The sequence below is a fragment of the Streptomyces uncialis genome, from assembly GCF_001905345.1.
Classification (GTDB): Bacteria; Actinomycetota; Actinomycetes; order Streptomycetales; family Streptomycetaceae; genus Streptomyces; species Streptomyces uncialis.
Genome location: NZ_LFBV01000005.1, coordinates 460716 through 518386, shown reverse-complemented (window position 1 = coordinate 518386; position 57671 = coordinate 460716). Strand labels below are relative to the sequence as shown.

The window sequence follows — 57671 nt, the reverse complement described above, 5'->3', positions numbered from 1 at the left end:
CTCTTCGCCCTTGTGGTGTGCCTGCTGTCCGTCACCGCCGCGGTGGTGTCGTTCGCCAACGGAAGCTGGCTCGGTGTCGTCTGGGTCCTGCTCACGGGGCTGTCGTCCAACATGGCCTGGTACTACTTCCGGCGCGACCGGCTCCGGGCCCGCACCGCGGCGGGGCCCCAGGCCCGCTGACCCGGGACCGCCGCTCCCGGCGCTCCGGAGGACGTGTCACGGACGACGTGACCGGGGTGACGTGACCGGACGCCGGGTCCGGGACGCCGGGGCACCGGGCGCCGCACCCGGCCCGGCCCCGGTTCGCGGCCGGTTCGGGAACACCGTCGCGGCAGGCTCGCGCGCGGGCCGCACAGCCGTCCCGTGCCCAGGGTTCACGGCAGGCCCGGGCCGCCTCACCCGGCCTCGCAGACCGGGTTCGCCTCCCGCCAGAACCGGAACAGGTCGTACCCGCAGTAGCGCTCCAGGTCCCCGACCCCCAGTGAGCCCAGCAGCACGTCGACCATGTCGAAGAAGACGCGGTTCACCTCGGGAATCCACAGCACCGCGAAGACGAACAGCAGCCCGAACGGCGCGAACGGCTCCACCTGCCGCCGCACCTTGTACGACAGCCACGGCTCGATGACGCCGTACCCGTCGAGGCCCGGCACCGGCAGGAAGTTCAGGATCGCCGCGGTGACCTGGAGCAGTGCGAGGAAACCGAGCGCGTACCGGAAGACCGGCGGCACCCCGTCCAGCAGGCCCAGCCAGAACGGGGCCGTGCACACCACCGCGAACAGGACGTTGGTCAGCGGGCCCGCCGCCGAGATCAGACTGTGCTTCCAGCGGCCCTGGATGCGGCCCCGCTCGATGAAGACCGCGCCACCCGGCAGACCGATACCGCCCATGATCACGAAAAGCACCGGCAGCACGATGCTCAGCAGCGCGTGCGTGTACTTGAGCGGGTTCAGCGTCAGATAGCCCTTGGCCCCGACGGAGATGTCACCGCTGTGCAGCGCCGTCCGCGCGTGGGCGTACTCGTGCAGACACAGCGAGACGATCCACGCGCCCGTCACGAACAGGAACACGGCGAGACCCGGCTGCGCGGCGAAGTCCGTCCAGGTCGCCCATCCGGCGACCGCGGTCACGGCGACGATCCCGAGGAACACGGGACTGATCCGGCGGTCCCCGCGAGGAATGCTGGCGGTGGTCATCTCACATGGCTCCTGGGGACGGGGACAGTACGGTGACGACGACAGCGGGCCCGCGGCCCGGCCACCGGCCCGCGGCGCCACCCGCCACCAGCGGCCCGCCGACCGTACCCGCCCACCACGAAAACGTCTCGCGGCGGGGCGGGAGTTCCGGGGAGGGTGGGGGTGTTGTGGGGTGGGTACCGCCCCGTTCCTCACCTCGTGCCTCAGGCACCGCGACAAGCGGAGACAATGGACCTCGTGCGCTACCGCATTCTCGGCACCACCCAGGCATCGCGCGCCGACGGAACCCCGCTGCCCGTCGGCGGCGCCCGGCTGCGCGCACTGCTGACCGTGCTCGCCCTGCGGGCCGGCCGTACCGTACCGGTGGCCGCGCTGGTGGACGAGGTGTGGGGCGACGAGCCGCCCGCCGACGCCACCGCCGCCCTCCAGGCCCTCGTGGGACGGCTGCGGCGGGCCCTCGGCGCGGACGCCGTCGAGTCGGTGGAGCGCGGCTACCGGCTGCGCGCCGAGCCCGACGACATCGACCTGCACCGCTTCGAACGGCTCACCGGTGAAGGCGCCCGAGCCCTCGCCGACGGCGACCCCGCCAAGGCGGCGGCCGTCCTGGACGACGCCCTGGCCCTGTGGCGGGGCCCCGCCCTCGCCGACCTCCCCGGCCGCAACGGCGCCACCGCCCGGACGGACGCCCTGCGGCTGAGCGCCCGGCGGGACCGGCTCACCGCCGTCGTCGCCCTCGGGGACGCGGACCGCGCCCTGCCGGAGCTGACCGCCCTGTGCGAGGCCCACCCGCTGGACGAACCGCTCCAGGCACTGCGTATCCGCGCCCTGCGCGACACCGGCCGCCCGGCCCAGGCCCTCGCCGCGTACGGCACCGTCCGCGAGACGCTCGCCGAACGGCTCGGCACCGACCCCGGACCGGAACTGCGCGCCCTGCACGACGCACTGCTGCGCCCGCCCGGCGCCCGGACCGCACCCCCGGCCCCGCCCCGGGCCCCGGCGGTCCCGGCCCCCGTACCCCCGGCCCCGGTACCCCCGGCCCCCGTACCCCTGGGCTCCGCACCACCCGCCGTATCCCCGTCCCCGGAGCCCGCGCCCCCCAGCCCCATACCTCCGGGCCCCACACCTCCGGGCCCCATACCGCCGGGCCCCGAATCGCCGGACCCCGTCGCCCCGGACGCCGCGCCCCCGGACCTCATACCTTCGGATTCCGCGTCCCCGGACACCGCGCCCAGGCGCACCATCGCCACGGGCCGGGGCGCCGGCACGTACCTCACCGGACTCACCGGCCGCGCCACCGGCATCGCCCCGGCGGGCCCGCCCACCGCACCTGCCGGGCGGACGGCACCCCGGGACTCCGCCGACCAAGCGCCCACCGGCCCCTCGCCCACCGGCCCGCCCACCGCACCTGCCGGGCCGACCGCACCCCGGGACCCCGCCGCGGCCGGACGGCCGACGGCACCGGGACAACCCGCCGTACCCGCCGTACCCGCCGCGCCCGGGGACTCCGCCGCGCCCGCCGACTCCCTCGAACCCGCCGCACCCGCCGACTCCGCCGCACCCGGGGACCCCGCCGACTCCGCCGCACCCGGGCGGCCCGCCCCCGTCGGCCCCCCGGCCCAGGGGAATCTGCGGGCGCGGCTCACCTCCTTCGTCGGGCGGGAACGCGACCTCGTGGCGATCCGGGACGATCTCGGCCGGGCGCGGCTCATCACCCTGCTGGGGCCGGGGGGCGCGGGGAAGACGCGGTTGTCGCAGGAGGCCGGGGAGAGTGTCGCGGGCGATGTGCCCGACGGGGTCTGGATAGCCGAACTCGCGCCCGTCGACGACCCCGACGACGTACCGGACGCGGTGCTCACCGCGCTCGGTGCCCGGCAGACCGTGCTGCGCGGGGCCGGTGCCGAGGAGATCCGGGCCGTCACCGAACGGCACCCCGTCGAGCCGCTGGTCCGGCTCGCCGAGCACTGCGCGTCCCGCCGGATGCTGCTGATCCTCGACAACTGCGAGCACGTCGTCGGCGCCGCCGCCCACCTCGCCGAGTACCTGCTGGCCCGCTGTCCGGGGCTGACGGTCCTGGCCACCAGCCGGGAACCGCTCGGGGTGCCGGGGGAGTCGCTGCGGCCGGTGGAGCCCCTGCCGGAACCCTTCGCGATGCGGCTGTTCGCGGACCGGGGGGCCGCCGCGCGGCCCGGGTTCCGGATCGCGGACGACCCGGGCGCCGCCGCCGAGATCTGCCGCCGCCTCGACGGGCTGCCGCTCGCCATCGAACTCGCCGCCGCCCGGCTGCGGATGCTCACCCCCCGGCAGATCGCTGACCGGCTCGACGACCGCTTCCGGCTGCTGACCAGCGGCGCGCGGACCGTGCTGCCCCGGCAGCAGACGCTGCGCGCGGTCGTCGACTGGTCATGGGAACTGCTCGACGGCGACGAACGCACCGTGCTGCGGCGGCTGTCCGTCTTCGCGGGCGGCTGCGATCTGGCCGCCGCCGAGGACGTGTGCGGGCCCGCGGCCCTCGACGCGCTCGGTTCGCTGGTCGACAAGTCCCTCGTGGTCGCCGCGCCCGGACCCGACGGACCCATGCGGTACCGGCTCCTGGAGACCGTCGGGGAGTACGCCGCCGAACAACTCGACCTGGCCGACGACCGGGCCCCCACCGAACGCGCCCATCTCGTCCACTACCGCGAGGTCGCCCGTACCACCGACCCGCTGCTGCGGGGCGGCGGACAACCGGCGGCGATCCGGCTGCTCACCACCGAGTACGAGAACCTGCGGACCGCCCTGCGGCACGCCGTCGCCGCCCGGGACGAGCAGGAGTCGCTGTGCCTGGTGCTGTCCCTGGGCTGGTTCTGGCAGATCCGTGATCTGCGGACCGACGCCCGCAACTGGTCACGGGAGGCGGGCGCGCTCGGCCCCGACCCGTTCGCCCCGCCGGTGACCCCCGCGCTCCCGCTGTACGAGCCCGTCACCGCCGCCCCGCCGCCGATGCGGCCCGAGGTGCTCACCGAGGCCCGGCGCGGGGTCCACCTCATCCAACTGGCCTGCATGGACATGGATCTGGACGCCTGGCAGAACTCGGGGGCCCAGGACCGGCTGCGCAGGGTCGCCGCCACCTACCGGCCGGGGCTGCCGCAGACCTGCCGTACCCCCGGATACCTGTGGTTCTTCGCGGTGCTGCTCACCGGTGACCTGGACCAGCTGCACGAGGTCGTCGACGGGACGGTCCAGACCTGCCGGGACCTCGGCTACGCGTGGGAGCTGGGCCAGGCCCTCCAGATGCGGGCCAACATCCTCGCCAACCGCACCGAGTGGAACGGCGACGCCACCCGGGACGCCGACGAGGCCCTCGGGATCTTCCTGCGGCTCGGTGACGCCTGGGGCGCGGCGGAGTCGCTGTCGGCGCGCGGGGAGGCGTACGAGCGGCGGGGCGACCACGCGCGGGCCGCCGCCGACTTCGGGGCGGCCATCGAGCACTCGCGGAGCCTCGGCGCGCACGCGCAGGTCTCGGTGCTCAGCGCGCGGCTCGCGGGCGTCTGGCTGGAGATCGGGGGCGCGGACGCGCTGCGGGGCGAGGAACTGCTGCGCCAGGTGATCCACGACAACGCGGAGCAGGGCAACAACGGCGCGATGCCGACCTCGCGGCTGTTCCTCGCGATGTATCTGGGCCGGACCGGGCGCCGGGCCGAGGCGCGGGAGCATCTGCGGCTGCTGCGGGAGAAGTTCACCGCGGCCGGGTTCGTCGTCTTCGACGGGTTCATCACCGGGATCGAGGCATGGCTCGACATCCTCGACGGGGAGTTCGACGCGGGTCTCGCGAAGGTGCGGACCGCGCTGGTCGGGGCCGCCGACCCGATGTGCCGGATGATGGCGCCGCACCTCGGGGCGCAGCATCTGCTGACGGGCGCCCTCGCGCTCGCCCGACGCGACGGCGGCGCGCGCGCCCGGGACGCGGCGCTGCTGCTGGGCGCGTCCCGGGCGCTGCTGCCCGCGCGGCACTGCGACACGGCCGCGGACCGTGAGACATGGGCCGCGGCCGAGAAGGCGACCCGCGCGGCGCTGGACCCGGAGGTGTTCGACGCGGCGTTCGCGGAGGGCGCCGGATTGACCCTGGAGACCGCGAGCGCCTTGGTCTGAGGCGGATGGCCGCAGAGGGAATGGAAATGTGCCGGGGGTGGCCTTGTGAAGTGGTTCCGGCCGAATTTCGTGGTCCTTTGTCTCCGCTGCGGATTTCTCGCCGCGACGGCACCGCTCTTCCTGATACCGCCATCAGCTCCGACGGCCGCCCGCCCTATGAATTCCTGACCGCTCCCCATTGTGGGTTCATTGTGCGGGGTGGCGGCAAGGAGTCCGGCCGTGCTTCGGGCGGCGGTGGATGGTCGGTGTTCTCCGGCACACCGTTCCGGAGAACACCGGAAGCCGGGACGGGTCCTAAGGGCTGTCCCGTAACCCCCGGCGGGCGCGCGACGACAGCTACGGCACCTCGCTGCGTTGTCGGATCACCCGAATACGCCCAGTATGAGGACGATCCTCCGCCTTGCGATGCACCGCATCTGACGCCGCACGCTGATCCACCGGGGATTACGGGACAGCCCTTAGCCGAAGGTGAGCCCCGTGGTCTTGTTGTCCATGGCGCCCATGCTCGACATGGACGCCCTCGGGCCGGTGGTGTCACCGCCGTTGACGACCTGGTGCTCGTAGTGGTTCACATCGCAGGTGTTGTAGCCGTCGAAGGAGGAGATCCTGTCGTTCCACCAGGGGTTGATGTCCCGGATGTCGTTCACCGTGAAGTCGCGCTGTCCGTCCCGCACACAGGGCGTGCCCGCGGTGATGACCAGGCTGTCTCCGCCGTAGCCCGAAAGCTGGTACTCGATGGACAGGACGTAGGCCGCGGCGCGACTCGCCTCAGCGGTCTGGGGGCCTTCCAGCTTCGTCTTCAGTGTCCTGTCGGCGACGGCGGCGCGCGCGGTGAGCGGTGCGTCGGTGACCTGTCCGTTGGTCGCGGACGCGATCGACTCACGGAAGGTGCCGAAACACTCGTTGCTGCCGGTGGAGAGATTCGCCACGCAGTGGTCGCCGGGCTTCTCGGCGGCCTGTGCCTGGGCCGGGACGGCTATGGCGGTGCAGCCGAGCAGCAGTCCGGTGGCGAAGACGGATTTGATCGACGGTGCCTTCACGTTTCAACCTCATTCGTTGACTGGTCGTGCAGGTCGAGTCGTTCGGTAAGGCAATTCGGTGCAGGTTTCCAGCGGCTCACTCGTCCCTCATCGTTGCATGGGCCACAATCATTCTGACCGCACATTCCCGCCACATTTCGAATACCGTGCGAATGGTGGGTGCCCGATACCCTGCGAATGGCGGGTGTCCGACCGAAAGCCCTTGGTTCCGGAGCGGTTGGCGGGCTTTGGCGTCCGGTACGTCCGCCCGGCGGGCGCGGCCGCGCTTTCCCTGGCCCGGCGGCAGCGGCAGCGCTCCTTGTCCGGCCCCGGAACGCGATCGCCCCGCGCGACAACCACTGGGACTCAGGGCTGACTTGCGGGGCGATGGGGCGTCGGGGCGTGGGGGCCGGCCTTGTGCCGACCAGCTCCTCCGTCAGGTCCGGGTGCGGTACTTGTGGATCGCGACCGGGGCCATGACCGCGGTGATCGCGCCCGACCACAGCAGGACCATCAGGACGTCGTGGGCCAGCGGGCCGCCGTTGATCAGGTTGCGGGCGGCGTCCGCGAGGGACGACAGCGGGTTGTAGCCGGTGAACGTCTGGAGCCAGCCGGGCATGGACTCCGTCGGCGCGAAGATGGACGAGCCGAACTGGAGCGGCATCAGGACCAGCATGGCCATGCCCTGGATGGCCTGCGCGTTCTTCATCATCACACCCATGGTGAGGAAGATCCACATCAGGGCGGAGCCGAACACCAGGGACAGTCCGACGGCGGCCAGCAGGCCCGGCACGCTGTCCACGGACAGTCCGATGGCGAAGCCGACGGCGAGCAGGATCGAGGTCGCGACGAGCATCCGGCCGATCTCGACGATGATCTTGGCGATCAGCACCGAGGAGCGGGCTATCGGCAGGGAGCGGAACCGGTCCATGACCCCGGTCTGGAAGTCCTGGTTGAATCCGGTGCCCACCCCCATCGCGATGTTCATGCCCATCATCGCCATCAGGCCCGGGACCACGTAGTTGACGTACGTCTCCTGGTCGCCCGCGATCGCGCCGCCGAAGACGAACACGAACAGCAGGGTCAGGACGATCGGCATCAGCACGACGTCGAACATCGACTCCGGGTCCTGTCTGATCCACAGCAGGTTCCGGCGGACCAGGGCGGTGGTGTGGCGGACATGGGCCCGCGGACCGATCCGGCTCTCGTCCTTGCGGACGGCCGGGGCGGCGGGTGCGTCGGTGGGCGGCTTCAGGGTCGTGGCGCTCATACGGCGGCCTCCTCCAGGGCGGGGGCGGGGGTGTCCTGCCCGGTGGTCGGCCGGTGGCCGGTGAGGGACAGGAACACCTCGTCCAGGCTGGGCAGTTCGGTGGTGATCGAGGCGAGGGTGGTGCCCCGGGAGGAGAGCAGCGTGACGACGGCGGTGAGCTGTTCGTCGCTGAGGATCGGGACGAGGACGGTGCCGGAGTCGGCGTCGACGGTGGCGAGGCCCAGGCCGGTGAGGCCGGAGTCGTCGAGGGCCCTGGCGGTGGGCCACAGCTCCAGTGGGTCGGTGGGGCGCACCCGCAGGGTCCGGCCGCCGACCTTGGCCTTCAGGTCGTGGACCTTGCCGCCCGCGATGACCTTGCCCCGGTCGATGACGGTGAGTTCCCCGGCGAGCTGTTCGGCCTCCTCCATGTACTGGGTGGTGAGCAGGACGGTGACCCCGTCCCCGACCATCCGCTTGACCTCGTCCCACACCTCGTTGCGGGTACGGGGGTCGAGTCCCGTCGTCGGCTCGTCCAGATAGAGGACGGCCGGGTCGCCGATCATGGACGCGGCGAGGTCGAGCCTGCGGCGCATCCCGCCGGAGTACGTCTTCGCGGGACGCAGCGCGGCCTCCGTGAGGGAGAACCGCTCCAGGAGTTCATCGGCCCGCGTCCGGGCGCCCTTGCGGGTCAGGTCGAGGAGGCGGCCGATGAGGATCAGGTTCTCGCGGCCGGACAGCTTCTCGTCCACGGAGGCGTACTGGCCGGTCAGGCCGATCACCCGGCGCAGCGCGTACGGCTGGCGGACCACGTCGTACCCGGCGACGGTCGCGGTGCCCGAGTCCGGGGTGATCAGGGTGGACAGGCACCGTACGAGGGTGGTCTTGCCGGCGCCGTTGGGACCGAGGACCCCCATCACCGTGCCCTCCGCGACATCGAGGTCGACCCCGTCGAGGGCCTTCGTCGTGCCGTAGTGCTTGTGGAGTCCCCGGACGGATACGGCGATGCCCCCGGCGGAGTTTCGGGTGGTGCGGTCGGATCGGCTCATGCGTCGAGCGTGCCATCCGCCACCGACAGTCCGCCGACACGGAACGGGGTCCCGGCCCGGTCCGGGCGGCGGAGCACCGACAGATCGCCTACAGATCACCGACAGACCGTCCACAGGCCCGCCGAGAGCCCGCCGAGAGCCCGCCGACGGGTCCGCCGACGGGTCCGGGCAAGTTCGCCGACAGGTCCGCCGAGGGGCCGTCGTGGGCGGTTCGGGCGGGGTGCGCCGGTCCGGGTGCGCGCGGGCCCCGGCGCGGGCGGCCCGGGTGGGCGACGGGGAGCGCGGGGGCGGGGCGGACCGCGAGGTGACGGGGGGTGGTGGCTATGTGATAATCCCGTCCGATAGATCACGCAGCCCTCACGGATCGCCCAGGAACCCTCCGCTGCGGCGGGGCCCGCGTCCGGCTCGTGCTTCCCGAGGGAGAGGACCGGGTGTGATGGCCACCGCGAACGGACCGGAGCCTGAGCCGTCGGACGACGCGGACCGGGGGGCCCGGGGCGGCGGCACCGTACAGATCGTGGACCACGCGCTGCTGGTGCTCAAGGCCATCGCCGACGCCGACCGGCCGCGCGGGGTACGGGAGCTGAGCCGCGATCTGCTGATCAGCAAGAGCTCCACCCAGCGCATCCTCGCCTCGCTGGAACGGGTGGGCCTCGCGGTCGCCGACGAGAGCACCCGCAAGTACGTGATCGGCCCCGCCGCGCTCACCCTGGCGTGGAAGCACGCCGCCAACAGCGATCTCGTGGGCGCCGCCGCCGAGGTCACGGCCCGGATCGCGGCCGTGACGGGGGAGACGGCCTGTGTCTCCACCGTCGTGGACGACCGGCGGGTCACGGTGCACGAGGTGGAGAGCTCCCAGCCGCTGCGTCTGATCACCGGTGTGGGCCGGCCGTACTCGCTGTTCGCGGGCGCCACCGGCCGGATGCTGCTGGCGATGCTGCCCAAGGAGCGGCTGGAGCACCTCGTACGCGAGCACACGGCGGCCGGTTCCGGCTCCGGCTCCGGCCCCGGTGACGACGGCGATGACGCCGCGACGCTGACCCGTCGCGTCGAGGAGACCCGCGCGCGCGGGTACGCGTTCAGCCGGGGCGAGTGGATCAACGGCGGCTGCGGGGTCGCCGTACCGATCGGCACCCAGGGGACCGTCAGCGCCGCGCTGAGCATCTACGGGCCCGAGGCGCGGCTCACCGACGACCGGATGACCGAGCTGGTCCCCGTCCTGCGGTCGGCCGCCGCGCAGATCACGCTGCGCTGGCACCAGCCGGGCTGACCGTCCGGCCCGGCTGACCGTCCGGCCCCGCTACCGACCAGCCGGGCTGACCGTCCGGCCCGGGTAGCTGTCCGGGCCTCGTACCCGCGCCGTACCGCCGCGCCCCGCCCGGCTGACCTCCCCGGCCCGGGTACCCCCGGCCGGGCCGGCCGTCCCGCCCGAGCACACCCCTGGCCCGTCCCCGTGTCCGTCGTCCCAGCGCCCCGCCCGTGAGGTCCCCTCACCGGCGGGGTCCTTCGTCGTGCCCCGGACCGCCCGTCGCGGTGGTACCCCGGACCGTCCGGCACGCCTTCCACCAGCAGGGCGGTATCCGGCCATCGGTTTCGTCCGATGATCGTCCCCGGTTGACCTCACTACACCCATTGACCTCGCTCGAACGGCGTAGGTACGTTGTCCCAAGCGATCTGGTCCACTGTCCCAGATCGAGGAGGGTGTCAGTTTCCGGCCGATCCCGGAAGGCGCCGGAGGGCATCCGCCCCGCACGGGCTCCACAAGGTTCCGGCCAGGAGCCGCAGGTCCCGCCCGGTACGCGGGGGGTCAGGGCGACCGCGAGAACCGCCCGCGCCGCCGAACGTCGCGTCGCCACGCGAAAACACTCGACAGTTCCGTAGATAACCCGAAAATCAGGAGAAGTGCCATATGCTGCTCGGCTGGCGTGCACGAATCGGACAGATCCGCCCCGCGACCGCGATCGAGGGAGCCGAGGAATGGCGCTCGGTGGCGCCCACCGGCGTCGCCTTCGCGGACGCCCGCACCATCGTTCCCCGGGTCGACGCCGAGGGGCTGCGGGTCATGATGGGCCAGGTGCTCGAAGCGTCCCGGCAGCTCGCCACCGCCAAGGTCGACCTGATCGTCCAGTGCGGCGCCCCCGGCACCTTCATCCCGGGAGTGGGCACCGACCAGAAGGTCACCGACGAGATCACCGCCGAGACCGGTGTCCCCGCGATCACCATGATGCAGGCCACGGTCGACGCCCTGCGCGCCGTAGGCGCCACCTCGGTCGCCGTCGGCAGCATCTACACGGACGAGGTCAACGAGGCGCTGCGGGTCTACCTCACGGCGCTCGGCTTCGAGGTCGCCGCCGTCGAGGGACTCCAGATGACCGACCCGTACGAGGCCAGCGTCCATGACGCCGACAGCGCGTACCGGCTCGGCCGGCGGCTGCACAAGGCCGCCCCCGACGCCGACGCCCTGCTGATCTCCTGCGGCACGTTCCGCACGTTCGAGGTGCTGCCGTACCTGGAGATGGACACCGGCCGTCCCGTCGTCACCAGCAACCAGGCGTCGCTGTGGGCCGCGCTGCGCCATCTCGGACTGCGCGACGAGATCCCCCAGCTCGGCCGCCTCGGCCGGACCGTCTGACCCGGTCCCGCCCCCGAACACCCGCCGCCCGGCCGAACAAAGGAAATGAACGTGCTCGTCGACGCATTGCAGTTCGTGAAGCCCGCCCGGGAACGCTTCGAGGAGTGGCACGCCGCGGGGATCACCGCGGTCCACGCGACCGTCGCGATCTGGGAGGACTCCACCGAGACCATGCGCGAGGTCGGCCGCTGGCAGCGGCTGCTCGCGGAGAACGCCGACCTGCTGTGCGAGGGCCGCTCCGCCGACGACATCCGCGCGGCCGGTGAGCAGGGCCGCACCGCCGTCGTCCTCGGCTTCCAGAACAGCAGCCCCTTCGAGGACGACCTCGACCTCGTCGGCGCCTTCCACCAGGCGGGCGTCCGGATCGCCCAGCTCACCTACAACACCCAGAACTCCGCGGGCGCGGGCTGCTGGGAGGGCGACGACGCGGGACTCTCCCGCACCTACGGCGTCAACCTGGTCCGGGAGATGAACCGGGTCGGCATGCTCATCGACATCTCCCACTGCAACGAGCGCACCTCCCTGGAAGCCCTGGAGACCTCCGAGCGGCCCGTCGCCGTCACCCACTCCAACCCGCGCGGATTCGTCGGCGAGGACGTGGAACTCGCGTTCCGCAACAAGTCCGACACCGTCCTCAAGAAGGCCGCGGAGTCCGGCGGTGTGGTCGGCCTCAGCATGTACCCCCGGATCGCCCCGAGCGGCGTCGACTGCACCGTCGCCCAGTTCTGCGACATGGTCGCCTACACCGTCGAACTCATCGGCGTCGACCATGTCGGCCTCGGCTCCGACTACTACGCCGGACAGGGCGACGAGGAACTCCACTGGTGGCGCCAGGGCCGCTGGAGCCGCAAGCCCATGGTGCCGATCTCCGGGCCCGTCGAGTTCCCCGACTGGTTCGCCGCCGGCCGCGGCTACGCCGACGTCCAGGCGGAACTCCTGCGCCGCGGCTTCACCGACAGCGAGGTGGCGCGGATATCCGGCGGCAACTGGCTGCGCATGTTCGAGTCCGGCTTCGTGGCCGGTCCGGCGAACTGACCCCCGGCCTAGGCCAGGGAAGGAGCCGACCGTCATGAACCGGTACGACGCCGTGATCGTCGGAGGCGGCCACAACGGGCTGGTGGCCGCCGCCTATCTGGGCCGCGCGGGACTGCGGGTCGCCGTCCTCGAAGCCAGGCCGCAGCTCGGCGGGCCCTGCGGCGGCTACGAGTTCCTGCCCGGCCGCAGGCTGTCCTTCACCAACTCGCCCGGCTCGCTCAACCCGGCCGTGGTCACCGAACTCGGGCTCGCCGGGCACGGTCTGCGCTTCGTCCGCGCCGACCCCACCGTCGTCCAGCAGTTCGGCGGACGCAGCTTCCTCGGCTGGCGCGACCCCGCCCGGGTCGACGCCCAGCTCGACGCGTTCGCCCCCGGCGAGGCCGACCGCTACCGGGCACTGATCAGCGGCCTCGAACGGCTCGGCGCGAGCCTGCGGGTGTCCCTCGACGCGGCGCCGCCCACCCTGGACGTCCTGCGCGAGCGGCTCACCGACCCGGCCGACAAGGCCCTGTTCGCCGAGGTCTTCGACGGCAGCCTCACCGATCTGCTCGACGGACATCTGCGCTCCGACCAGGCCAAGACCCTGCTCGCGATGCTCGCCCTCAACGCGCACCTCGTCCCGCCCTCCGCCCCCGGCACCGCCGTCGGCCTGATGATGCGGCCCTTCGCACTGGCCGCCGCCGGCGCCGGACGGCCCGCCGACGCCGAACGCGTCGCGCTGCGCGGCTCGACCGGACTGCCCGTCGGCTCCATGAGCGCGATCATCGACGCGCTGGCGAGCAGCTGCCGCGCCCACGGCGTGGAGCTGCGGACCAGCGCGCCCGTGGACCGTGTCCTGCACGGACCGGACGGGGTGCGGGGCGTGGTCACCGTGTCCGGCGAGGAGTTCACCGCGCCCCGGGTGATCTCGGCGGTCAACCCCGTCCATCTCTTCCGGGACCTGCTGGACGACACGGCGATGGGCGCCACCGTCCGCGACGAGATCACCGCCACCCCGATGCGCGGCTCCGCGTTCAAGGTGGTCCTGGAGGTCGACTCGCTGCCCGGGTACGCCGGACTGCCCGACGGCACCGACCCCGACCGGGTACGGGCCTGCCAGTTCCGGGTGGGTGCCCCGCTCGACGGGATCGAGGAGTCGGTCACCGCCGCCCTCGCCGGACGGGTCGCGGGCCGCCCCCTGATGTGGGGACTGGTCCCGACCCTCACCTCACCCGGACTCACCCCCCGGGGCACCCACCTCATCAGCGTCAACGCCTGGCACGCCCCGCACACCCCGCACGACGGCCCCTGGGACACCACCCGCACCGAGGAGTTCGGCCGCGCCTGCGTCGACACGCTCGCCGCGCTCATGCCGGGCATCGCCGACCGGATCGTGGCCCACCGCTTCATGAACCCCGTCGAGATCGAGAACGAACTCGGCCTCCCCGGAAGCAACATCACCCACGGCGACATGCTGCCCGTGAATCTCTTCGGCGCTCGGCCGCACCCCGCCGTCGCGGGCTACCGCACCCCGCTCACCGGCTTCTACCTCAGCGGGTCGGGGACCTGGCCCGGCGGCTACGTCACCGGGACCCCGGGCCGCAACGCGGCCACCGCGGTCCTGACCGACCTCCACGACGAACAAAGGCGAACACCATGAGGCTTTCGCTCCGCCACGGGCCGCCCCGCCCGCGAAGACCACGCCCGCGAGGAGCACGCCTGCGTGCGGCCGTCGCCACCGCGGCCGTCACCGGGGTCCTCCTCACCGGATGCGGCGCCAACCCGTCCTTCGGACGCGACCCGCACACCCTCGTCATCGGCGCCGAGGGCGAGATACCCGCCCTCGACCCGCACCGCCTCTCGGGAACCGTCGGACTGCGGGTCACCGACGCCCTCTTCGACCCGCTCATCCGCGAGGAACTCGGCACCAGGACCGACCGCGCGCCCGCCCTGCGGCCCTCGCTCGCGAAGTCCTGGACGGTCGCCCCCGACGCCCTCACCGTCACCCTGGCACTGCGCGAAGGCGTCACCTTCACCGACGGGACGCCGTTCGACGCCGCCGCCGTCCGCACCAACTTCGACCGGATCATGGACGAGAAGTCCCCGGTCCACGACCCCACCGCCGCCGGGAACATGAAGTTCCTGACCCGCTGGATCGAACGCGTCGACGTCACCGGCACCCACACCGTCGCCCTCCGGCTCACCCGCCCCTACGCGGGACTGCCCCGGATGCTCACCGACCGCCGGATGTCGATCATCAGCCCCCGGGCGCTGCGCGCCCACCGGCCCGACGACATCGGCCTGCACCCCGTCGGCACCGGCGCCTTCACCCAGGACAAGGCCGACCACGGCAAACGCGTCACCCTCAAGCGCAACGACGACTACTGGGGCGGCGCACCCCGGACCCCCACCATCATCGTGGAGTCCGTCACCGACCCCACCACCCTCGCCATCGCCGCCCAGACCGGCGAGATCGACGCGATCCTCAGCGCCGGGGCCCAGCAGGTCCAGCAGCTCGCCGGACGCGGCACCATGACCGTCCAGTACCCCGAACCCGCCAACCAGTACTTCCTGCGCCTCAACACCCGCACCGCGCCCACCGACAACACCACCTTCCGCCGCGCCCTCAACCACGCCGTCGACCGCGAGGCCGTCGCCACCCTCACCGGCGGCCAGGTCGCCCCCTCCACCGGACCCCTGCCCCGCGGCAACGAGGCCTACCAGGAACCCTCCGCCGGCGCCGCCACCGCCTACGACCACGACCCCGAACTGGCCCGCCGCCTCATCCGGGAGAGCGGGGTGCCCACCCCCGTCCGCCTCAAGCTGCTCGCCCCCGACAGCGGCCCCGGCTTCTCCCAGGCCACCGAGATCATGTCGCTGATCCAGCAGGACCTCAAAGCCGTCGGCGTCCGCCTCGACGTCCAGTACATGGAGTTCGCGTCCCTGGTCGCCGTGGAGGGCAAGGGCTACGAGAACGGCACCCACGGCTCGTTCAACGGCTGGACCACCGGCGCCGACGCCGCCGACTTCCTGGAACGGATGTTCAGCGGCGCGCTCCACCCGCCCGACGGCGTCAACCGCGGCTGGTACCGCGACGCACGCGTCGACACCCTCCTCGACCGGGCCCGCGGCGAACCCGACGAGAACCGCCGGATGTCGCTCTACCGCCAGGCCGCCGACGGGATCGGCGCCGACGCCCCCTGGGTCTTCCTCTACCAGGACCGGCTGCCCCGGCTGCTGAGCCGCAAGATCGACGGAGTCGTCCCCGCCGCCTCCGTCTACGTCGACTACACCACCATCCGCCGCCGGTGAGGGAGAGCACAGCCATGAAGGCCACCGCGGCACCGGCCCCCGCCACCACCCGGGCCCCCGCCACCCGCCGGGCGCGCCTCCCGCGCGCGCTGACCGGCTCCCACGTCACCGCCCTCATCGGCGGCGCCATCCTCGCCGTCACCGTCCTGGTCGCGATCCTCGCCCCGTGGATCGCCCCCCATGACCCGCTCGGCACCAACCCGTCGTCCGTCGGCCTCGGCCCCTTCAGCGGCGGCCATCTCCTCGGCACCGACGAGGTCGGCCGCGACATCCTCAGCCGGCTGATGCACGGCACCCGGCTCGCCCTGCTCGTCGCCGTGCTGCCGACCCTGCTCGCCCTCGCCATCGGCGGCTGCCTCGGACTGCTGTCCGGCTACGTCGGCGGCTGGCTCGACAGCTTCCTGATGCGCGTCTTCGACGTGATGTTCTCCTTCCCGGGCATCCTGCTCGCCCTCGGCATCGGCGTCGCCCTCGGCCCCGGCGTCACCTCCATGGTCATCGCCATGGTCGTCGTCACCGTCCCCGAGTTCGGCCGGATCGTCCGCGGCAACGTCGTCTCGCTGCGCCAGGAGCAGTACGTCGAGGCCGCCGGAGCCCTCGGCTACAGCCATCTGCGGATCGCGTTCCGGCACATCGCGCCCAACCTGCTCGGCGGCCTCGTCGTCTTCGCCACCCTCCAGACCGGCCGCAACGTCATCCTCGGCTCCAGCCTCGCCTTCCTCGGGCTCGGCGCCCAGCCGCCCACCCCCGACTGGGGCCAGATGCTCAGCGGCGGCCGCGCCCTGCTGGTCACCGCCCCCCACGTCGCCACCATCCCCGGACTCGCGATCGTCGTGCTCGCCGTCGGCTTCAACCTGCTCGGCGACGGCGTACGGGACCGGCTCGACCCGCGCAGCCGCCGGTCCGGCAAGACCCGCGGAGCCCGCGCGCTCCTCACCCCCTGGACCCGCCGGAGCCGGACATGAACAGCCCAGGAGCCCCGTCATGCTGACCTTCACCCTGCGCCGCGCGCTCCAGATGATCCCCGTCGTCCTCGGGGTCACCATCGCCACCTTCGGCCTCGGCCAGATCATCCCCGGCGACCAGGCCAGCGCCCTGCTCGGCCCCAGTTCCTCCGAGGAGGACCGCCAGGCGCTGCGCGCCGACCTCGGCCTCGACGAGCCCGCCGTCTCCCGCTACTTCACCTACCTCGGCAGCCTCTTCGACGGCGACCTCGGCCGCTCCCTGTCCTTCGGCCGGCCCGTCTCCGAAGTGCTCTCCGAACGGCTGCTGAACACCCTGCTGCTGTCCGGCACCGCGATCGTCGTCGCCGCCGTCGTCGGCGTCGCCATCGGCACCTGGGCCGCGCAGAAGCCCGGCTCCGCCCGCGACCGCGGACTCACCGTCGGGGTGCTGTTCTTCAACTCCGTCCCCTCGTTCTGGTTCGGCCTCGTCCTCATCGTCGTCTTCTCCCTGCAACTGCGGGTGCTCCCCGCGACCGGCATGACCTCCATCGGAGGCGGCGGATCCCTCGACGTCGCCGCGCACATGGTGCTGCCGGTGATCACCCTCGCCGCCTGGTCGCTGGCCGTGATCGCCAGGATGACCCGCTCCGCGGTACTGGAGGTCATCGGCAACGACTACGTCCGCACCGCCCGCTCCCGCGGCGTCGGCGAGTTCCGGGTCGTCGTCCGGCACGTGCTGCCCAACGCGATGCCGTCCGTGATCACCGTCGTCGGACTCCAGGCCGGCTTCCTGCTCAGCGGCGCCGTGCTCACCGAGACCGTCTTCTCCTGGCCCGGCATCGGACTCGCCCTCCACCAGGCCATCTCCACCCGCGACATCCCCCTCGTCCAGGGCGGCATCCTCGTCATCGCCGTCGCGTTCGTCCTGATCAACTTCCTGGTCGACATCCTCCAGGCGTACTTCAACCCCAAGATCAAGCTCGCGTAGGCGGAAGGGAACCACCGTGACCATTCTGGACGTGGAGCACCTCAAGGTCGCCTACCGGCGCCCGGACCAGGGCCACGGACCCGCCCTGGAGACCGTCCGCGACGTGTCGTTCAGCGTCGCCGCCGGTGAATCCCTCGGCGTCGTCGGCGAATCCGGGTGCGGCAAGAGCCAGACCATGCTCGCCGTACTGCGGATGCTCGGCCACGGCGGCGCGGAGATCAGCGGCCGGATCGGCTTCGACGGCCGCGACCTCACCACCCTCGGCCCCAAGGAGATGCGGCGGATACGCGGCTCCGGCATCGGACTCGTCTCCCAGGACGCCCTCTCCGCGCTCAACCCCGCCATGACCATCGGCGCCCAGATGGCCGAACCCCTCATCCACTACGACCGGATGAGCCGCCGCGCCGCCACCGCCCGCTGCGCCGAACTCCTCGACCTGGTCGGCATCCCCGGCGCCCGGGAACGCCTGCGCAGCTATCCGCACGAACTGTCCGGCGGAATGCGCCAGCGCGTCCTCATCGCCATGGCGATCAGCCGCGACCCCAAGGTCCTCATCGCCGACGAACCCACCACCGCCCTCGACGTCACCATCCAGTCCCAGGTGCTCCAGCTCATCGACCGGCTGCGCCGCGAACTGCGGATGGCCCTCGTCCTGATCACCCATGACCTCGGCGTCGTCGCCGGGATCACCGACCGGATCGCCGTGATGTACGCGGGCCGCATCGTCGAACTCGCGCCCACCACCGCCCTGTTCGACGCCCCCGGCCACCCGTACACCCGCGCCCTGATGAACTCCATCCCCCGGATGGACCGCGCCCGCGTCGACCGGCTGCCCGCCATCCCCGGCTTCCCGCCCGACCCCGCCGACCCGCCGCCGGGCTGCGCCTACCAGCCCCGCTGCGCCACGGCCCGCCCCGAGTGCGGCGACTCCGTGCCCCAGCTGCTCACCCTCACCACCGGCGCCCCCGGACACACCGTCCGCTGCCCCTTCACCGCCCCACCCGAGGCCACCGCCGCGGCCGACGCGCCCGACCCCGCCGCACCCGAGGTCACCGCATCCGCCGCACCCGAGGCCCCGGACCCCGCGGACACCACCGCCCCGGCACCCCGAGGAGACCGCGCATGACCGCCGCCGCCGAACCCCGGACCCCGGGCGCCACCCGGACCGACGACAACGCCGTCACCGTCGAGGAACTCCGGGTCCACTTCCCCGTCCGCACCGGGGTACTGCGCCGGGTCACCGGCTCCGCGCACGCCGTCGACGGCGTCTCGTTCACCGTGCCCGCCCGCAGCATCGTCACCATCGTCGGGGAGAGCGGCAGCGGCAAGACCACCACCGGACGCGCCCTCGTCGGCCTCTCACCCGTCCACTCCGGAACGGTCACCGTCCACGGCCGCCCGCTGGACGAGATCCGCCGCGACCGCACCCTGCACCGGCTCGCCCAGATCGTCTACCAGGACCCGTACGCCAGCCTCAACCCCCGGATGACCATCAGGGCGATGATCCGCGAGGTCGTCACCGTGCACCGGACCGTCCCCCGCGAAGAGGCCGCCGACCGCGTCGCGGAACTCCTCGCCCAGGTCGGGCTGCGCCCCGAACTCGCCGACCGCTACCCGCACGAACTGTCCGGCGGCCAGCGCCAGCGCGCCGCCATCGCCCGCGCGCTCGCCGCCGAACCCCGCTTCATCGTCTGCGACGAGATCGTCTCCGCCCTGGACGTCAGCATCCAGGGCCAGATCGTCAACCTCCTCAAGGACCTGTGCCGGGACCGCGAGGTGAGCTTCCTGTTCATCTCCCACGACATGAGCGTCGTCCGGCACATCTCCGACCACGTCATCGTCATGTACGGCGGCCGGATCATGGAGAGCGGACCGTGCGACGAGATCTTCTCCGCGCCCCGCCATCCGTACACCCACGCCCTGCTCGGCGCCGTCCCCGTGCCCGACCCCCGCTCCCCGGGACTGCGCGGCGCCGTCCGCACGCGCGCCGAACCGCCCGACCCCACCGATCCGCTGCCGGGCTGCCGCTTCCAGCGCTCCTGCCCGTTCGCCACCGAGGAGTGCCGCGCGGGGGACCCGCCCCCGACCCTGTCCGTCGGCGCCGGCGGCCACACCGTCGCCTGCCATCACGCCGAGACCCCCGCCGTACGGGCCGCCCTCACCTCCGAGGCCCCCGTCCCCGAAAGGACCCCCGCACCATGACCCCCGACACGACCGGTACGACCGGGGAGTACACCTCCCACACCGCGGGCCGGCGGCGCGCCCCCGCGGGCACGGCGGTGCCGCTGACCGACCCCGCGACCGGCGCGGTCTGGGCCCACGCGTACCAGGACCCGGACGCCGTGGACGAGGCGGTGGCCGCCGCCCGCGCCGCGTTCACCGGCCCCGACTGGGCCGGACTCCCGGCGCACGCCCGCGCCGATCTGCTGTACCGGCTCGGTGACGTGCTCGTCGCGCACACCGACGAACTCGCCGCCCTGGAGACCCTCGCCAACGGCAAGCCGCTCGCCGCGACCCGGGGCGAGGTCGGGGCGCTCGCCCGCTGGTACCGCTACTTCGCGGCCGTCGCCGAGACCCTGGAGGACCGCTCCCGGCCGCTCGGCGCCACCGCGCACGCGCGGATCACCCAGGAACCGCTCGGGGTCGTCGCCGCGCTGACCCCCTTCAACGGCGCCCTGTCCCTGGGCTCCTGGAAGCTCGCCCCGGCCCTCGCCGCGGGCAACACCGTGATCCTCAAGCCGCCGCCGCAGGCCCCCGCCTCCTCCGTCCGGCTCGCCGAACTCGCCCTGGAGGCCGGTTTCCCGCCCGGGGTCGTCAGTGTCGTCATCGGCGGCGCCGACGAGGGCAGGCGCCTCACCGACCACCCCGATGTCGCGATGATCACCTTCACCGGCAGCACCGCCGTCGCCCGCACCCTCGGCGCCCGCGCTGCGGAGCGGATGAAGCGCTACGTCTGCGAGGCGGGCGGCAAGTCCGCGCACATCGTCTTCGCCGACGGCGACCTGGACGCCGCCGTGACCGCGGCCCGGCAGGGCGCGTTCTCCGCCGCGGGCCAGACCTGTGTCGCGGGCTCCCGTGTCCTGGTCCAGCGCGAGGTCCACGAGGAGTTCCTGCGCCGCTACGGCGACGCCGTCGGACGGCTGCGGGTGGGCGACCCCCGCGACCCGCGCACCCATGTCGGCCCGCTGGCCTCGGCCGCGGCACTCACCCGCGTCGAGCGATACGTGGACGAGGCCCTCGCGGGCGGCGCCCGCGCGGTCACCGGCGGCAAGCGGGCGACGGTACCGGAGTCCCTCGACGGCGGCTACTGGTACGAGCCGACCGTCCTCACCGACGCGGGCCCCGACCTCGCGGTCTGCCGCGAGGAGGTGTTCGGCCCGGTCGTCACCGTCCACCCCTTCGACACCGAGGACGACGCGGTCGCCCTCGCCAACTCCGTCGAGTACGGGCTCGCCGCCGGGTTCTGGACCCGGGACGCGGCCCGCGCGCACCGGGTGGCCCGGCGCCTGGAAGCGGGCGTCGTCTGGGTCAACACCTACCGGCTGCTGCACTGGAGCGTGCCGTTCGGCGGCTACAAGCAGTCCGGACTCGGCCGTGAGAACGGCGCGGAGGCCGTCGCCGAGTTCCTCCAGACCAAGTCCGTCATCACCGAACACGGCACCCCCGCCGACCCCTTCGCCCACTGACCGCCCCGCACACCGCAAGGAACCCCATGGAATTCCTCGTCAACATCCAGATCAGCTGGCCGCACGGCATGGACCCCGAACACAAGGAGTCCGTCTCGCAGGAGGAGCGCCGCAGGGCCGCGGAGCTGGCCGCCTCGGGTCATCTCGTCCGTATGTGGCGCGTGCCCGGCCGCACCGAGAACTGGGGCCTGTGGCAGGCCGCCGACCCCACCGAACTCCACACCATCATCTCGTCCCTCCCGGTCTGGCCCTGGATGACCGTAACGGTCCACTCCCTGGCCACCCACCCGGTCGACCCCACCCCCCGGTAGCCCCCGTACGGGTCGCCTTCGCTCGCGCTCCCGAGGTCTGTCCGGCTGGGCCCACTTGTCCCTGTGCGGGTCGTCCGTGGGTGCGCAGTTCCCCGCGCCCCTTCGGGGGCGCCTCAGCTCCGTGATGTTGCATTTCGCCATCCTCCTCGTGCAGTCGCGCTGCTGCGGGAGGGGGTGGGCGGGAATCTCTGCCCGCAGACTCCGATGCTCTTCAGTCGGGCAAGAGGGACGTCCGACCGAGCGCGTTGGAGCGAGGACGGAGAATCCCGACCGGCACCGACCCGAAGAGCAAACAGATGGCGCCCCAAAGGGGCGCGGGGAACTGCGCACCCCACGAGCGACGGCACAGGAACAAGTGCCCAAGGCCGGACAGACCTCAGAAGCGCAAGCGAAGGCGACCCGCACAAGAGACCAAGAGGCGCCCCCCCGGCAAGGGGTCAGGCGACGACGTTCACGATCGTGCCGACGGGCGCGAACTTCCACATCGCGGCCCCATCGGCAACCTTCTGCCGGACCGCCGCGGTCTGCACCCCGAGATCCGTCTCGGGCCGCGCCCCGTCCACCGCGTTGGAGAACGCCACGGTCAGCCCGGAACTCTTCGCGAAGTAGATGATGTTCGCGACCTTCACCCCGTCGGTCCCCGTCCCGGACGGCAGCCGGGAGGACACCTTGTGCGCGCCGACAGGCGGATGCACGGACCCGGGCCACACGGCGAACGTCCGCGACACCTTGTCCCGCGCCTCCACGAGCCACACCCGCCGCTGCTCCAGGGAGTACACGACCCGGTGTCCCTCGCCGGAGGCGGCAGGCACCGCGGGCACCTTCGGCTTCGCGTCCTCGGGCCGCTGCTGAGGCTTCTTCGACGCGGACCCCGCGGGACCCGCGTCGGTCCGGCCCCCGGGCATCGGCTCGGCCCGTACGGCCAGCCCGACCACCACGACCAGCGCGGCGCAGAGCAGCCCGGTGACCCAGGCCCATGAGGGCAGTCGACGCGCAGACACCCGGGAAATCCTCCTCGAACCAGGCGGGGCGGCAGGCCACAGGCCTGAACGCAAGACACCCGCGGTCACGACGGACGGCGGGAGGATGATCCTACCGTCAGCGGGGGAGCTCCCCGCCGGGCACCCGGGAACGGCGACAGCCCGCCGACGGGGGAAGATCGACGGGCTGCCCTGGTGCCGCAGTGGTTCGGACGCGGCCCGGCGCGCGGCCGGGCCGCGGGTACGGCGGGTACCGCTAGTGCACGGAGTGCTCCTCCGCCGGGAAGACCCCGCCGACGACCTCGTCGGCGAACGTGCGCGCGGCGTCACCGATGACGGACCGCAGCTCGGCGTACTGCTTCACGAACCGCGGCATCCGCCCGCCCGTGAGGCCCAGCATGTCGGTCGCGACCAGCACCTGCGCGTCGGTCTCGACCCCCGCGCCGATCCCGACGGTCGGGATGTGCAGCGTCCGGGTCACCTCGGCGGCCAGCACCGCGGGCACCAGCTCCAGCACGACCGCGAAGGCGCCCGCGTCCTGGACGGCCTTGGCGTCGCGCAGCAGCTGCTGCGCGGCCTCCTCACCGCGGCCCTGCACGCGGTAGCCCATGGTGTTCACGGACTGCGGGGTGAGCCCCACATGCGCCATCACCGGGATACCGGACTCCACGATCAGCTCGATCTGCCGGTGCGAACGCTCGCCGCCCTCCAGCTTCACGGCCCCCACACCCGCGTCCTTGACCAGCCGCATCGCGTTGCGCAGCGCCTGGGTCGGACCCTCCTGGTACGAGCCGAACGGCAGATCACCGACGATCAGGGCACGCTTGGTGCCCCGGACGACGGCCGCGGACAGCATCGTCATCTCGTCCATGGTGACCGGCACGGTCGTCTCGTAGCCGAGGTGGACGTTGCCCATCGAGTCCCCGACGAGCAGGACGGGTATCCCGGCCTCGTCGAAGACGGACGCGGTCATCGCGTCGTACGCGGTGAGCATGGGCCACTTCTCGCCGCGCTCCTTGGCGACGGTGATGTCACGCACGGTGATGCGGCGGTTCCCCTTGCCGCCGTACAGCGTCTTCACGCTGTCGGACGGGGCGCCGGCCTCCTGGGCGGGCGTACGGGCAGCCGAGAGTTGCGTCATCGCAACGGCTCCTTCATGTCATCTCGAGGCGCCCTAACGGCGTCCCCGGACCGTCTCCATGGTGGCACTTCGTGCGGCCCGGCGAAAGTGCGGTACCGGTCCCGGGGGTCCGAGGGGGCCCGGTGGGGGCCGGACACGGTGGTGGTTCCCGGTTCGCGCCCGGCCGACTCCCGGGACCCGGGTGCCGTACGTCACCCGGGCCCGGCAGCCGCTCCCGTACCGCGCGGGCGCCGGGTCCGGCCCGTCCGGGCCGGAGCGGACCGTAAAGTTCTGGCCAGGAGAACGAGATACGAGACGGTCCCGTATCGGAACATCCCTACGCTCGGGCCATGACCACACCTGCCGACCTCGCGCCGCGGGTCCCTGAGGCCGTGCACCGCAGACGCTGGGCCGTCCTGGGCGTACTGATGCTCAGCCTGATGATCGTCGTCCTCGACAACTCGATCCTCAATGTCGCCGTCAGGACCATCTCCACCCCCGCGCCCACCGGCCTCGGCGCGACCCAGGGGGAGCTGGAATGGGCGATCAACTCCTACACCCTCGTCTTCGCGGGACTGCTCTTCTCCGCGGGGCTCCTCGGTGACCGGCTCGGCCGCCGCAAGGTCCTCGTCGCCGGGATGCTGGTGTTCGGCATCGCCTCCGCGCTCGCCGCGCAGTCGGGCTCACCGGCCGAGCTGATCGCGTTCCGCGCGGTGATGGGGCTCGGCGCCGCGTTCGTGATGCCCGCGACGCTCGCCATCCTGATGAACGTCTTCGAACGCGACGAACAGCCCAAGGCCATCGGTATCTGGGCGGGCGGGGTCGGCCTCGCGATAGCCATCGGCCCGATCACCGGCGGCGTCCTGCTCGACCACTTCTGGTGGGGCTCGGTGTTCCTCGTCAACGTACCCATCGTGGTCGTCGCCATCGCCCTGCTGCTGTTCCTGGTACCCGACTCCCGCGATCCGGCGCCCGGCCGGATCGACCCCTTCGGTGTGCTGCTCACCGTGGTCGGTCTGGTGCTGCTGGTGTACGGCATCATCGAGGGCGGCGAACGCGCGGACTTCACCGACCCCGGTGTCCTCGCGACCATCGGCGCGGGGGTCGCGGTGCTCGGCCTCTTCGTCTGGTACGAGATCCGCAGCGACCATCCGGCCATCGACATGCGGTACTTCCGCGACAAGGTGTTCTCGGCCGCGATCACCGCGATAGCGCTGGTCTTCTTCGCGCTGATGGGTGTCACCTTCTTCTCCGTCTTCTACACCCAGAGCGTGCGCGGCTACTCGCCGCTCCAGACCGGGCTGCTCATGCTGCCGCTCGCCCTCGCCCAGCTCTTCTTCGCGGCCCGCGCGCGGCATGTGGTCGACCGGTTCGGCTACCGTGCCGTGACCACGGGCGGGCTGCTGCTGATCGCGGCGACGCTGGCGGCGTTCCTGCTCTTCGACCACGACACCCCCGTCTGGGTGATGGAGGTCGTGTTCTTCCTGATGGGCGCGGGGATGGCCCATGTGATGACACCGACGAGCGTCGTCATCATGCAGACCCTGCCGAGGGAGAAGGCGGGTTCCGCGTCCGCCCTCAGCAATACGTTCCGGCAGGTCGGCGGGGCGCTGGGGATCGCGGTGCTCGGGTCCGTGCTGTCGACCGCGTACCGGTCGGGCATCGAGGACGAGCTCGCCTCCCTGCCGGAGGGTTCGCGGCACGCGGCGGGGTCGTCGATCGAGGCGACGCTGGCCGTCGCGGGGCGGATGGGGGCGGACGGGGGGTCGTCGCTCGCGGGGGCGGCGCGGGACGCGTTTCTGGACGCGATGCATGTCACTGCCGTGTGGGGGGCGGGGATCGCGGCCCTCGGCGCGGTGGTCACCCTCCTCTTCCTCCCCGGCCGCACCCCCACCCGGCGCTGACGCCCCTCGGGTTCCCTGTGCTGGGCGTACTTGTTCCCGCGCGGGTCGCCTTCGCTTGCGCTCCCGAAGTCTGTCCGGGTGGGCGCGGTTGTTCCTGTGCCGTCGCTCGTGGGTTGTGCGCAGTTCCCCGCGCCCCTTTGGGGCGCATCCGGTTTGTTCTTCGGGTCGGTGCCGGTCGGGATTCTCCGTCCTCGATCCGACACGCTCGGTAAGTCGTTGCGTGGTCCGACTGAAGAGCATCGGAGTCTGCGGGCAGAGATTCCCGCCCACCCCCTCCCGCAGCCATGCGACTGCACGAGGAGAGGAGTGCCCCTCAAGGGGCGCGGGGAACTGCGCGAAAACGAGGACCGGCCCGCACCCGAAGAGCGACCGCAAGAGGGCAGCATCCAGGGGCGCGGGGAACTGCGCAAAAGGCGAGGGCGACCCGCACCGCAGAAGCGACCGCAGGGGGCAGCATCCAGGGGCGCGGGGAACTGCGCACCCACGGAGCGACGGCACGGGAACAAGCCCGCCCAGCCGGACAGACCGGGGAAGCGCGAGCGAAGGCGACCCGCGGGGAACTGCGCGAAAGGCGAGGGCGACCCGCACCGCAGAAGCGACCGCAGGGGGCAGCATCCAGGGGCGCGGGGAACTGCGCACCCACGGAGCGACGGCACAGGAACGGAGTACGCCCACCCGGACAGACCTCGGAAGCGCAAGCGAAGGCGGCCCGCGGGGAACTGCGCACCCACGGACGTACCCGCACGGGAACAGGTACGCCCAGCCGGACAGACCGGGGAAGCGCGAGCGAAGGCGGCCCGCACGGGGACGGGTAGGTTCAGGGCGGGGTACTCGGAGGCGCGAGCGAAGGCGGTGAGGCGAAGGTGGGACGGCCGCGCAGCGAGGGGGTCGAGCGGGCCATCCTGGACGGCGTGGTCGGACTGCTGGAGGAAGGCGTACCGCTCGCGGACATCAGCATCGAACGTGTCGCCCGCACCGCCCGCGTGGGCAAGGCCACGATCTACCGCCGCTGGCCCGGCAGGGAGGAACTCTTCGTCGAGGTTCTGCGCCGCGCCGAGCCCCCGGACCCGCCCCTCACCGGCGGGTCCGTCCGCGAGGACCTGATCACCCTGCTGGAGAGCCTGCGGCTGCGCGGTGTCGCGAACCGCTCGTCCACCCTGCTGTGCAACGTCCACGCCCAGATGAAGAGCCATCCGCGGCTGTGGAGCACGTACCACGCCCTGGTGATCGAACCCCGCCGCCGGATGTCCGTCGAGGTGCTGCGGCGGGGCCAGCGGACCGGTGAGATCCGTACCGATCTGGACCTGGACCTGATGCACGACCTGTTCGTCGGCCCGATGCTCGTCCGTACCGTCGTCCGGCCGGAGGGGGATCTGCCGGAGGAACTCGCCGCTCAGATCGTGGACGTGGTACTGGCGGGTCTGCGTCCGGCGCAGTAGTCTCGCCGCGCCCGGTACGTATGTGCGCGTTTTGTCACAGTGAGCGCATGCCACCCCCGTGCCGGAACTCCCGCCGGGTGCTTCTTCGTCATGGTGCCCGTACAGCCGTCAGGGAGCGGCGGGAACAGCAGCGTTCATCGCCTAGGGTCAATGGTGGCGGTAACGAAGTGCACGGCAGGCAGTGAGGCGACGGAATGGCGCAGCAGGCATACGCGACGGACACGGACAGCCGCGAAGGCGATGCGAGAACCGGCCGTCCTGTGTCCCGACTGCGCCGGCTGTTCTCCGGATGGCGCGGCGACCCCGGGATCTGGCGGCGCGGACTGGTCCTCACGGCGTTCGCCCTTCTGCTCGCGCTGGTGATGGTGCTGCACGCGCAGATCCCCAACTCGCTGGGCAACCTGGGCAGCCTGAACGAGACGTTCCTGCCCTGGGTGGGCGCCCTGCTGCCGCTGTTGATGCTGTGCGGGCTGCTGCGCAAGTCGGCGATCGCGATGATCGCGGTACTTGTTCCGGCCATCGTGTGGCTGAACCTGTTCGGCGGGCTGGTCACCGACAAGACCGGTACCGGCGGTGACCTCACCGTCGTCACGCACAACGTCAACGCGGGCAACCCCGACCCGGAGGGCACCGCGCGCGAGGTGGCCGCCTCGGGCGCGGACGTCGTCGCGCTGGAGGAACTCACCGCGCAGGCCGTCCCCGTGTACGAGCGGGCCCTCGCGAAGACCTTCCGCTACCACGAGGTCGAGGGCACGGTGGGGGTGTGGAGCAAGTACCCGCTGAGCGCGACCGCGCCCGTGGACATCAAGCTCGGCTGGACCCGCGCGATGCGGACCACGGTGGCCACCCCCGAAGGGCCCGTCGCCGTGTACGCCGCGCATCTCCCGTCGGTACGGGTGAAGGTGAACGCCGGTTTCACGGCGAGCCGTCGTGACCAGAGCGCCGACGCGCTCGGGGCGGCCATCGCCGTGGAGCGGGTGGAGCGGGTGATCCTGCTCGGGGACCTCAACGGCACCATGAACGACCGTGCCCTGAAGGCGATCACCGCGCAGATGCGTTCCACCCAGGGCGCGTCGGGCAGCGGGTTCGGCTTCAGCTGGCCCGCCGCGTTCCCGATGGCGCGTATCGACCAGATCCTGGTGAAGGACGTCGAGCCGGTGACGTCCTGGACGCTGCCGCGCACCGCGAGCGACCACCTGCCGGTGGCCGCCCGCGTCGGTCTGTAACGCGCCGTCCGTAAGGGCTTCGGTCCGGGAGGGCGGGGGGCCTACTCGGGTGCCTCGCCCGTCTCGCGCCAGCGGTTGGTGATCGGCAGCCGGCGGTCCTTGCCGAAGCCCTTCGCCGAGATCTTGGTGCCCGGCGGGTACTGCCGCCGCTTGTACTCGGCGGTGTCGGTCATCCGCAGGATGCGGGTCACCAGCTCCGCGTCGAAACCGGCCGCCACGATGCTGTCGGCGCCCTGGTCCCGGTCCACGTACCGCTCCAGCACGGCGTCCAGCACCGGGTAGTCCGGCAGGGAGTCCGTGTCGACCTGGTCCGGGCGCAGTTCCGCGCTCGGCGGCTTGGTGATCGAGTTCTCGGGGATCGGCGGGGTCTGACCGCGCTGCGCGGCGGCCCGGTTGCGCCACTCGGCGAGCCGGAACACCGTCGTCTTGTACACGTCCTTGATGGGTCCGTACGCGCCCACCGAGTCGCCGTACAGCGTCGAGTACCCCACGGCCAGCTCGGACTTGTTGCCCGGCGCCAGCACGATGTGGCCCTCCTGGTTGGACACCGACATCAGCAGGGTGCCGCGCAGCCGGGACTGGAGGTTCTCCTCGGCGAGCCCGGTCAGCTCCAGCGACGCCATGTACGTGTCGAACATCGGCCCGATCGGCACCGTACGGAAGTTGAGGCCGGTGCGCCGGGCCAGTTCCGCCGCGTCGCCCCTGGAGTGCTCGGAGGAGTACTTCGACGGCATCGACACCCCGTACACGTTCTGCGCGCCGAGCGCGTCGCACGCGATCGCCGCGACCAGCGCCGAGTCGATACCGCCCGAGAGGCCGATGAGCACGGAACGGAAGCCGTTCTTCGCGACATACGCCCGCAGGCCCACCACGAGCGCCGAGTAGATCTCCTCGTCGTCGTCGAGGCGGTCCGCGTAGCCGCCGGTCAGCTCCGCCGGATACGCGGGCAGCGGCTCCTCGGACAGGATCAGCCGGTCGATCCGCAGTCCGTCGTCCACCACACCGGTGACGGGGTCCGCGGCCGCCGCGGGCAGCTCCAGGTCGAGGACGACACAGCCCTCCGCGAACTGCGGGGCGCGCGCGATGACCTCGCCGTCCTTGTCCACGACGATCGAGTCACCGTCGAAGACCAGCTCGTCCTGGCCGCCGATCATCGCCAGGTACGCGGTGGTGCACCCGGCTTCCTGGGCGCGCTTGCGGACCAGTTCGAGCCGGGTGTCGTCCTTGTCGCGCTCGTACGGCGACGCGTTGATCGACAGCAGCAGCCCCGCCCCGGCGGACCGGGTCGCGGGCACCCGGCCGCCGTCCTGCCACAGGTCCTCGCAGATCGCCAGCGCCACGTCCACGCCGTGGACCCGGACCACCGGCAGGGTGTCGCCCGGCACGAAGTACCGGAACTCGTCGAAGACCCCGTAGTTCGGCAGATGGTGCTTGGCGAACACCAGCGCCACCTCACCGCCGTGCAGCACGGCGGCGGCGTTGCGCGGGGCGCCCGCGGGCTGGCCGTACCTCGGCTGCGCCGTCTCGGAACGGTCCAGATAGCCGACGATCACCGGGATGGCGCCGAAGCCTTCCCCGGCGAGCCGCCGCGCGAGGTCCCGCAGCGCGGTACGGGAGGCGTCCACGAAGGACGAGCGCAGGGCCAGGTCCTCGACGGGATACCCCGTCAGGGCCATCTCCGGGAACGCGATGACATGCGCTCCCTGCTCGGCCGAGTGCCGGGTCCAGCGGAGGATCGCCTCCGCGTTCTCGGCGAGGGCACCGACGGTGGAGTCGATCTGGTTCAGGGCGAGACGAAGTTGAGGCACGGGCCCAGTGTAATCGTCACTCCGACGCGATGTGCTGGCCGGATGCCCGGAGCGTCCCCTTCCCCCGTCCGGCACCCGTCCCCACCCCCCGTCCGGCGGCCCTCCCCACCCTCGCCCCGGCACCTGCCCCACCCCCGTCCGGCCGGGCCCCGCGCAGGCCACGCGGGGGGCGCCGCCGACCGCGCGGGCGGACCCCCGGTACCCCAGGATGAATCCATGCCGATCCGCGCAGCGTCCCGCACCGGCCCCCGTACGACCGCCCTGCTGACCGCCGCCGGAACCCTCGCCTACAGCGCCTGGCTGCTGGAGGCCGTCCTGCCCACCGGGCTGCCGCGCGCCACGGCGTACGTCAGCGAGCTCGCCGCCGAGGGCGAGCCCTTTTCCGCGCTGTTCCGCGCCACGGACCTGCTCGCCGGGCTGCTGCTGCTCACCGCGGCGCTGCTGGGCCTGCTGCGCCCCTCGGCGCGGCTGCCCTGGGCGGAGGGCCGCCCCTGGACCCTCGTCGGCTGGTCGGCCCTCGCGCTGTTCGCCGCGGCGACCGTCGCGGACTCCCGGCTGCCCCTGAGCTGCACACCCACCATGGACGCGGGCTGCGCGGAGCGCGAGCACAGCGGGCTGGTGCCGCTGACCCATTCGGCCCATCTGGTGACCAGCGCCACGGCGACGGCCGCCGCCCTGCTCACCGCCGTCGCCCTGACGGTGGCGGCCCGCCGCTACGGCATCGGGGGACCGGTGGCCCGCGCGGGCACGGTCCTGGTGGCCGCCCAGCTCGCCGCCACCGGGTGGACCCTGGGCGCGGTGTGGGCGTTCGGCGAGGGCCTCGGCAGCTGGGGCCTCGGCGTGGCCCAGCGGCTCCAGCTCGTCCTGCTGGCGCTGTGGCTCGTCGTGTTCGCCCGCACGCTCGCGCGCCGCCCGGACGAGGGGCGGCCCCGGTGGCCTTCGTGACGGTCGGGGGCACCGCCGTGCACACCGTGGTCGACGGCAGCGGTCCGGTGTGTGTGCTCGCCGCGGGGCTCGGGATGGCCTGGTTCGACTGGGACCCGGTGGTGGAGCTGCTGGCGCCGCACCGCACCGTCGTCCGCTTCGACCGGCCCGGCCTCGGACTGAGCGCCCCCGCGCCCGGCCCGCCGGACCCGGCCGCCGAGGCGGACCGCTTCGGCGGGGTCCTGGACGCGCTGGGCCTCACCGGCCCGGCGACCGTCGTGGGTCACTCGCTGGCGGGCTTCCACGCGGAGTCCTTCGCCCGCCGCCACCCCGCGCGGGTGAACGCCCTGGTCCTGCTGGACACCAGCCTGGAGGAACGTCCGGTGCCCCGGCGGCCCTCACCGGTCCCGGACCTCGCCGTCCGCGCGGGTGTCACGGCCCTGTGCCGCGCGGGCGTCCCGTACGCGCTCGGGCCCGCGCTGCGGCGGCTGACGATCCGCGCGGGCCGCCTCGGCGGCGCCCCCGACCCGGCCCCGCCGGAGCTGGTCAGGGCCGTGTACCGGACGAGCCGGACCGCCCGCGCGATCGCCGCCGAGCACCTCACCTACCCCGAGGCGGCCCTGTACCTGGCCGCCCTGCGCCGCACCCACGCCCTGCCCGCCGGCCTCCCGGTGACGGTCCTCGCCGCCGCCCGCGCCACCGCCGGACCGGACCCGTGGCTCACCCGCCAGCGGGCCCTGGCGAAGGCCCTGGCGGCCCGCTTCCGGGTCGCGGCCCCCGCGGGCCACTTCCTGACGCTGGACCGCCCGGCGGACGTGGCCGACGCGATCCGCGCCGCCACCGCCCGCTGACACCCGGCACCCGTGCCGCACGGGGCTGCTGACGCCCCGGCACCGGTGCCGTACGGGGCTACAGCACCGGCAGGTTCTTGCGCAGCTCGAACGCCGTCACCTCGGAGCGGTACTCCTCCCACTCCTGCTTCTTGTTGCGCAGGAAGAAGTCGTACACATGCTCGCCGAGCGTCTCGGCGACGAGTTCGCTGCGCTCCATCAGCCAGATCGCCTCGCCCAGGTTCTGCGGCAGCGGCTCGATGCCCATCGCGCGGCGCTCCGCGTCGGACAGCGCCCACACGTCGTCGTCGGCGCCCGGAGGCAGTTCGTAGCCCTCCTCGATGCCCCGCAGACCCGCGCCGAGCAGCACGGCGTACGCCAGGTACGGGTTGGCGCCGGAGTCCAGCGAACGGACCTCCACCCGCGCCGAACCGGTCTTCCCCGGCTTGTACATGGGCACCCGGATCAGCGCCGAACGGTTGTTGTGACCCCAGCAGATGTACGAGGGCGCCTCACCGCCCGCGCCCGCGGTGCGCTCCGAGCCGCCCCAGATCCGCTTGTACGAGTTGACCCACTGGTTGGTGACGGCGGAGATCTCCGCCGCGTGCCGCAGCAGCCCGGCGATGAAGGAGCGGCCCACCTTGGACAGCTGGTACTCGGCGCCCGACTCGTAGAAGGCGTTGCGGTCGCCCTCGAACAGCGACAGATGGGTGTGCATCCCGGAACCGGGGTGCTCGGAGAACGGCTTCGGCATGAATGTGGCCTGCACGCCCTGCTCCAGCGCCACCTGCTTCATCACCAGCCGGAACGTCATGATGTTGTCGGCGGTCGACAGCGCGTCGGCGTACCGCAGATCGATCTCCTGCTGGCCGGGGGCGCCCTCGTGATGGCTGAACTCGACGGAGATGCCCATCGACTCCAGCATGGTGATGGCCTGCCGGCGGAAGTCCATACCGACGTTCTGCGGGGTGTGGTCGAAGTAGCCGGAGTTGTCGGCGGGCGTCGGCCGCGAGCCGTCCAGCGGCTTGTCCTTCAGCAGGAAGAACTCGATCTCCGGGTGCGTGTAGAACGTGAACCCGAGGTCGGACGCCTTCGCCAGCGCCCGCTTCAGCACGTACCGCGGGTCGGCGAACGACGGCGAGCCGTCCGGCATCAGGATGTCGCAGAACATCCGGGCCGTGCCCGGCGCCTCCGCGCGCCACGGCAGCACCTGGAACGTCCCCGGGTCCGGCTTGGCGATCATGTCCGACTCGTACACCCGGGCGAAGCCCTCGATGGCCGAGCCGTCGAAACCGATGCCCTCGTCGAACGCCTGCTCCAGCTCCGCGGGGGCGACCGCGACGGACTTCAGGAAGCCCAGCACATCCGTGAACCACAGGCGTACGAAACGGATGTCGCGCTCCTCCAGGGTCCGGAGCACGAATTCCTGCTGCTTGTCCATTGTCGACTTCCACCCATCCTTGCCGGTCAGGCCGCGTGCGCCGGGGCCGCGAGGGCGAGTCCGGGGCACGAGCATCCCACCACACGGTTTCCGGCACGTTGCGGACCTCCGTCGGACGCTCCGCGGCCGGGCCGTGTACCGCGGTCCTGTGCCCATACTGCCTGCTGATCCGGACGTCCGTAACGGCCGGGCCCACCGGCGGGTCCCTACCGGCCACCGCGTGGCCGCCACGCGCGGGTGATGTCCGGCCGATACGCCGACGGCGGACCCCGTCCGCACTACGATCAGCGGGCCCGTACGTCCCCGCAGGCCCCTAAGGACACCTCATGGGTTCCCCCACTCCTCCTCGCCCCGTCGACCCCCGGGCCCACATGGAGCAACTGCGCCGCGCCGAGCACGCCCGGCGGCGCCGCACCCGGGCCCTGCTGGCCGCGGGCGCCGCGGCCCTGGTCCTGACCCTCGGCGTGGGCGGCGCGCTGCTCGCGAACGCCACGGACAGCGGCGGCGGTGGCGACCGGGCCCCGGCGGCCCGCGACGGCGCCGCCCGGGAGGACTCCGGGGACGGGAAGAACCCCGGGGAGGCACCGCACCCCGCGCACCCGGGCGAGGCGCACCCCGGAGAGGCCGCACCGGGGGAGGCGGCGAAGCCCCGGCCGCCCGCGGGTGTCCGCTCCTGGGACGCGTCGAAGCTCGGCCGCGACCATGTGAGCGGCAAGGTGTCCTACCCGATGACCCCGCCCGTCGGCGGCAACCACCACGACCGCTGGATGACCTGCGACGGCATCGTCTACGAGCGCCCCGTGCGCGACGAGAACGCGGTGCACTCCCTGGAGCACGGCGCCGTCTGGGTGACGTACTCCAAGAAGGCCCGCAAGGCCGACATCGCCGCGCTCGCCAACAAGGTCGGCAGGACCCCCTACACCCTGATGAGCCCGTACGACGGCCAGCGGGACCCGCTGACGCTCACCGCCTGGGGCAAGCAGCTCAGCGTCGACAGCGGCAAGGACCCGGCCGTCGACCGGTTCCTCGCCGCGTACGTCCAGGGCCCGCAGACCCCCGAGAAGGGCGCCACCTGCTCGGGCGGGCTCACCCGGTGAGGCGCCCGGGGCCGTTCGTGTCGGCCGCCCTCGCCGCGGCTGCCGTACTGGCCGCGCTCACCGTGGCCACCGCCGCCTCCTCGGGCCCCGCCCCGGCGCCCGCGCCCGCCGCCACCGCCCCGGCCGACGGGTCCGCCGACGCGGGCTTCGCCCGGGACATGGCCGTCCACCACCAGCAGGCCGTCGAGATGGCGTACCTCGTCCGCGACCGCACCGACGACGAGGACATCCGCGTCCTCGCCTACGACATCGCCCAGACCCAGTCCACCCAGCGGGGCATGCTGCTGGGCTGGCTGGACCTGTGGGAGCTGCCGACGGTGTCCGCCCGGGAACCCATGGCGTGGATGGGCATGACCCCCGACCCGCGCGACGTACGGGACGGGGCGCTGATGCCCGGCATGGCCACCCGCGCCCAGCTCGACGAACTGCGCGCGGCCCGCGGGAGGACCGCCGAAGCGCTGTTCCTGCGGCTCATGACCGACCATCACCGCGGCGGGGTCCATATGGCCGAGGGCTGTGTCCGCTCCTGCGCGGTCCCCGTCGGGAAGCGGCTCGCGCGGGGCATGGTCGACGGCCAGCGGTCCGAGATCGCCCGGATGGACGAACTGCTGCGCGCCCGCGCCGGCGGCTGAACCGCACGGCGGCCCGGCGCGGTCCCGTCAGGCCGTGTCGCGCTGCCGGGCGAGCAGTTCGTGCAGCGGCTCGGCGATCCGGGCCCGGTACTCCTGGACGGCCCAGCCGTTCCCGTCGGGATCGGTGAAGTACAGGAACGTCGCGCCGTCGCTGTCGCCGTACCGCTCGGGCCCGGTGACCTCCAGGCCCCGCCCGGTCAGCTCCGCGCGCGCCGCCTCGATGTCCGTGACGACGAGCTGGAGCCCGTGGTACCCACCGGGCCGCGCCTGCCCGGTGGGGGACGGCACCCCGTCCGTCAGGGCGATGGAGCACCCCGAGCCGGGCGGGGTCAGCTGCACGACCCGTGCGCCCGGCATCACCTCCATGTCCAGATCGACATGGAAACCGACCTTGTCCCGGTAGAAGGCCAGCGACCGGTCCACGTCCGTGACGGGCACGGTGATCACTTCCAGCGTCCAGTCCATACCGAGATCCTCATCCTGTCGGGGCGGCCCCGGCGCCCAGGGATCAGCGCAGCCGCCAGCGGGTCTGGCCGGACGGGTCGCCCTTGGCGAAGGCGAAGACGGTACGGGGCGCCACCCCGAACACCCACGCGGCGCCGCCGTCCCCGCTGAACGCCCCGTCCCGTACGTCGAACTTCCAGAACGAACCGTACGTCGCCTCCCAGGCCCCCGCGAGAGCACGCAGCCGGTCCTCGTCGGTGATCCGCACGGCCGTCCCCTCGACCACCACGTCGCAGCCCTCGTCCCAGGCCGCGTCCCCGGTGGTCAGCACGACCTCCGCGTTCCGCGCCAGATTGAGCGCCTTGCGTTCGGCCGGGCCCGTCGCGAAGTGCAGCACGCCGTCGCGCCAGACGGCGATCAGCGGGGTGACATGCGGACGGCCGTCCGGACGCACGGTCGAGATCCAGAAGGTCCGGGGCGCGGACAGCAGTTCCTCCACCCTCGCCCACGAGGTGGGTTCGGCGTCGGGGCTGCTGAAGTCGGTGTTGAGTTCGGCGCGCGGCGCGTCGGCGTTCATGGTGCGGCTCCTCGGTGGGCCCGGGGACTTCGTCCGCCCGGGAGAACCCGGCGGCCCGTCGTGGTCGATGGGGTCCCCGCACGGTGTGGACCGCGCGCACGGGCAAAACTCATCGGCCAGGACGTAGGCTCGGCGGTGACGACGCCGGACCGGGCCACGGTAACCACCGCGGACCCCGGCCGCGCCCGGAACAGGACACGGTGGCGGAATCACGCCGTGCCACGACCGGGAGCCGCACGGGCGGTGCCCGCGGCGGACGGGACACGAGAGAGGCGGCAGTTATGAGGGCCGGGGAGCCCGCGGGCACGGCGGTCAGGGGGCCGGGCGGATGACGGTGCCGCAAGGACGCCGGAGCAGCACCTTCACCCGGCTGCTGCGGCACGGCTTCACCGACCCCTCCACCGCCGAACGGCTGCTGGACGGCGAGGCGCTGGCCGCGGTACGCGCCGACCCGGTGCTGCTGGACGCGCTCGGCCGAGCCGCCGACCCGGACCTCGCGCTGCTGGGCCTCGTCCGGCTCGCCGAGGCCCAGCCCGACGCGCTCGCCCGCCGGGAACTGCTGGACACCCTGATCGCCGCGAAGCCCCTGCGGGACCGGCTGCTGGGGGTGCTCGGCGCGTCCGAGGCGCTCGCCGACCATCTGGCGCGCCACCCCCGCGACTGGCAGGCCCTCGTCACCTACGAGGCCCAGGACCTCCACCCCGGTGTCGAGGAGTTCACCCGGGGGCTCGCCGGAGCCACCGACCCGGTCTCCCTGCGGGTCGCCTACCGGCGCTGTCTGCTGTCGATCGCCGCCCGCGACGTGTGCGGGACCACCGACATCACCCAGACCGCCGCCGAACTCGCCGACCTCGCCACGGCCACCCTGCGCGCGGCCCTCGCCCTCGCCGCCGCCGCGGCCCCCGAGGACGCCGCCCTGTGCAGGCTCGCGGTCATCGCGATGGGCAAGTGCGGCGGCCATGAGCTGAACTACGTCTCCGACGTGGACGTCATCTTCGTCGCCGAACCCGCCGAACCGGCCGGGGACGACGGCGGAAACGGTCACGGCGACGGTCACGGCGGCGGCGGGGAGGCCGAGGCCCTGCGCGCCGCGACCCGGCTCGCCTCGCACATGATGCGGATCTGCTCCGAGACCACCGTCGAGGGCACCATCTGGCCCGTCGACGCCAACCTCCGCCCCGAGGGCCGCAACGGCCCCCTCGTCCGCACCCTCTCCAGCCATCTCGCCTACTACCAGCGCTGGGCCAAGACCTGGGAGTTCCAGGCCCTGCTGAAGGCCCGTCCGGTCGCCGGTGACCTGGAACTCGGCGCCCGGTACGTGGCCACCATCGCCCCCCTCGTCTGGCAGGCCGCCGAACGCGACAACTTCGTCGCCGACGTACAGAAGATGCGGCGCCGGGTGATCGAGAACATCCCGGCGGGCGAGGTCGACCGGGAACTGAAACTCGGCCCCGGCGGACTGCGCGACGTGGAGTTCGCCGTCCAGCTCCTCCAGCTCGTCCACGGCCGCGCCGACAGCTCCCTGCGCAGCGGCACCACCCTCGACGCGCTCGCCGCCCTCGCCCGCGGCGGCTACGTCGGCCGGGTCGACGCCACCCAGCTCGACGACGCCTACCGCTTCCTGCGCAGCCTCGAACACCGCATCCAGCTCTTCCGGCTGCGCCGCACCCATCTCGTCCCCGAGGACGACGCCGACCGGCGCCGCATCGGCCGCTCGCTGGGCATGCGCACCGAACCCCTCACCGACCTGGACCGGGCCTGGCGGCGCCACACCTCCGTCGTCCGCCGACTGCACGAGAAGCTGTTCTACCGCCCGCTGCTCGACGCCGTCGCCCAGCTCGCCCCCGGTGAGACCCGGCTCAGCACCGGAGCCGCCCGCGAACGCCTGGTTGCCCTCGGCTACGCCGACCCCGCCGCCGCGCTGCGCCATCTGGAGGCCCTCGCCTCCGGAGTCAGCCGCAAGGCCGCCATCCAGCGCACCCTGCTGCCGGTGCTGCTCGGCTGGTTCGCGGACTCCGCCGACCCGGACGCCGGGCTGCTGAACTTCCGCAAGGTCTCCGACGCGCTCGGCAAGACCCCCTGGTACCTGCGGCTGCTGCGCGACGAGGGCGCCGCCGCCGAGAACCTCGCCCGGGTGCTGTCCGCCGGACGGCTCGCCCCCGACCTGCTGATGCGGGCCCCCGAGGCGGTGGCCCTGCTCGGCGACCCGAGCGGGCTGCGCGTCCGGGACCGGGCCCCGCTGGAACAGGAGATGCTCGCCACCGTCCGCCGCGCCGACGGCGGCGAACAGGCCGTCCGCGCCGCCCGCGCCGTACGCCGCCGGGAGCTGTTCCGCACCACCGCCGCCGACATCGTCGCCTCCTACGGCACCGAGGACATGCCCGCCGTCGCCAACCAGGGCGCCCTCGTCGACCTCACCGGCGCCGCCGTGTCCGACCTCACCGCCGCGACCCTCGCGGGCACGCTGCGCGCGGTCGTCCAGGAGGGCTGGGGCGCGGAACTCCCCACCCGGTTCGCGATCATCGGGATGGGCCGTTTCGGCGGCCACGAACTGTCCTACGGGTCCGACGCCGACGTCCTGTTCGTCCACGCGCCCCGCGAGGGCGCGGACGAGCAGGAGGCCGCGAAGGCCGCGAGCGCCGTCGTCGCGGAGATGCGGCGGCTGCTCCAGCTCCCCAGCGCGGACCCGCCCCTGCTCATAGACGCGGACCTCCGTCCGGAGGGGAAGAACGGTCCGGTCGTACGGACCCTCAAGTCGTACGAGGCGTACTACCGCCGGTGGTCGCTGGTCTGGGAGGCGCAGGCGCTGCTGCGCGCGGAACCCGTCGCCGGGGACGTGGAACTGGGCCGGGGCTTCATCGAACTCATCGACCCGCTGCGCTACCCCGAAGGGGGGCCCGGGCCGGACGCCGTACGGGAGATCCGGCGGCTCAAGGCCCGGATGGAGTCCGAGCGGATGCCGCGCGGGGCGGACCCGACGCTGCACACCAAGCTGGGGCGCGGCGGGCTGTCCGATGTCGAGTGGACCGTCCAGCTGATGCAGATGCGGCACGGGTGGGAGGTGCCGGCGCTGCGCACCACCCGGACCCGGGCGGGGCTCGCGGCGGCCCACGCGGCGGGGCTGCTGGCCGCGGAGGACGCGGAGGTGCTGGACGAGGCGTGGGTGCTGGCCTCGCGGGTGCGCAACGCGGTGATGCTGGTGCGGGGGCGGGCCGGGGACACGTTTCCGTCCGACGGGCGGGAGCTGGGGGCGGTGGGACGCTATCTCGGGTACGGGCCGGGGCAGGTGGGCGCGATGCTCGACGACTACCGCCGCGTGACCCGACGCGCCCGAGCCGTCGTCGACGCCCTCTTCTACGACTCGTAGCGGGTCGCCCCGCCGGGTTGCCTGTGCGGGGCGTACTTCGTTCCTGTGCCGTCGCTCGTGGGTTTCGCGCAGTTCCCCGCGCCCCTTTGGGGCGCGTTCTGTTTGTTCTTCGGGTCGGTGCCGGTCGGGATTCTCCGTCCTCGATCCGACACGCTCGGTAACACGTTCAGTGACCCGACTGAAGAGCATCGGAGTCTGCGAGCAGAGATTCCCGCCCACCCCCTCCCGCAGCAGCGCGCCCGCACGAGGAGGGTGCCGAAAAGCAACAGCAAGGGGCGGAGGCGCCCCCAAAGGGGCGCGGGGAACTGCGCAAAAGACGAGGGCGGACCCGCACCCGAAGAGCGACCGCAAGGGGGCAGCACCTCAGGGGCGCGGGGAACTGCGCACCCCCGGACTACCTGTGCAGGGACAAGTACGCACAGGTGTGGAACCTCAGGGGCGCGGGGAACTGCGCACCCCCGGACCACCTGTGCAGGGACAAGTACGCACAGGTGTGGAACCTCAGGGGCGCGGGGAACTGCGCGAAACCACCGGGCGACGGCACAGGAACGAAGTACGCCCAGCCGGACAGACCCAGGGCGGCCCCCAGCCCGGGGAAACCGCAGGGGTCAGCGGCGGGCCACCACGGAACCGCCGCCCGCCGGGAGCACCTCGCGGGGAAGGCGGGAGGGCCACTCCCCGTACCACGCACGTGCCACCGCGTAGCCGAACGCGAGACACACCATGCCGCCCACCGCGTCCAGCCAGAAGTGGTTCGCGGTCGCGACGATCACCACGAGCGTCACCACCGGGTACAGCAGCCCCAGCACCTTCGCCCACGGCACCTTCGCCAGGAAGAAGATCGTGAGGCCGCACCACAGCGACCACCCGATGTGCATGGACGGCATCGCGGCGTACTGGTTGGACATGTTCTTGAGGTCGCCGGAGGCCATGGAACCCCAGGTCTCATGGACCAGCACCGTGTCGATGAAGCCGCCCCCGGTCATCAGCCGGGGGGGCGCCAGGGGGTAGAGGTAGTACCCGAGCAGGGCCACCCCGGTCGTCGCGAACAGCACCGTGCGGGTCGCCGCGTACCGCCCGGGATGACTGCGGAACAGCCACACCAGGACACCGAGCGTCACGATGAAATGCAAGGTGGCGTAGTAGTAGTTCATGCCCACGATCAGCCACGTCACCGAGTCCACCGCGTGGTTGACGGACTTCTCGAAGGCCAGCCCCATGCTCGCCTGTACGTCCCAGATCCACTCGGCGTTCGCCATGGCCTGGGCCTTCTGCTCCGGTACGGCGTTGCGTACCAGTGAGTAGGTCCAGTAGCTCACGGCGATCAGCAGGATCTCGAACCACAGCCGGGGCCTGCGTGGTGCCCGCATCCGGTCGAGCAGCGCCTGTCGCGAGAACCGTCCCGCCCGCCCGGACCCACCGGTCCGGTCGGATGCCGGGGACCCGTCCGTGAGGGGTGCGCCGCCGTCCCGGGGAACGGACTGCTGACCCCCGCTGGCGGCCCCCTGTCGGCCTTCCAGTTGTGTCACGGTCGTCTCACCCATGAGGGAAGAGTCTGCCAGATGATGTGTCACGTCTGATCATCCCCCGGACGGGTTCCCTCCGCATGCTCTCCCCCTCACGGACTACGACGCGCCCCCGACGCCGTCAGGGGGAATCCGCGCCACCGCTCCGGCGCGCCGACGCGGTGGAGCCCCGGACCACCAGCTCCGGCATGAAGACGTACTCGCCGTACGGCGCGGGCGTCCCCCCGATCTCCTCCAGCAGGGCGCGGACGGCCGCCTGGCCCATCGCGGTCACCGGCTTGCGGACCGTGGTCAGCGGGGGATCGGTGAACGCGATCAGCGGGGAGTCGTCGAACCCGACGACGGACACGTCGTCGGGGACCGCGAGACCGCGCTGCCGGGCGGCCCGCACCGCGCCGAGCGCCATCATGTCGCTGGCGCAGACGATCGCCGTGCAGTCCCGGTCCAGCAGCGCCCCGGCCGCCGCCTGCCCGCCCTCCAGGGTGTACAGGGAGTGCTGGACCAGCCGCGCGGTGATGTCGTCCTCGGCCGTCCCGAGCCGTTCGTGGAGCGCCTGGACGAATCCCTCGGTCTTCCGCTGCACCGGTACGTACCGCCGCGGGCCGAGGGCGAGCCCGATCCGGGTATGGCCGAGGGCCACCAGATGGGTGACGGCCAGCCGGGTCGCCGCCCGGTCGTCGGGGGAGATGAAGGGCGCCCGAACCTTCGGCGAGAAGCCGTCCACCAGCACGAACGGCACCCCCTGGGCGCGCAGCCGCTCGTAGCGCGCCGGGTCGGCTGTGGTGTCCGCGTGCAGCCCCGAGACATAGATGATCCCGGCGACCCCCTGGTCGACCAGCATCGTGGTCAGCTCGTCCTCGGTGGAGCCGTCGGCGGTGCTGGTGACCAGGACCGGGGTGAGGCCCTGGCGGGTCAGGGCCTGGACGATCACCTGGGCCAGCGCCGGGAAGACCGGGTTGTCCAGCGCCGGGGTGACAAGTCCCACAAGTCCCGTACCGCGCCGGCGCAGCCGTACCGGGCGCTCGTAGCCGAGCACGTCGAGCGTGGCGAGCACGGACCGGCGGGTGGCCGCGGCGACCCCCGGCCGGTCGTTGAGCACCCGGCTGACGGTCGCCTCGCTGACCCCCGCCCGTGCCGCGATGTCGGCGAGCCGCGCGGTCACGGGCGGTGACGGCGCCGCCCGGGGGCGCGGGGGCCCGCCGGCCGGTCCGGGCACGGGGGCGGCGGTACGCGGCGCGGGGGGCTGCTGGCTCATCGGGCTCCCTGGGAGGTGGGCGGTGCCGTCGCGGGCACGGTGGCCGGCCCGCCCGCCGTACCCGCTCAACGTATACGGGGCGGGCGGCAGTCGCCGCGCCCGGGACGGCAAGTCCTTGCGGGTCGGGCGGAGTTCCTTGCGGATTCTTTCTGCAAGCACTTTCGTGGGTATGTCCTCGGGGTGACGCGCGTGTGTCCGGCGATCCCGGCGGCCCGGTCGGCGGGGCTCCCCGCGGCCGGGGCGCCGACCGGTCCCGCGAGAGCCCCGACGAGCACCCACCTACGACGAGCCCTCGTCCCGACGGCTCCCCTCCACGGCCCGTACCCGCCCACGACGAGAACCCGGGTACGGGCGGACGCCCGCTCCCGGCACCGGCCGCCGGGCCGGAACCCCACCTGCGAGCAGTGAGGACACCATGAGCCAGCACACCGCAGACCAGCCGCGGACCGGTACGGCCGGGCCCGGCTGGTGGACGGAAGCGGTCATCTACCAGGTCTATCCCCGCAGTTTCGGCGACAGCGACGGCGACGGCATGGGCGACCTCGCGGGGGTGCGCGCCCGGCTGCCGTATCTGCGCGACCTCGGGGTCGACGCGGTGTGGCTGAGCCCCTTCTACGCCTCCCCGCAGGCCGACGCCGGGTACGACGTGGCCGACTACCGGGCCGTCGACCCCGTGTTCGGCACCCTCCAGGACGCGGACGAGCTGATCCGCGAGGCGCACGTCCAGGGGCTGCGGATCATCGTGGACCTGGTGCCCAACCACTCCTCCGACCGGCACGACTGGTTCGTCCGCGCCCTCGCGGACGGCCCCGGCTCACCGCTGCGCGAGCGCTACCACTTCCGGCCCGGACGCGGCCGGGACGGTGAGCTGCCGCCCAACGACTGGGAGTCCGTGTTCGGCGGCCCCGCGTGGACCCGTACGGAGAATCCCGACGGCACCCCCGGCGACTGGTATCTGCATCTCTTCGCCCCCGAGCAGCCCGACTTCGACTGGGAGCACCCGGCCGTCGCCGACGAGTTCCGCTCCATCCTGCGCTTCTGGCTGGACCGGGGCGTCGACGGCTTCCGGGTCGATGTCGCCCATGGGCTGGTCAAGGCGCCGGGCCTGCCCGACCTCGGCGCGGGGGCCGGACGGGTGGGGCTGCTGGACGACGGTGTCCGGCCGTTCTTCGACCAGGAGGGTGTGCACGCCGTGTACCGCACCTGGCGGGCGCTGATCGAGGAGTACCCGGGCGAGCGGATCTTCGTCGCGGAGGCATGGACCCCGACCGTGGAGCGCACCGCCCGCTACGTCCGTCCCGACGAGCTGCACCAGGCGTTCAACTTCCAGTACCTCACGACCCCGTGGGACGCGGTCGCGCTGCGGGAGGTCGTGGACCGGTCCCTCGACGCGATGCGGCCCGTCGGCGCCCCGGCCACCTGGGTGCTGTCCAACCACGACGTGACCCGGCACGCGACCCGCTTCGCCAACCCGCCCGGACTCGGCACCCAGCTCCGTACCGCCGGGCACCGCGCGCTCGGGCTGCGCCGGGCCCGCGCGGCGACCCTGCTGATGCTGGCGCTGCCCGGGTCCGCGTACGTCTACCAGGGCGAGGAACTGGGGCTGCCGGACGTGGTCGACCTGCCCGACGAGGTCCGCCAGGACCCGTCGTTCTTCCGGAGCGCCGGACAGGACGGCCTCCGTGACGGCTGCCGGGTGCCGATCCCCTGGACCACCGACGGCCCTTCCCACGGCTTCGGCCCGGCCGGTTCCTGGCTGCCGCAGCCGGGGGAGTGGGGCGCCCTGAGCGTCCAGGCGCAGACCGGGGTCACGGGCTCGACGCTGGAGCTGTACCGCGCGGCCCTCGCGGCCCGGCGTGCCCATCCGGCGCTCGGCGCGGGGGACCGGGTCGAGTGGCTGTCCGCCCCGGACGGTGTGCTGGCCTTCCGCCGGACGGCCGGGGACCGGGTGCTGACGTGCGCGGCCAACATCGGTGGCGCCGCCGTCCCGTACCCGGCCCCGGGCGAGGTGCTCCTGGCCAGCGCGGATCTCCCGGACCCGGGCACGCTGCCCCCCGACACCACGGTCTGGTGGTCGTCCGCGCATTGACGCCGGGCCGCCCGTCCTGGCTCCCGGGGCGGGCGGACCCTCGTCCGGGTGGCTGGCGGAACGATTCTCCAGACCGGGTGTCCGTCGGACCCTCAGGGAGCCGCGGGCGGGGTGAGCGCGACCAGGCGGCCCACCAGTTCACCGAACGGGCCGTCGGCGGGCTCGTCGGCGAGGATGCGCACCAGGATGCCCGCCATCTCCTCGTCGTACGCGGAGCTGACGGCGGTGAGCGCCGCGAAGTCGTGGACGAGCTGCAACTCCAGCTCACGGCGCGGGATCTGCCGCTTGTCCAGCCAGATCAGCGCCGTCGACTCCGCCAGCGAGATCCATGACCGGATCACCAGCTCCAGCCGGGGCGGCGGGTCCGCCACGTCCATATGCGTGAGGATCTGCTCGTACGCGGCCTGCCGCACCGAGTCGATGAGCGCGTTCGTCGCCGAGAGGGTGTTCACCGGCACCGACTCGCCCATCGAGACGGCCGGTCCGCCGCGCATCAGCGCGGAGAAACCGGGCCCGTGCTCGTCCACGAAGTCGAAGAAGCGGCGCATCACCCGCAGCAACCGGACCCCGAGCGACCCTTCGTGGGGCTCCTGGAACCGGGCCGCGAGATCCTCGGCGGCCCGGGTCAGCGCCGCCTCGTAGAGGCTCAGCTTGCCCGGGAAGTAGTGGTACACCAGCGGGCGGGATATGCCCGCGGCGGCGGCTATCTCGTCGATGGAGACCTCGTCGGGCGAACGGCGGCTGAACAGTTCGAGGGCGACCCCGATCAGCTGCTGCCGCCGTTCCTCGACACCCATCCTGCGGCGCACCCCGGTTGTCATGGGAACACCCTAGCGGCAGCCCCCGGGCCGCCCCGGCCCAGGTGACGCACCATGGCCGGACCCCGTACGTCCCCGTCGCACCCGCCGCCACAGAAGCCCTCCGGCGCCCCCGGCGCGCGGAGTTCCGCGCAGGTCACAGGTCCAGCGCGAGGCGACCGCCCCGGGCCCGGGAGACGCACAGCAGCATCGATCCGGCGCGTTCGGCGTCGGTGAGCAGGGTGTCCCGGTGGTCGACCCGGCCCTCCAGCACACGTTGCCGGCAGGTCCCGCAGAACCCCTGCTCGCAGGAGTACGGGGTGTCGGGGAGCACCGCGCGGACGGCCGCCAGCGCGGTGGAGTCCGCGGGGACCCGTACGGTCCGCCCGCTGCGCCGCAGCTCCACCTCGAACTCCGTGTCCTCGCCGCCGGGCTCGACGGACGCGGTGAACCGCTCACGGTGTGGCGCGCAGCCGGCGGGCAGCGCCCGCGCGACCGCGTCCATCAGCCCGGCCGGACCGCAGACCTGGACGGCGGTGCCCGGCGCGATGTCCCGGAACAGGGCTTCGAGCGGCGGCCGTCCGGGGCCGTCGGACACCGTGACCCGGCCCCGGCCCGCGTCCAGCCGCCCGATCTCGTCCAGGAACGGCATCGACGCCCGGCCGCGCCCCCGGTACAGCAGCCGCCAGGGGGTGCCCGCCGCGTCCAGCGCCCGCAGCATCGGCAGCAGCGGGGTGATCCCGATACCGCCCGCCACCAGGAGGTGTTCCGGGGCGTCGGCGAGCGGGAACCGGTTGCGCGGCCCGCGCACCTCCACCTCGCTGCCCGCGCGCAGCAGTTCATGCGCCTCGCGGGAACCGCCGCGCCCGTCGGCGACGAGCCGTACGGCGACGGTGTACGCGGTGCGGTCGGCGGGGTCCCCGCACAGCGAGTACGAGCGGACCCGCCCGGAAGGCAGCACCAGGTCCAGATGCGCGCCCGGCTCCCACCCGGGCAGCGCGGCCCCTTCGAGCCGCAGCAGCACCACCCCGTCCGCGATCCGCTCGTGCCGGGTGACCAGCAGCCGCAGCGCCCGGGAGCGGGGCCGCCCGGAGACCGGCTCCTCCAGCGCGGGCAGCGGCCACAGCGGCGAGGCCCCGATCCGGCGGCGCAGCGCGCGGCGGACCAGCAGCGCGGAGCCGGTGGCGGCGAGCGCGGCGAGCGGCAGCCGCGGGCCCGGCATCAGCCCGCGTCCTTTCCCACGGCCGCGTCGGCGGCGCGGGCGGCGGGGGAGGACGCGAGATAGGCGAGGGCCTGTGCGGTGCTGCACTCGTGCGAGGGGTGGTAGTCGCGGCGCAGATAGCCGGGCACCGAACGCAGCAGGGCCCCGGTGCCGGGCAGGAGACCCGCGCGCCCCCGGCGGTGGAAGTCCATGAGGGACGCCTTCGCGGTGCCGCCCGGACCGCGGTCCAGCGTCGGATCGTTGGCCAGGAAGAACCGTATGCCGCGCTGCCACAGGAACATCAGCGCCCCGAACGCCAGCGCCCAGGTGCGGGCCCGCCGCGCGTACGCCCCGTCGATGTGCGCGAACAGGTCGAAGGCGACCGACCGGTGCTCGACCTCCTCCGCGCCGTGCCAGCGCAGCAGGTCCAGCATGGTGGGGTCGGCGCCCGCCCGGTCGAGCGCGTCGGCGTTCAGCACCCAGTCGCCGAGGAACGCGGTGTAGTGCTCGATCGCCGCGATGAGCGCGACCCGCTCCCGCAGCCACCACCAGCGCGGACGGCCCGGCGGCAGGGTCCGGTCCCCGAGCAGCTTCTCGAACATCCAGTCCACCTGCGCGGTGTACGGGGTGGGGTCGAGCCCCTGCTCCCGCAGATGCGGCAGCACCTCGTCATGGGCCTGCGCGTGCATCGCCTCCTGCCCGATGAACCCGATGACGTCCGCCCGCAGCGCGTCGTCATGGATGTACGGCAGCACCTGTTTGTACACATGGACGAACCACCGCTCACCGGCGGGCAGCAGCAGATGCAGCACATTGACGGTATGGGTGGTGAACGGGTCCCCCGGAACCCAGTGCAGGGGGGTGTCCGCCCAGGAGAACGACACCCTGCGGGGCCTCGGCGGGGCGTGCCCGGACTCGACGGGCCCAGGGCGCCGGATCGGCTTGTTGGACATGGTGTCAATGTACTGACGGGTAAATGGGCGGCGCCAGACCCCCGGAGCCGGATTCTCGCCGGACCGCTCCGCACACCCCCGCCCCATGATGAAGTACTCCCTGTCCCAGGACAGTTGTTCCCGCACAGCGCGTTCCCGGACGCGTCCGACCCCTCACCCCCACGTTCACCCCACCCCCCCACACCCTGGAGTGCGCGAGCAGTGAGCACCTTCCAACTCCATCTGCGCCGGGCGGCGGCCGACGCCGTCGCCCGGTTCCCCGCCACGAGCGTCCCCGAGATATACGTCGTCTCCTTCCATGTCCGCCGCCTCGGGCGCGACCCCCGCCGCCCCTGCCTCACCATCGGCTGGAACACCGAGAGCAGGTACCGCGCCGAACTCGCCCGCCGCGGCCCCGAGGAGGCCCGCTGGAACCACGCCCACTGGCTCCAGGACGGCTTCGAGCGCTTCGGCAACACCCCCGACGACCCGGTCGGCGGCGCCCTGTTCGTCGACGAGGCGAAACGCCTCGGGCACTGGTACGAGGACGGTGAGGACATCACCGACGACGAGAAGGACGACTGCGCGGAGGAACTCTGCGGACAGTTCGCCACCGTGTGCGTCGATGTCGCCCGCCACCTCCACACCTCGGGCCTGCTGGCCGGGGTGCTGGGCCGCCCCGTCCCCGTCGCCCTCTACGACCCCGACCTGCCCGGCTGGGACATCGAGGCCACCCGCGCCGCCAACCCCCCGGCCCTGGCCGCCCCCTACCTCGACTCCGCCCCCTGAGCCGAGACCCGGCCGACAGCGTGAGGCGGGTGGGGAGCCCTCCGGCTCCCCACCCGCCTCATCCGTCCCGCCCTGCCGCTGCCCAGGTCAGTGCAGCGCGTCGATCTTCGTACCGTCCTCGCCCCGCCCGGTCAGCGCGGCCTGCGCACCCTCCTGGGCGGGGACCGCCAGCACGTTCCCCGGCGCCTGCCCGGTCACATCGCCGCGCGCCGACAGCTCCGTCACACCCTTGCTCCCGGCGGCCACCAGGTACCAGGACCCGGCCGTCGACTTCCACAGCACCCCGGCCAGCACCCGCGCCTGCCGCGGGGAACACGCGGGCGAGTCCACGGACTGCGCCGCCACCGCCGCGACAGGCTTGCCCGGCGCCAGCACCTGCGCCAGCACCCGGCTCCCGCCGCCCCGCCAGGTGTCGGCCCGGGTGCACAGCCACGACGCCTGGCCGTTGCCCTCCGGCAGCGGCTGGCTCGCGTACGTCCAGGAGTTCACCGTACGCACCCCCTGCCCCCGCACCGCCGCCAGCGAACACGCCGCGGGCGCCCACCCGGCCAGCGCCTCGGCACCCGCCGCGTCCCGCGCCGCCCCCGGCCGCCCCGACGTCAGCCGGGCCGGCGTCAGCTCACCCAGATCGCTCATCAGCCGCTTCGGCCCGCCACCGGACACCTGGAGGACGTTCCACGAGGAGCACATCCCCGTCTTCGGGTCCGGCTGCCCGGGACCGGCCATCGGGTCCGTCACCCCGTCCGCCGACCGCCGCAACGCCACCGGTCCGGTACCGGGCGCCCGCAGATCCCGCACCGACGTACCGCTCACCCAGGGCGCCGTCAGATACCGCACATTGCCGTCCGTGCGGCCGAGCACCAGCGCCACCGCCTCGGCCGCGCCCGCGCCGTCCACCCGGGCGAAGTCGAGCGCCGCCCCCTCCGAGCCCTCCACCGGCTCCGCGTACCGCACGATCCGCAGCCCGTCGTGCAGCAGCACCACCCGCGCGCCGTCCACCTCACCCGCGTACAGCAACTGCGCCGGACCGGGCGCCGCGCCCGACGCGGTACCCGGGGTCGCCGACACCCGCACCGACGTACCCGGCCGCGCCCACACCGCAAGCGCCCGCCGCAGCAGCGCCCGGTCACCGGTCAGCGCGCCCCGGGCGGGCCACACCGAGAAGTCCGTGCGCGGCGAGGTGCGCCACGCGGCGGACCCCGCCTCGGTGAGCAGCGCCGGGTCCAGCGCCGCCTCACCCGCCGGGTTCTTCGCGTACGGAGGCGCCGCCGCGCCGTCCGGGCCCCAGCCCTCGCCGGGCATCCCGAGGAGCGCGCCGCACACCACGGTCGCCGCCGCGGCCACCGCCGCCGCCCGCAGATGCTGCCGCCTGCGCACCAGGTCCGTGGGCCGCGCCTGGAGCACACACGGATCGAACTCCGGCGCCTCCAGCAGCGCGTACCGCCGCGCCACCTCGTCCGCCTCGTCCAGCGCGTCGTCCGGGTCCTCCGCGCCCGCCGCCGACAGCAGGTCCCGGACCTCGTCGTCCGTCAGCCCCTCCAGACCCCGCAGCACGTACGCGGCCCGGCCCGGCGCGGTCAGCGCCGAAAGGTCCTGGTCCAGCGCGAGTTCGTCGGCGCCACCGGAACGGGGGAACAGCCGCAGCCCCCACACCTGCGGCAGCCCGGGCCACAGCCGCGCCCGCTTCGGCAGCGCGAACCGCTTCAGCGGCAGATCCGCCTCCAGCGCCGCCCGCAGCACCCGCAGCCGTACGAACGCGTACCCCGGATCGGCGCCCCGGGCGTCACCGGAACGCCGGGCGGCCACCACCCCCGCCGTACCGCTCCCGCCCCGGCCCCGGGGCAGGCCGCGCTGCACCAGCGCGTGGGCCGTCAGCACCCGGCGGTGCCGGCCGAGACGCGGCGGCAGCACCAGATAGGCGAGGCGGGCGAGCCGGGGATAGTGCTCGACGAGCGCGGCTTCGGCCCGCTCCACGTCGGCGGCCGGTCCGGCCGGGCGGTCGGGGCGGGTGACGACATCCTGTGACTGCACGACCAGCGCAACGAACGAGACGGGGGATGGTCACCCGCCCGCCACGGACGGGGGACCGCCCCGCCGCCGGGATCAGGAAGCGGCCGGAGCGTTCAGCCCGCGCGCGTAGTGCCGCAACGACCGCTGATAACGCGGCAGATGCGGGGCGAGCGCGCCGAGCGCCAGCGCCAGCGCCTCGCGCTCCCGGCCCGTGTCGGCGAGACACAGCCCGAGGAACGCCCGCACCGCGTCGTCCAACTCGTCCGACTCGGCGTCCAGTTCCGGGGAGAGCAGGGCGACACCCTCCTCGGGGCGGCCCAGGTTCCGCAGCGAACTCGCGAGCTGGATCTTGGCACGGCGGCGCCGGACACCCTCCACCCCGCGCTCCAGCGCCAGCCGGTACAGCGGCACCGCCCGGTCGGGACGACCCGTCGAGTCGAACGCCCCGGCCCGCTCGAACGCCGCCACCGCGCTGTCCGGCGGGAGTTCGGCGGCCAGCGCGTCGATCAGCGCCCGGAACTGCGGCGCGGGCAGCGCGTCCAGCCGCGACCAGGCGGCGGCCAGCCGCTGCTCCCAGGCGAGACCGGGCTCCTGGTCCGCCGTGCTCCGCCGCACGGTCCCCGTGGCCGCGCCGACGCCGTCCGCGGTGCCGCGGCCCGCGCTCCCGTTCCCGCTCATCGGTCCCCTTCCCTGGTCCACCAGGTCACCTTCGCACACCCGTACCCCGGGGACGTCCGGATTCGGCCCATGATCGTCGAGGCCCTTCCCACATCGGCGGGAGGTGTGTTGAGCACACGGGCGACGCGGTCCGTATCGGAGGTCGGACCCCCGGCCGGGACCGGCCAGGACCGGCGAGCGGTGGGCGGAGAGGCGGGCACGATGAGGCGGCCGACGCGGGACCCGGGGAACGGACGCGGCGGGGACGGTGGCGGGACGGCCGACCGGCCCCGGTGGCGGGCCCGGTCCGCCGCCGTGAGCGCGGTGGCCCTGCTCGCCGCGCTGACCGGCTGCGGCGACGACGGCCCCGGCATCCCCCGGACGGCCACCGGCACCCTGGAGGAGCTCGCCGCCGAGGTGGGCTGCGCGCCCGAGACCCGCGCCGCGACCGACGAACTGCGCCAGGCCGACTGCCGCACCGGCGACGGCCGGTTCGTCCTCGCGACCTTCACCACCGACCGGGGCCAGCGGGAGTGGCTGAACGGCGCCAAGGACTACGGCGGCACCTATCTGGTGGGCCGCCGCTGGGTCGCCGTCGCGGGGCCGGACATGGTCGGCGCGCTGCGCGCCGAACTGGGCGGCGACGTGGAGCGCTCCGCCCACGGCACGGACCCGCAGCACCCGGACCCCGGTGGCACCTGGGCTCCCGGGCACGGCGGGCATTAGACGGGGGCCGGGGGGAAGCCGGTTCGTGCGGCGGGTGGCCGGGGGGCCATCCGCCGTACGGACGGTTCGGCGGACGGCTCAGGAGCAGCGCCGGCCGCGGTTGACGCAGTCCGTCAGCCGGTTCATCAGCCGGTTGTCGAAGACGTTGATGAAGTCCCCGTGGTCGGTCACCGGCTTGTGGAGCTGCTCGGGGAACGAGTCCACGGCGAAGTTCCGCCGCGGCGGGACGTCGTAGACGACGCGCTGGACGAGCTGCGGGATCGCCTTGAAGCCGGACGGGCAGGCGCCCGAGCGCGGATCGGTGAACGCGACATGCGTCCGGTGGTTCGCGCTGTCCGTGTTGCGGCCGTCCCAGCAGCTCTGGAAGCGGAACGTCCGGACGACCTGGCTGCCCTGCGGGCACAGCGGATACTTGTCCCTGAGCTGGCGGTTCTCGAAGCCCGTGCAACTCCAGGAGGCGTTGGCGTTCGCCGTGCCGTTGGTGAGGGCCTTGGCGTCGCCCGTGATGATCCGCAGGAAGCGCGGCATCGCGACGACCCGTGAGCGCGGGTTGCCCTCGAAGCGCAGGGTCACCTCGCTCGGCGTCCGGATCCGGCCGACGTTGCGGTCCCGGCCGCCGCCGTCCGCGTCCGCGTCCGCCTCGGCCCGCCCGTTCTGCACCCGCAGCACGGGCCAGAAGTACGACGACCTGTCGCCCTGGTCGCGGCAGCTGGTGCGACCGGCCGCGAGCGTCCGGTCATCGGCGAAGGCGTTGTTGGCCTGGTTGCCGACATAGTCGTGCATATGGTGGGCGCCGTTGCTCACCCCCGGTGCCACGATCACATTGTCCGGATTGAACAACCGGTTCCGGTTGGTGCCGCAGCTCGTGGAGAACGTGCCCCGGGACGCGCCGCGCCCGGACCGGGGCACCTGGACGTTCGGCCGGACGGACCGGATGTCTGCGAAGTCGGCGGCCACGGGCCCGTTGCCCGCCTGCCCGTTGCCGCCGCCCTGTCCGCCGCCGTTTCCCTCGCCCTGGCCGCCGTTCTGCCCACCGCCGGACCGTCCGCCGCGCTGGCCGCTGTCGCGCTCCCGGTCACCGCCCTCGCGCTCGCCCTCACCGCCGCCGTCGCCGTCCGCGGTGGTCCGGTCGCCCTCGGGGGTGCGGCCCGTGCAGGCGGCCAGTGAGTCGAAGCGCCGAGGCGGGGTGCCGCCGTTGCCACGGATACGGGCCTGGATGCGTTCGAGGGCCGCGGCCCGGTCGTTCCCGAGCGGGGTGAGGATGCTGTCCCGTACGAAGCCCGGATCGCGTGCGGCGTCGTCCCGGGAGTCGGCGAGCCGCCGGTAGGACTCGGTGATCTGGCTGTCGAGGGCGGCGAGTTCACCGTCCACCCCGGCGCGGGCCCCGTCCGGTACGTCGGTGAGTTCGTTGCCCACGTCGGGGCAGTCGATGGTCGCGACCAGTTGCCGGAGCTCGCCCCCGTCCCGGGGGACGGTCCCCGACGCCGAGGCGTAGACATTGGCCACGACCAGTCCGCCCGCGCCCATGACCAGCGCGGCAGCCGCCGCCATGGCCCGCTGGGCCTTCGTCGTCCGGCGTTTGCGTGATGTGTGTCCCATGGAACTCCTCTGCTTCCTTGCCGCGCCGTGGTCGTTCGGCAGGGGTGAAGCGGCTCCGTTCCATACGGGGGTGCCGGTACGGATGTTCAGGCCCGGGGGGTGATTCGTAGGAGTCTCCGGGAGCGTTTCGCCCTCAACCGCCGCACAGGGCACGGCCGAGGGCGAACGCCACGGGTGACGCGTGGTCGCAGGTCAGCCGGTCGGTCCGGCCGTGCCCGGCGTACCGGCCAGGACCAGGGCCTCCCGGTCCGGGTCCAGGCCCAGCCGGGGGCGGTCGGGACGCTGCGGGGCCCGGCCGTCCAGGGCGCTCAGCCAGGCCCAGGTGTCCGCCACCGTCTCGGCCACCGGCCGGCAGACCAGCCCCGCGCCGAGGGCGCGGGACACATCGATACGGTGCACCCCTTCGTGCTCCTCCGAGCCGGGCGGGGTCCAGATCGGCAGCTCCGTCCAGGGCGAGATCCCCGCGTCGAGGATCGCCCGCGGATCGGTCCAGCGGAACCGGGCGGCGGAGCCGGTGGCCTCGGCACAGGCGTCCAGCAGCTCGCCCATCGTGGTGTGACCCTGCGGACCCACCGTGTTGTACGGGCCGGTCAACCCGGCGGCGATCGCGTCGAGCGCCCAGGCGGCCAGGTCACGTGCGTCGATGTACTGAAGCCGGAGGTCCCGCGGCCCCGGGGCGAGGACATCGCCGCCCCGGGCGACCCGGCTCAGCCACCAGGGCAGCCGGCCGATGTTCTCGTACGGGCCGAGGATCAGCCCCGCGCGCAGCAGCAGGCTCCGGTCCGCGCCGAACCCGTCCCGCAGGGCGAGTTCGGCGCCGCGCTTGTCCTGGGCGTAGTCGGTCGCCGCCGCGTCGGGCGAGCCGTCCACCACGGGATGGGACTCGTCATGGTCCGGGCCCGGCGGCCAGGTGTACACCGACGCGCTGGAGATGTACGTGTAGTGGGCGGCCCGGCCGGTCAGCAGCCGCGCGCTGTCCCGTACGGCGGTCGGTGCGGCGGACCAGGTGTCGACGACGGCGTCCCAGGTGCCGTCCGCCAGTGCGGCCAGTCCGTCGGGAGCGGTCCGGTCGCCGATGAGGGAGGTGACCCCGTCCGGGGCGCGGTGCCGGCCCCGGTGGAGGACGGTCACCTCTTCTCCCCGGCGGACCGCCTCCTCCGCGATGGCCCGTCCCACGAATTCGGTGCCGCCCAGAATCAGTAGTTTCATGGGTCGACTGTGCAAGGACCGGTTCCGGAACGGAATGGCGTTCCGCGCAGGGAGAAACGATTCAGCTGGTGGCGGACGCCCGCGGCCGGGCGAGGGACCCCGAACGCGCGGGCGTATACGGGCGGTTGGGGATCAGCCGGTCGGGGGCGCGTACTTGTAGCCGACCCGGCGGACCGTCTGGATCGCCTGACGGTGCTCCGTGCCGAGCTTGCGCCGCAGCCGGGCGATATGGACGTCCACGGTGCGCCCGTCACCGACATGCCCGTAGCCCCACACCGTGGTGACGAGCTGGTCGCGGGTGTGCACCCGGTGCGGATGCGCCACGAGATGCGCCAGCAGCTCGAACTCCAGGTACGTCAGGTCGAGATCACGGCCCCGCACCCGGGCGGTCCGCCGTACCGCGTCCACCTGGACGAGGGTGTCCCCGTCGAGCGGACCGGAGCGGGCCGGGCCGTCCTCGTCGTCCTCCACGGACGGGACGGGCAGCAGCCGCTGCTGATCGGCGGGCACCAGGACGAGGTACCCGATCATCGGCGGCTGGCCGGGCAGGGTGGGCAGGGCGTGCTGGGGCGCGGGCAGCCAGGTGGCGCCCGGCGGGAGGAAGTCCGTCACATCGACGACCTCGTCCCGGTCCACGGCGCGCAGCCCGCGCCGCGCGGCCGGCCCGGCGGTCCCGGGCCGGGGGGCGGGGCCGCCGAGGGGCTTGCCGTAGGACGCGGGGGCCGTGGCCGCGGCGGACGGGCCGGGGGCGCCGGAGGAGTACGCGGTGGCGGCCGGATAGGGGCCGCCCGGATAGGAGGGGGACGAGGGGTTCGCCGGGAAGGAACGGGTGTTCGCCATGAGGGGTCAGCTCTTTCGCGCGAGATGTCGTCGTGGGAGTTCGAGGACGGTGAGCGCGTGGCTCAGGTCGTCGAGGACGTACGTCGTGCGCGCTGGCCGAAGGCCGGGTGAACGGCTTTAGAGGGCCCGCGCGTTCCGTGCGCGGCGACACACCCGATCGAAGTCGTGGTGCTGTCGGGACGGCCAGAAGGGCTCCAGGGTGTACACGTCGGGTTGTCCCGTCGTCGCGTTCCGGTAGCTGGCCATGCCGCCATTGAACCAGACCCATGGGTCCGGCAGGAGTCTCCTCTCACGGGTCGGACGCCTCCTTGGCGCGATTTTGTCGCTCCCAACCCTCAACCCACCAGGCGTTTACGCCAATCCAGGGGGCTGACCACAAGGGCGGTCCCCGCAGACCCGTCCCACTGGGTGGACAGCCCGGCGGCCGACAGCGCGGCGACCACCTCATGGCCCACCGCGGCCGCCGTCGCCGCGCTGCCGTCGAACCCGCCGTACAGCAGGAACAGCCCGCCGCCCGCCGCGGCGGCCTCCGTCTGCTGCTCATGGAAGAAGACGAACCCCCGCGCGCCGTCCGCCGCTTCGGCCCCGATCTCGGCCAGTCCGCAGCCGCGGCAGCACGTGAAGTCCTCCCGGGCGGTGATCCCCGCGCCCTCCAGCGCCGCGAACGCGCGGGTCAGCCGCTCCGGATCGGTGGTCCCCGTCCAGCGCGCCGATTCCGCGACCCGCTCCAGCCACAGCCCGTCCACCAGGACACGGGCCTGCTCGGGGGAGACCGGGCGGTCGTCCTGCGCCGGACCCGCCCGCTCCGCCTCCTCGGAACCCACCAGCCACTCCTCGGCGGCCTCCGCCAGACCCTCCCGGTCGAGATAGCCGCAGCGCAGGAGCTCGCGTATCCGCTCCTCGACCGGCTCGCGCAGCTCGTCGGGGAGCGGGGGCACCTCCTCGGGCGGGTCCACGTCCACCGGTTTCCAGCGCAGGTCCCGGCCCCAGTCCTCGTCACCGCGCGCCCAGCCGAGGACCGCCTCCGCCACCTGCTCAACGCCCTGCGGGGCGATGACCGTACCGAAGAAACGGGAACGGCTCTCGCGGTGCTCCAGGCGGTACTCCCGGCCGGTGACGTGCCACACCTGGACGAACACATCGGGGAGGTCGGGCACCCGCTGGACGACCAGGAAGTGGTCGTCCTGCCCACCGATCCGCCCGACCAGCTCGCGCAGCTGCCCGGGCGACGGCGCCAGAGTCACCGAACCGTCCTCCGACTCGACCTTGACGGGCAGTCCCGCCGCGCCGCCGTCCTCGAACGTCCCGTCCGGCCGTTGCCTGGCCCCGGTCCAGCTTCCGTTCCCCATCGTCTCCCCCTGCCGCGCCCGGCCGCCCGGACCCTGGATCGTCCGCCGCGCACCGTCCGCACGGCCGGGCCGGGGCAGCGCCCGACCCGGGTTCCACCCTCGCACGCGCCACTGACAACGCGGCGGCGCCCGTGGGCCACCCACCGGTCGAGGTGGATGCCCCACGGGCTCCGCGGCCGGGGCTCAGACCTGGCCGGCCTTCTCCAGCGCGGCACAGCAGGTGTCCACCATCAGCCGTGTCACCACGTACGGGTCGACGTTGGCGTTCGGGCGGCGGTCCTCGATGTAGCCCTCGCCGTCCTTCTCGACCTGCCACGGGATACGGACCGAGGCGCCGCGGTCCGAGACCCCGTAGGAGTACTCGTTCCAGGGGGCCGTCTCGTGCAGTCCGGTCAGCCGGTCGTCGATGCCCGCGCCGTAGTTCTTGACATGGTCCATCGGCTTGGAACCCTCGCCCAGCGACTCGCAGGCCGTGATGATCGCGTCGTACGCGCCCGCGCCCCCGCGCATGGCACGGGTGGAGAAGTTGGTGTGCGCGCCCGCGCCGTTCCAGTCGCCCTTCACCGGCTTCGGGTCCAGGGTCGCCGACACCTCGTGGTCCTCGGCCGTGCGGTACAGCAGCCAGCGGGCCACCCACAGCTGGTCGGACACCTCCAGCGGGGCCAGCGGGCCGACCTGGAACTCCCACTGACCGGGCATGACCTCGGCGTTGATGCCGGAGATCCCGAGGCCCGCCGTGAGGCAGTTCTCCAGATGCGCCTCGACGACGGGACGGCCGTGGATCTCGTCGGCGCCGACGCCGCAGTAGTAGCCGCCCTGCGGCGCGGGGAACCCGCCGACGGGGAAGCCGAGCGGACGCTCACCGGCGAAGAACGTGTACTCCTGCTCGATGCCGAAGACCGGCTCCTGACCGGCGAAACGCTCCTCGACCTCGGCGAGCAGCGCGCGCGTGTTGGACGAGTGCGGGGTCATGTCCGTGTTCAGCACCTCGCACAGCACCAGGATGTCGTCCCCGCCGCGGATCGGGTCCGGGCAGACGAAGACCGGCCGCAGGACCCGGTCCGACGCGTGCCCCTCGGCCTGGTTGGTGCTGGACCCGTCGAACCCCCACAGCGGCAGCTCCGCGAGACCCGCGGCGGCGCCGGGCAGGATCTTCGTCTTCGAGCGGAGCTTCGCGGTCGGCTCGGTACCGTCGATCCAGATGTACTCAGCCTTGAACGTCACGGGACACATCCTTAGGGGCGTCTGCGCACCGGCGGTGCGGTGGTGCTGCTACGACAGTGTCAAGGCACGGTTTCCCGGTGATTGCCCGTCGATGAACCCCGTGTTACCCGTCGCTCACCCGCGCGGGGGTCAGGTGCGCTGCCGCACGGCCGCGCGG

46 protein-coding genes and 1 pseudogene (2 of these 47 cut by a window edge) are annotated in these 57671 nt (G+C 73.3%); 24 read left to right on the top strand and 23 right to left on the bottom strand.

All coding sequences use genetic code 11. The features are described from left to right. Positions 1 to 180: the 3' portion of a hypothetical protein gene (locus AB852_RS22480; protein ID WP_399502481.1), read on the top strand. It extends 15 nt beyond the left edge of the window; the window shows 180 of its 195 coding nt (coding positions 16-195); the start codon falls outside the window, past its left edge; the stop codon is at positions 178 to 180. A gap of 215 nt (positions 181 to 395) precedes the next feature. Here the strand turns inward: AB852_RS22480 and AB852_RS22475 are convergent, their stop codons facing one another. Continuing rightward, entirely contained in the window at positions 396 to 1193 is a 798-nt protein-coding gene (locus tag AB852_RS22475) for a site-2 protease family protein (protein WP_073791509.1), read from the bottom strand. 228 nt (positions 1194 to 1421) lie between these two features. Between AB852_RS22475 and AB852_RS22470 the strand changes: the two genes are divergently transcribed. Beyond that, positions 1422 to 5321: an AfsR/SARP family transcriptional regulator gene (locus AB852_RS22470; RefSeq protein ID WP_079184840.1), complete on the top strand. Its 3900-nt coding sequence runs from the start codon at positions 1422 to 1424 to the stop codon at positions 5319 to 5321. 458 nt (positions 5322 to 5779) lie between these two features. Here AB852_RS22470 and AB852_RS22465 read toward each other — a convergent pair whose 3' ends face one another. The 3 genes from AB852_RS22465 to AB852_RS22455 form a co-directional block, all read right to left on the bottom strand. Next, positions 5780 to 6361, bottom strand: coding sequence for a hypothetical protein (locus AB852_RS22465; RefSeq protein WP_073791506.1), 582 nt, complete (start codon positions 6359 to 6361; stop codon positions 5780 to 5782). A 415-nt stretch (positions 6362 to 6776) separates the two neighbouring features. Then, positions 6777 to 7610, bottom strand: coding sequence for an ABC transporter permease (locus AB852_RS22460; RefSeq protein ID WP_073791504.1), 834 nt, complete (start codon positions 7608 to 7610; stop codon positions 6777 to 6779). Next, the gene (locus tag AB852_RS22455; protein WP_073791501.1) at positions 7607 to 8635 is read right to left on the bottom strand and encodes an ATP-binding cassette domain-containing protein; all 1029 of its coding nucleotides are present in this window, start codon (positions 8633 to 8635) and stop codon (positions 7607 to 7609) included. The genes AB852_RS22460 and AB852_RS22455 overlap by 4 nt, the downstream gene beginning before the upstream one ends. 436 nt (positions 8636 to 9071) lie before the next feature. On the opposite strand from AB852_RS22455, the gene AB852_RS22450 reads away from it, so the two are divergent. The 11 genes from AB852_RS22450 (at position 9072) to AB852_RS22400 (ending at position 21522) form a co-directional block, all read left to right on the top strand. Further along, a complete protein-coding gene (locus AB852_RS22450) occupies positions 9072 to 9905 on the top strand; it encodes an IclR family transcriptional regulator (protein ID WP_073791498.1) in 834 nt (277 codons plus the stop codon). A gap of 639 nt (positions 9906 to 10544) precedes the next feature. Continuing rightward, a complete protein-coding gene (locus tag AB852_RS22445) occupies positions 10545 to 11267 on the top strand; it encodes a maleate cis-trans isomerase family protein (RefSeq protein WP_073791496.1) in 723 nt (240 codons plus the stop codon). 51 nt (positions 11268 to 11318) lie between these two features. Beyond that, positions 11319 to 12302 (top strand): membrane dipeptidase, encoded by a 984-nt coding sequence (locus tag AB852_RS22440; protein WP_073791738.1) that lies wholly within the window; start codon positions 11319 to 11321, stop codon positions 12300 to 12302. Positions 12303 to 12336: 34 nt separating this feature from the next. Next, positions 12337 to 13941 (top strand): phytoene desaturase family protein, encoded by a 1605-nt coding sequence (locus AB852_RS22435; protein ID WP_073791494.1) that lies wholly within the window; start codon positions 12337 to 12339, stop codon positions 13939 to 13941. Continuing rightward, positions 13938 to 15593, top strand: a complete 1656-nt coding sequence (locus AB852_RS22430) for an ABC transporter substrate-binding protein (protein ID WP_073791491.1) — start codon at positions 13938 to 13940, stop codon at positions 15591 to 15593. The genes AB852_RS22435 and AB852_RS22430 overlap by 4 nt, the downstream gene beginning before the upstream one ends. A gap of 14 nt (positions 15594 to 15607) precedes the next feature. Continuing rightward, positions 15608 to 16558 carry an ABC transporter permease gene (locus AB852_RS22425; protein WP_073791488.1) on the top strand — a complete coding sequence of 317 codons (951 nt, stop codon included), beginning with the start codon at positions 15608 to 15610 and terminating at the stop codon, positions 16556 to 16558. A 19-nt stretch (positions 16559 to 16577) separates the two neighbouring features. Beyond that, positions 16578 to 17525: an ABC transporter permease gene (locus AB852_RS22420; protein ID WP_073791485.1), complete on the top strand. Its 948-nt coding sequence runs from the start codon at positions 16578 to 16580 to the stop codon at positions 17523 to 17525. 16 nt (positions 17526 to 17541) lie between these two features. Continuing rightward, a complete protein-coding gene (locus tag AB852_RS22415) occupies positions 17542 to 18651 on the top strand; it encodes an ABC transporter ATP-binding protein (protein ID WP_079184839.1) in 1110 nt (369 codons plus the stop codon). Continuing rightward, entirely contained in the window at positions 18648 to 19727 is a 1080-nt protein-coding gene (locus AB852_RS22410) for an oligopeptide/dipeptide ABC transporter ATP-binding protein (protein ID WP_073791483.1), read from the top strand. The genes AB852_RS22415 and AB852_RS22410 overlap by 4 nt, the downstream gene beginning before the upstream one ends. Continuing rightward, positions 19724 to 21211: an aldehyde dehydrogenase family protein gene (locus tag AB852_RS22405; RefSeq protein ID WP_073791481.1), complete on the top strand. Its 1488-nt coding sequence runs from the start codon at positions 19724 to 19726 to the stop codon at positions 21209 to 21211. Before AB852_RS22410 ends, AB852_RS22405 begins: the two co-directional genes overlap by 4 nt. Before the next feature lie 26 nt (positions 21212 to 21237). Continuing rightward, on the top strand, positions 21238 to 21522 hold the full coding sequence (locus tag AB852_RS22400) for a muconolactone Delta-isomerase (RefSeq protein ID WP_073791478.1): 285 nt from the start codon (positions 21238 to 21240) through the stop codon (positions 21520 to 21522). A 437-nt stretch (positions 21523 to 21959) separates the two neighbouring features. Here the strand turns inward: AB852_RS22400 and AB852_RS22395 are convergent, their stop codons facing one another. Continuing rightward, positions 21960 to 22523, bottom strand: a complete 564-nt coding sequence (locus tag AB852_RS22395) for a hypothetical protein (protein WP_245876871.1) — start codon at positions 22521 to 22523, stop codon at positions 21960 to 21962. Positions 22524 to 22758: 235 nt separating this feature from the next. Then, the gene (panB, locus tag AB852_RS22390; RefSeq protein WP_073791475.1) at positions 22759 to 23643 is read right to left on the bottom strand and encodes a 3-methyl-2-oxobutanoate hydroxymethyltransferase; all 885 of its coding nucleotides are present in this window, start codon (positions 23641 to 23643) and stop codon (positions 22759 to 22761) included. Between the two features lie 329 nt (positions 23644 to 23972). Between panB and AB852_RS22385 the strand changes: the two genes are divergently transcribed. From AB852_RS22385 to AB852_RS22375, 3 genes and pseudogenes are all read left to right on the top strand, one after another. Further along, a complete protein-coding gene (locus AB852_RS22385; RefSeq protein WP_073791472.1) occupies positions 23973 to 25526 on the top strand; it encodes an MFS transporter in 1554 nt (517 codons plus the stop codon). An 863-nt stretch (positions 25527 to 26389) separates the two neighbouring features. Next, positions 26390 to 26965, top strand: coding sequence for a TetR/AcrR family transcriptional regulator (locus AB852_RS22380; RefSeq protein ID WP_073791469.1), 576 nt, complete (start codon positions 26390 to 26392; stop codon positions 26963 to 26965). 289 nt (positions 26966 to 27254) lie between these two features. Continuing rightward, a pseudogene (locus tag AB852_RS22375) lies at positions 27255 to 28191 on the top strand (endonuclease/exonuclease/phosphatase family protein). 41 nt (positions 28192 to 28232) lie between these two features. On the opposite strand, the gene AB852_RS22370 reads toward AB852_RS22375, so the two are convergent. After that, positions 28233 to 29999, bottom strand: a complete 1767-nt coding sequence (locus AB852_RS22370) for an NAD+ synthase (protein WP_073791466.1) — start codon at positions 29997 to 29999, stop codon at positions 28233 to 28235. A 216-nt stretch (positions 30000 to 30215) separates the two neighbouring features. Between AB852_RS22370 and AB852_RS22365 the strand changes: the two genes are divergently transcribed. Together AB852_RS22365 and AB852_RS22360 are read left to right on the top strand one after the other, a co-directional pair. Continuing rightward, on the top strand, positions 30216 to 30944 hold the full coding sequence (locus AB852_RS22365; RefSeq protein WP_073791464.1) for a DUF998 domain-containing protein: 729 nt from the start codon (positions 30216 to 30218) through the stop codon (positions 30942 to 30944). After that, on the top strand, positions 30932 to 31774 hold the full coding sequence (locus AB852_RS22360) for an alpha/beta fold hydrolase (protein ID WP_073791461.1): 843 nt from the start codon (positions 30932 to 30934) through the stop codon (positions 31772 to 31774). The genes AB852_RS22365 and AB852_RS22360 overlap by 13 nt, the downstream gene beginning before the upstream one ends. A 58-nt stretch (positions 31775 to 31832) precedes the next feature. On the opposite strand, the gene AB852_RS22355 is transcribed toward AB852_RS22360, so the two are convergent. Beyond that, positions 31833 to 33194, bottom strand: a complete 1362-nt coding sequence (locus AB852_RS22355; protein ID WP_073791459.1) for a glutamine synthetase family protein — start codon at positions 33192 to 33194, stop codon at positions 31833 to 31835. A gap of 326 nt (positions 33195 to 33520) precedes the next feature. On the opposite strand from AB852_RS22355, the gene AB852_RS22350 reads away from it, so the two are divergent. Together AB852_RS22350 and AB852_RS22345 are read left to right on the top strand one after the other, a co-directional pair. Beyond that, positions 33521 to 34291: a thioredoxin-like domain-containing protein gene (locus tag AB852_RS22350; RefSeq protein WP_079184837.1), complete on the top strand. Its 771-nt coding sequence runs from the start codon at positions 33521 to 33523 to the stop codon at positions 34289 to 34291. Beyond that, complete coding sequence (locus tag AB852_RS22345) at positions 34288 to 34923, top strand: DUF305 domain-containing protein (protein ID WP_073791453.1); 636 nt, start codon at positions 34288 to 34290, stop codon at positions 34921 to 34923. The genes AB852_RS22350 and AB852_RS22345 overlap by 4 nt, the downstream gene beginning before the upstream one ends. Positions 34924 to 34950: 27 nt before the next feature. Here the strand turns inward: AB852_RS22345 and AB852_RS22340 are convergent, their stop codons facing one another. Both AB852_RS22340 and AB852_RS22335 read right to left on the bottom strand, forming a co-directional pair. Continuing rightward, the gene (locus tag AB852_RS22340; RefSeq protein ID WP_073791450.1) at positions 34951 to 35388 is read right to left on the bottom strand and encodes a VOC family protein; all 438 of its coding nucleotides are present in this window, start codon (positions 35386 to 35388) and stop codon (positions 34951 to 34953) included. Positions 35389 to 35431: 43 nt separating this feature from the next. Beyond that, the gene (locus tag AB852_RS22335) at positions 35432 to 35944 is read right to left on the bottom strand and encodes a pyridoxamine 5'-phosphate oxidase family protein (RefSeq protein WP_073791447.1); all 513 of its coding nucleotides are present in this window, start codon (positions 35942 to 35944) and stop codon (positions 35432 to 35434) included. 328 nt (positions 35945 to 36272) lie between these two features. Here AB852_RS22335 and AB852_RS22330 point away from each other — a divergent pair, with 328 nt between their 5' ends. After that, the gene (locus tag AB852_RS22330; RefSeq protein ID WP_073791445.1) at positions 36273 to 39311 is read left to right on the top strand and encodes a bifunctional [glutamine synthetase] adenylyltransferase/[glutamine synthetase]-adenylyl-L-tyrosine phosphorylase; all 3039 of its coding nucleotides are present in this window, start codon (positions 36273 to 36275) and stop codon (positions 39309 to 39311) included. 608 nt (positions 39312 to 39919) lie between these two features. Here AB852_RS22330 and AB852_RS22325 read toward each other — a convergent pair. After that, entirely contained in the window at positions 39920 to 40855 is a 936-nt protein-coding gene (locus AB852_RS22325) for a phosphatase PAP2 family protein (protein WP_073791442.1), read from the bottom strand. A 103-nt stretch (positions 40856 to 40958) separates the two neighbouring features. Beyond that, positions 40959 to 41999, bottom strand: a complete 1041-nt coding sequence (locus tag AB852_RS22320; protein WP_073791730.1) for a LacI family DNA-binding transcriptional regulator — start codon at positions 41997 to 41999, stop codon at positions 40959 to 40961. Positions 42000 to 42507: 508 nt separating this feature from the next. Here AB852_RS22320 and AB852_RS22315 point away from each other — a divergent pair. After that, complete coding sequence (locus AB852_RS22315) at positions 42508 to 44181, top strand: glycoside hydrolase family 13 protein (RefSeq protein WP_073791439.1); 1674 nt, start codon at positions 42508 to 42510, stop codon at positions 44179 to 44181. A 92-nt stretch (positions 44182 to 44273) separates the two neighbouring features. On the opposite strand, the gene AB852_RS22310 is transcribed toward AB852_RS22315, so the two are convergent. The 3 genes from AB852_RS22310 to AB852_RS22300 all read right to left on the bottom strand — a co-directional run bounded on the left by AB852_RS22310 (position 44274) and on the right by AB852_RS22300 (position 47132). Next, positions 44274 to 45002 (bottom strand): TetR/AcrR family transcriptional regulator, encoded by a 729-nt coding sequence (locus AB852_RS22310; RefSeq protein ID WP_073791437.1) that lies wholly within the window; start codon positions 45000 to 45002, stop codon positions 44274 to 44276. 133 nt (positions 45003 to 45135) lie between these two features. After that, on the bottom strand, positions 45136 to 46200 hold the full coding sequence (locus tag AB852_RS22305; RefSeq protein ID WP_073791434.1) for a PDR/VanB family oxidoreductase: 1065 nt from the start codon (positions 46198 to 46200) through the stop codon (positions 45136 to 45138). After that, positions 46200 to 47132 (bottom strand): metal-dependent hydrolase, encoded by a 933-nt coding sequence (locus tag AB852_RS22300; protein ID WP_073791432.1) that lies wholly within the window; start codon positions 47130 to 47132, stop codon positions 46200 to 46202. The genes AB852_RS22305 and AB852_RS22300 overlap by 1 nt, the downstream gene beginning before the upstream one ends. Positions 47133 to 47333: 201 nt before the next feature. On the opposite strand from AB852_RS22300, the gene AB852_RS22295 reads away from it, so the two are divergent. Then, positions 47334 to 47900 (top strand): hypothetical protein, encoded by a 567-nt coding sequence (locus tag AB852_RS22295; protein WP_079184836.1) that lies wholly within the window; start codon positions 47334 to 47336, stop codon positions 47898 to 47900. Positions 47901 to 47987: 87 nt separating this feature from the next. On the opposite strand, the gene AB852_RS22290 is transcribed toward AB852_RS22295, so the two are convergent. After that, positions 47988 to 49931 carry a hypothetical protein gene (locus AB852_RS22290; RefSeq protein WP_073791429.1) on the bottom strand — a complete coding sequence of 648 codons (1944 nt, stop codon included), beginning with the start codon at positions 49929 to 49931 and terminating at the stop codon, positions 47988 to 47990. 72 nt (positions 49932 to 50003) lie between these two features. Beyond that, the gene (locus tag AB852_RS22285; protein WP_079184835.1) at positions 50004 to 50588 is read right to left on the bottom strand and encodes a tetratricopeptide repeat protein; all 585 of its coding nucleotides are present in this window, start codon (positions 50586 to 50588) and stop codon (positions 50004 to 50006) included. Between the two features lie 201 nt (positions 50589 to 50789). On the opposite strand from AB852_RS22285, the gene AB852_RS22280 reads away from it, so the two are divergent. After that, the gene (locus AB852_RS22280) at positions 50790 to 51293 is read left to right on the top strand and encodes a hypothetical protein (RefSeq protein ID WP_245876869.1); all 504 of its coding nucleotides are present in this window, start codon (positions 50790 to 50792) and stop codon (positions 51291 to 51293) included. A gap of 78 nt (positions 51294 to 51371) precedes the next feature. Here the strand turns inward: AB852_RS22280 and AB852_RS22275 are convergent, their stop codons facing one another. The 6 genes from AB852_RS22275 to AB852_RS22250 form a co-directional block, all read right to left on the bottom strand. Further along, a complete protein-coding gene (locus AB852_RS22275; protein WP_073791426.1) occupies positions 51372 to 52892 on the bottom strand; it encodes a DUF1996 domain-containing protein in 1521 nt (506 codons plus the stop codon). A 192-nt stretch (positions 52893 to 53084) separates the two neighbouring features. Continuing rightward, complete coding sequence (locus AB852_RS22270; RefSeq protein WP_073791423.1) at positions 53085 to 54101, bottom strand: NAD-dependent epimerase/dehydratase family protein; 1017 nt, start codon at positions 54099 to 54101, stop codon at positions 53085 to 53087. A gap of 132 nt (positions 54102 to 54233) precedes the next feature. Continuing rightward, positions 54234 to 54941, bottom strand: coding sequence for a winged helix-turn-helix domain-containing protein (locus AB852_RS22265; protein WP_178391089.1), 708 nt, complete (start codon positions 54939 to 54941; stop codon positions 54234 to 54236). A gap of 335 nt (positions 54942 to 55276) precedes the next feature. Continuing rightward, positions 55277 to 56290 carry a DUF6891 domain-containing protein gene (locus AB852_RS39880; RefSeq protein ID WP_245876868.1) on the bottom strand — a complete coding sequence of 338 codons (1014 nt, stop codon included), beginning with the start codon at positions 56288 to 56290 and terminating at the stop codon, positions 55277 to 55279. 183 nt (positions 56291 to 56473) lie between these two features. Beyond that, positions 56474 to 57514 carry a glutamine synthetase gene (glnII, locus tag AB852_RS22255; RefSeq protein WP_073791420.1) on the bottom strand — a complete coding sequence of 347 codons (1041 nt, stop codon included), beginning with the start codon at positions 57512 to 57514 and terminating at the stop codon, positions 56474 to 56476. Positions 57515 to 57643: 129 nt separating this feature from the next. Then, positions 57644 to 57671 carry the 3' portion of a MarR family winged helix-turn-helix transcriptional regulator gene (locus tag AB852_RS22250; RefSeq protein WP_073791417.1) on the bottom strand. Its footprint extends 431 nt past the window's final position, so the window shows 28 of its 459 coding nt (coding positions 432-459); the start codon falls outside the window, past its right edge — the gene reads right to left on this strand; the stop codon is at positions 57644 to 57646.

Excerpts from the sequence above, each read along its gene's own strand:
- AB852_RS22410 (WP_073791483.1), top strand. The coding sequence starts at position 18,648 with ATGACCGCCGCCGCCGAACCCCGGACCCCGGGCGCCACCCGGACCGAC.
- AB852_RS22420 (WP_073791485.1), top strand. The coding sequence starts at position 16,578 with ATGCTGACCTTCACCCTGCGCCGCGCGCTCCAGATGATCCCCGTCGTC.
- AB852_RS22350 (WP_079184837.1), top strand. The coding sequence starts at position 33,521 with ATGGGTTCCCCCACTCCTCCTCGCCCCGTCGACCCCCGGGCCCACATG.
- AB852_RS22425 (WP_073791488.1), top strand. The coding sequence starts at position 15,608 with ATGAAGGCCACCGCGGCACCGGCCCCCGCCACCACCCGGGCCCCCGCC.
- AB852_RS22355 (WP_073791459.1), bottom strand. The coding sequence starts at position 33,194 with ATGGACAAGCAGCAGGAATTCGTGCTCCGGACCCTGGAGGAGCGCGAC.
- AB852_RS22455 (WP_073791501.1), bottom strand. The coding sequence starts at position 8,635 with ATGAGCCGATCCGACCGCACCACCCGAAACTCCGCCGGGGGCATCGCC.
- AB852_RS22445 (WP_073791496.1), top strand. The coding sequence starts at position 10,545 with ATGCTGCTCGGCTGGCGTGCACGAATCGGACAGATCCGCCCCGCGACC.
- AB852_RS22365 (WP_073791464.1), top strand. The coding sequence starts at position 30,216 with ATGCCGATCCGCGCAGCGTCCCGCACCGGCCCCCGTACGACCGCCCTG.
- AB852_RS22285 (WP_079184835.1), bottom strand. The coding sequence starts at position 50,588 with ATGAGCGGGAACGGGAGCGCGGGCCGCGGCACCGCGGACGGCGTCGGC.
- AB852_RS22430 (WP_073791491.1), top strand. The coding sequence starts at position 13,938 with ATGAGGCTTTCGCTCCGCCACGGGCCGCCCCGCCCGCGAAGACCACGC.
- AB852_RS22280 (WP_245876869.1), top strand. The coding sequence starts at position 50,790 with ATGAGGCGGCCGACGCGGGACCCGGGGAACGGACGCGGCGGGGACGGT.
- AB852_RS22270 (WP_073791423.1), bottom strand. The coding sequence starts at position 54,101 with ATGAAACTACTGATTCTGGGCGGCACCGAATTCGTGGGACGGGCCATC.
- AB852_RS22265 (WP_178391089.1), bottom strand. The coding sequence starts at position 54,941 with ATGGCGAACACCCGTTCCTTCCCGGCGAACCCCTCGTCCCCCTCCTAT.
- AB852_RS22435 (WP_073791494.1), top strand. The coding sequence starts at position 12,337 with ATGAACCGGTACGACGCCGTGATCGTCGGAGGCGGCCACAACGGGCTG.
- AB852_RS22385 (WP_073791472.1), top strand. The coding sequence starts at position 23,973 with ATGACCACACCTGCCGACCTCGCGCCGCGGGTCCCTGAGGCCGTGCAC.
- AB852_RS22405 (WP_073791481.1), top strand. The coding sequence starts at position 19,724 with ATGACCCCCGACACGACCGGTACGACCGGGGAGTACACCTCCCACACC.
- AB852_RS22340 (WP_073791450.1), bottom strand. The coding sequence starts at position 35,388 with ATGGACTGGACGCTGGAAGTGATCACCGTGCCCGTCACGGACGTGGAC.
- AB852_RS22400 (WP_073791478.1), top strand. The coding sequence starts at position 21,238 with ATGGAATTCCTCGTCAACATCCAGATCAGCTGGCCGCACGGCATGGAC.
- AB852_RS22315 (WP_073791439.1), top strand. The coding sequence starts at position 42,508 with ATGAGCCAGCACACCGCAGACCAGCCGCGGACCGGTACGGCCGGGCCC.
- AB852_RS22335 (WP_073791447.1), bottom strand. The coding sequence starts at position 35,944 with ATGAACGCCGACGCGCCGCGCGCCGAACTCAACACCGACTTCAGCAGC.
- AB852_RS22460 (WP_073791504.1), bottom strand. The coding sequence starts at position 7,610 with ATGAGCGCCACGACCCTGAAGCCGCCCACCGACGCACCCGCCGCCCCG.
- AB852_RS39880 (WP_245876868.1), bottom strand. The coding sequence starts at position 56,290 with ATGGGGAACGGAAGCTGGACCGGGGCCAGGCAACGGCCGGACGGGACG.
- AB852_RS22325 (WP_073791442.1), bottom strand. The coding sequence starts at position 40,855 with ATGGGTGAGACGACCGTGACACAACTGGAAGGCCGACAGGGGGCCGCC.
- AB852_RS22330 (WP_073791445.1), top strand. The coding sequence starts at position 36,273 with ATGACGGTGCCGCAAGGACGCCGGAGCAGCACCTTCACCCGGCTGCTG.
- AB852_RS22300 (WP_073791432.1), bottom strand. The coding sequence starts at position 47,132 with ATGTCCAACAAGCCGATCCGGCGCCCTGGGCCCGTCGAGTCCGGGCAC.
- panB (WP_073791475.1), bottom strand. The coding sequence starts at position 23,643 with ATGACGCAACTCTCGGCTGCCCGTACGCCCGCCCAGGAGGCCGGCGCC.
- AB852_RS22475 (WP_073791509.1), bottom strand. The coding sequence starts at position 1,193 with ATGACCACCGCCAGCATTCCTCGCGGGGACCGCCGGATCAGTCCCGTG.
- AB852_RS22310 (WP_073791437.1), bottom strand. The coding sequence starts at position 45,002 with ATGACAACCGGGGTGCGCCGCAGGATGGGTGTCGAGGAACGGCGGCAG.
- AB852_RS22470 (WP_079184840.1), top strand. The coding sequence starts at position 1,422 with ATGGACCTCGTGCGCTACCGCATTCTCGGCACCACCCAGGCATCGCGC.
- AB852_RS22275 (WP_073791426.1), bottom strand. The coding sequence starts at position 52,892 with ATGGGACACACATCACGCAAACGCCGGACGACGAAGGCCCAGCGGGCC.
- AB852_RS22305 (WP_073791434.1), bottom strand. The coding sequence starts at position 46,200 with ATGCCGGGCCCGCGGCTGCCGCTCGCCGCGCTCGCCGCCACCGGCTCC.
- AB852_RS22450 (WP_073791498.1), top strand. The coding sequence starts at position 9,072 with ATGGCCACCGCGAACGGACCGGAGCCTGAGCCGTCGGACGACGCGGAC.